The organism is Psychromonas arctica DSM 14288, assembly GCF_000482725.1.
Classification (GTDB): domain Bacteria; phylum Pseudomonadota; class Gammaproteobacteria; order Enterobacterales; family Psychromonadaceae; genus Psychromonas; species Psychromonas arctica.
This window is the reverse complement of sequence record NZ_KI519477.1, coordinates 111,409-156,904: the sequence shown is the minus strand read 5'-3', so window position 1 is coordinate 156,904 and position 45,496 is coordinate 111,409. Positions and strand designations below refer to the sequence as shown.

37 protein-coding genes, 1 tRNA gene and 3 pseudogenes are annotated in these 45,496 nt (G+C 37.6%); 10 read left to right on the top strand and 31 right to left on the bottom strand.

The features are described from left to right. From H592_RS22265 to rplU, 6 genes are all read right to left on the bottom strand, one after another. On the bottom strand, positions 1 to 258 hold a 258-nt coding region (locus tag H592_RS22265; protein WP_169727659.1), incomplete at its 3' end, for a transposase. A 404-nt stretch (positions 259 to 662) separates the two neighbouring features. Then, positions 663 to 1,823, bottom strand: a complete 1,161-nt coding sequence (locus H592_RS22260; RefSeq protein ID WP_084296275.1) for a mechanosensitive ion channel family protein — start codon at positions 1,821 to 1,823, stop codon at positions 663 to 665. Positions 1,824 to 2,034: 211 nt separating this feature from the next. Beyond that, positions 2,035 to 2,898, bottom strand: a complete 864-nt coding sequence (locus tag H592_RS0112250; RefSeq protein WP_051369158.1) for a mechanosensitive ion channel domain-containing protein — start codon at positions 2,896 to 2,898, stop codon at positions 2,035 to 2,037. A gap of 446 nt (positions 2,899 to 3,344) precedes the next feature. Further along, positions 3,345 to 4,511 (bottom strand): Obg family GTPase CgtA, encoded by a 1,167-nt coding sequence (cgtA, locus tag H592_RS0112240; protein WP_028869012.1) that lies wholly within the window; start codon positions 4,509 to 4,511, stop codon positions 3,345 to 3,347. A gap of 152 nt (positions 4,512 to 4,663) precedes the next feature. Next, on the bottom strand, positions 4,664 to 4,921 hold the full coding sequence (gene rpmA / locus H592_RS0112235; RefSeq protein WP_025563510.1) for a 50S ribosomal protein L27: 258 nt from the start codon (positions 4,919 to 4,921) through the stop codon (positions 4,664 to 4,666). 16 nt (positions 4,922 to 4,937) lie between these two features. Further along, positions 4,938 to 5,249 carry a 50S ribosomal protein L21 gene (gene rplU / locus H592_RS0112230; protein ID WP_025563511.1) on the bottom strand — a complete coding sequence of 104 codons (312 nt, stop codon included), beginning with the start codon at positions 5,247 to 5,249 and terminating at the stop codon, positions 4,938 to 4,940. Between the two features lie 357 nt (positions 5,250 to 5,606). Here rplU and ispB point away from each other — a divergent pair, with 357 nt between their 5' ends. Continuing rightward, positions 5,607 to 6,578, top strand: a complete 972-nt coding sequence (ispB, locus tag H592_RS0112225) for an octaprenyl diphosphate synthase (RefSeq protein ID WP_028869011.1) — start codon at positions 5,607 to 5,609, stop codon at positions 6,576 to 6,578. Positions 6,579 to 7,153: 575 nt separating this feature from the next. Here the strand turns inward: ispB and treC are convergent. From treC to tsaE, 13 genes and pseudogenes are all read right to left on the bottom strand, one after another. Further along, the gene (gene treC / locus H592_RS0112220; protein ID WP_028869010.1) at positions 7,154 to 8,854 is read right to left on the bottom strand and encodes an alpha,alpha-phosphotrehalase; all 1,701 of its coding nucleotides are present in this window, start codon (positions 8,852 to 8,854) and stop codon (positions 7,154 to 7,156) included. A gap of 93 nt (positions 8,855 to 8,947) precedes the next feature. After that, positions 8,948 to 10,387 carry a PTS trehalose transporter subunit IIBC gene (gene treB / locus H592_RS0112215; RefSeq protein ID WP_028869009.1) on the bottom strand — a complete coding sequence of 480 codons (1,440 nt, stop codon included), beginning with the start codon at positions 10,385 to 10,387 and terminating at the stop codon, positions 8,948 to 8,950. Between the two features lie 186 nt (positions 10,388 to 10,573). Continuing rightward, the gene (gene treR / locus H592_RS0112210) at positions 10,574 to 11,539 is read right to left on the bottom strand and encodes a trehalose operon repressor TreR (RefSeq protein ID WP_028869008.1); all 966 of its coding nucleotides are present in this window, start codon (positions 11,537 to 11,539) and stop codon (positions 10,574 to 10,576) included. Between the two features lie 88 nt (positions 11,540 to 11,627). Continuing rightward, on the bottom strand, positions 11,628 to 12,941 hold the full coding sequence (locus H592_RS0112205) for an adenylosuccinate synthase (RefSeq protein ID WP_028869007.1): 1,314 nt from the start codon (positions 12,939 to 12,941) through the stop codon (positions 11,628 to 11,630). Between the two features lie 199 nt (positions 12,942 to 13,140). Further along, the gene (hflC, locus tag H592_RS0112200; protein WP_028869006.1) at positions 13,141 to 14,007 is read right to left on the bottom strand and encodes a protease modulator HflC; all 867 of its coding nucleotides are present in this window, start codon (positions 14,005 to 14,007) and stop codon (positions 13,141 to 13,143) included. A gap of 2 nt (positions 14,008 to 14,009) precedes the next feature. After that, positions 14,010 to 15,188, bottom strand: a complete 1,179-nt coding sequence (gene hflK, locus H592_RS0112195) for an FtsH protease activity modulator HflK (RefSeq protein WP_028869005.1) — start codon at positions 15,186 to 15,188, stop codon at positions 14,010 to 14,012. 137 nt (positions 15,189 to 15,325) lie between these two features. Next, positions 15,326 to 16,657 (bottom strand): ribosome rescue GTPase HflX, encoded by a 1,332-nt coding sequence (gene hflX / locus H592_RS22255; protein ID WP_051369157.1) that lies wholly within the window; start codon positions 16,655 to 16,657, stop codon positions 15,326 to 15,328. 121 nt (positions 16,658 to 16,778) lie between these two features. After that, positions 16,779 to 17,006, bottom strand: coding sequence for an RNA chaperone Hfq (gene hfq, locus H592_RS0112185; RefSeq protein WP_025565420.1), 228 nt, complete (start codon positions 17,004 to 17,006; stop codon positions 16,779 to 16,781). A 147-nt stretch (positions 17,007 to 17,153) separates the two neighbouring features. Further along, positions 17,154 to 18,086 carry a tRNA (adenosine(37)-N6)-dimethylallyltransferase MiaA gene (gene miaA, locus H592_RS0112180; protein WP_425414391.1) on the bottom strand — a complete coding sequence of 311 codons (933 nt, stop codon included), beginning with the start codon at positions 18,084 to 18,086 and terminating at the stop codon, positions 17,154 to 17,156. 10 nt (positions 18,087 to 18,096) lie between these two features. Then, positions 18,097 to 20,067: a DNA mismatch repair endonuclease MutL gene (gene mutL / locus H592_RS0112175; RefSeq protein ID WP_028869003.1), complete on the bottom strand. Its 1,971-nt coding sequence runs from the start codon at positions 20,065 to 20,067 to the stop codon at positions 18,097 to 18,099. 18 nt (positions 20,068 to 20,085) lie between these two features. Then, positions 20,086 to 20,226: pseudogene (locus tag H592_RS24635) on the bottom strand (LysM peptidoglycan-binding domain-containing protein); the annotation flags it as partial. 1,359 nt (positions 20,227 to 21,585) lie between these two features. Continuing rightward, a pseudogene (locus H592_RS24925) lies at positions 21,586 to 22,959 on the bottom strand (N-acetylmuramoyl-L-alanine amidase); the annotation flags it as partial. After that, a complete protein-coding gene (gene tsaE / locus H592_RS0112160) occupies positions 22,956 to 23,414 on the bottom strand; it encodes a tRNA (adenosine(37)-N6)-threonylcarbamoyltransferase complex ATPase subunit type 1 TsaE (RefSeq protein WP_028869002.1) in 459 nt (152 codons plus the stop codon). The gene tsaE and the pseudogene H592_RS24925, both read right to left, overlap by 4 nt. 557 nt (positions 23,415 to 23,971) lie before the next feature. On the opposite strand from tsaE, the gene queG reads away from it, so the two are divergent. Next, positions 23,972 to 25,195 carry a tRNA epoxyqueuosine(34) reductase QueG gene (queG, locus tag H592_RS0112155; RefSeq protein ID WP_084296274.1) on the top strand — a complete coding sequence of 408 codons (1,224 nt, stop codon included), beginning with the start codon at positions 23,972 to 23,974 and terminating at the stop codon, positions 25,193 to 25,195. Between the two features lie 141 nt (positions 25,196 to 25,336). Here queG and tsaD read toward each other — a convergent pair whose 3' ends face one another. Beyond that, a complete protein-coding gene (gene tsaD / locus H592_RS0112150; RefSeq protein ID WP_028869000.1) occupies positions 25,337 to 26,371 on the bottom strand; it encodes a tRNA (adenosine(37)-N6)-threonylcarbamoyltransferase complex transferase subunit TsaD in 1,035 nt (344 codons plus the stop codon). 291 nt (positions 26,372 to 26,662) lie between these two features. On the opposite strand from tsaD, the gene rpsU reads away from it, so the two are divergent. From rpsU to H592_RS0112125, 5 genes are all read left to right on the top strand, one after another. Next, positions 26,663 to 26,878: a 30S ribosomal protein S21 gene (rpsU, locus tag H592_RS0112145; protein WP_025563760.1), complete on the top strand. Its 216-nt coding sequence runs from the start codon at positions 26,663 to 26,665 to the stop codon at positions 26,876 to 26,878. Positions 26,879 to 26,896: 18 nt separating this feature from the next. Continuing rightward, entirely contained in the window at positions 26,897 to 27,340 is a 444-nt protein-coding gene (locus H592_RS0112140; RefSeq protein ID WP_028868999.1) for a GatB/YqeY domain-containing protein, read from the top strand. Between the two features lie 191 nt (positions 27,341 to 27,531). Then, complete coding sequence (gene dnaG / locus H592_RS0112135) at positions 27,532 to 29,280, top strand: DNA primase (RefSeq protein ID WP_028868998.1); 1,749 nt, start codon at positions 27,532 to 27,534, stop codon at positions 29,278 to 29,280. Between the two features lie 95 nt (positions 29,281 to 29,375). Continuing rightward, positions 29,376 to 31,223 (top strand): RNA polymerase sigma factor RpoD, encoded by a 1,848-nt coding sequence (gene rpoD / locus H592_RS0112130; protein ID WP_028868997.1) that lies wholly within the window; start codon positions 29,376 to 29,378, stop codon positions 31,221 to 31,223. Between the two features lie 130 nt (positions 31,224 to 31,353). Further along, positions 31,354 to 31,430, top strand: a tRNA-Ile gene (locus H592_RS0112125). A gap of 89 nt (positions 31,431 to 31,519) precedes the next feature. Here H592_RS0112125 and H592_RS0112120 read toward each other — a convergent pair. From H592_RS0112120 to H592_RS0112085, 8 genes are all read right to left on the bottom strand, one after another. Continuing rightward, positions 31,520 to 32,176: a hypothetical protein gene (locus tag H592_RS0112120; RefSeq protein ID WP_245600417.1), complete on the bottom strand. Its 657-nt coding sequence runs from the start codon at positions 32,174 to 32,176 to the stop codon at positions 31,520 to 31,522. A gap of 7 nt (positions 32,177 to 32,183) precedes the next feature. Beyond that, positions 32,184 to 33,008 (bottom strand): hypothetical protein, encoded by an 825-nt coding sequence (locus tag H592_RS23305; protein WP_051369155.1) that lies wholly within the window; start codon positions 33,006 to 33,008, stop codon positions 32,184 to 32,186. 72 nt (positions 33,009 to 33,080) lie between these two features. After that, a complete protein-coding gene (locus tag H592_RS0112110; protein WP_028868995.1) occupies positions 33,081 to 33,509 on the bottom strand; it encodes a hypothetical protein in 429 nt (142 codons plus the stop codon). Beyond that, the gene (locus H592_RS0112105) at positions 33,509 to 33,712 is read right to left on the bottom strand and encodes a helix-turn-helix transcriptional regulator (RefSeq protein ID WP_028868994.1); all 204 of its coding nucleotides are present in this window, start codon (positions 33,710 to 33,712) and stop codon (positions 33,509 to 33,511) included. Before H592_RS0112105 ends, H592_RS0112110 begins: the two co-directional genes overlap by 1 nt. A gap of 72 nt (positions 33,713 to 33,784) precedes the next feature. After that, the gene (locus tag H592_RS0112100; RefSeq protein ID WP_028868993.1) at positions 33,785 to 34,393 is read right to left on the bottom strand and encodes a hypothetical protein; all 609 of its coding nucleotides are present in this window, start codon (positions 34,391 to 34,393) and stop codon (positions 33,785 to 33,787) included. After that, positions 34,383 to 35,708 carry a tyrosine-type recombinase/integrase gene (locus H592_RS0112095; protein WP_028868992.1) on the bottom strand — a complete coding sequence of 442 codons (1,326 nt, stop codon included), beginning with the start codon at positions 35,706 to 35,708 and terminating at the stop codon, positions 34,383 to 34,385. The genes H592_RS0112100 and H592_RS0112095 overlap by 11 nt, the downstream gene beginning before the upstream one ends. A gap of 1,015 nt (positions 35,709 to 36,723) precedes the next feature. Next, complete coding sequence (locus H592_RS23680; RefSeq protein WP_037071730.1) at positions 36,724 to 36,882, bottom strand: YqaE/Pmp3 family membrane protein; 159 nt, start codon at positions 36,880 to 36,882, stop codon at positions 36,724 to 36,726. Between the two features lie 798 nt (positions 36,883 to 37,680). Further along, positions 37,681 to 39,327 carry a sensor domain-containing diguanylate cyclase gene (locus H592_RS0112085; RefSeq protein ID WP_051369154.1) on the bottom strand — a complete coding sequence of 549 codons (1,647 nt, stop codon included), beginning with the start codon at positions 39,325 to 39,327 and terminating at the stop codon, positions 37,681 to 37,683. Between the two features lie 614 nt (positions 39,328 to 39,941). Here H592_RS0112085 and H592_RS0112080 point away from each other — a divergent pair. From H592_RS0112080 to H592_RS0112070, 3 genes are all read left to right on the top strand, one after another. Beyond that, a complete protein-coding gene (locus H592_RS0112080; protein WP_028868990.1) occupies positions 39,942 to 40,325 on the top strand; it encodes a DUF2750 domain-containing protein in 384 nt (127 codons plus the stop codon). Positions 40,326 to 40,636: 311 nt separating this feature from the next. After that, complete coding sequence (locus H592_RS0112075) at positions 40,637 to 41,293, top strand: DUF1007 family protein (protein ID WP_084296282.1); 657 nt, start codon at positions 40,637 to 40,639, stop codon at positions 41,291 to 41,293. Between the two features lie 71 nt (positions 41,294 to 41,364). Then, positions 41,365 to 42,732, top strand: coding sequence for an L-serine ammonia-lyase (locus tag H592_RS0112070; protein WP_028868988.1), 1,368 nt, complete (start codon positions 41,365 to 41,367; stop codon positions 42,730 to 42,732). Positions 42,733 to 42,926: 194 nt separating this feature from the next. On the opposite strand, the gene bamJ is transcribed toward H592_RS0112070, so the two are convergent. From bamJ to H592_RS22230, 3 genes and pseudogenes are all read right to left on the bottom strand, one after another. Beyond that, a complete protein-coding gene (gene bamJ / locus H592_RS0112065) occupies positions 42,927 to 43,397 on the bottom strand; it encodes a BamJ family beta-barrel-assembly machinery protein (protein WP_028868987.1) in 471 nt (156 codons plus the stop codon). A 509-nt stretch (positions 43,398 to 43,906) separates the two neighbouring features. Further along, positions 43,907 to 44,966: pseudogene (locus tag H592_RS22235) on the bottom strand (IS701 family transposase). Positions 44,967 to 45,116: 150 nt separating this feature from the next. Next, positions 45,117 to 45,496, bottom strand: a 380-nt coding sequence (locus tag H592_RS22230; RefSeq protein ID WP_156916123.1) for an IS630 family transposase, incomplete at its 5' end; no start/stop codon positions are given.

Genomic DNA, 45,496 nt, shown 5'->3' with positions numbered 1-45,496 from the left:
AAAATACAACGCCCAAAACCACTTTAACAAAGGTAAATGACTACGATGAAAAAGAGTACCAGCCAAAACAGAAGTTTGCTTGTGACATTTACTACACTCAGTTACTTTTCTACTAATTAACTCAGAGCCTTTGTCATGCATGCATCGAGGGCATATAAAACCATTTGGCCATTTAAGTGTTTTTAGATGCGCGATACAATCATCTTCAGTATAAAATTTACGTTGCCACGTTAAAAAACTAGCTTCTGGAGTTTTCATAACTTTCACCTCGTCAACAAACTGTTTATACATACAGTATAGACGATACCTGACTCAAGTGCAGAAGCATGTAAAATAATTTTAAAAAAACAGGTGAAAATGATATCTGCTCTTTGTAAATATAGTGTATGTACATAGCGTTCGATAAAAGCAGTTTTTATTCCCGCCGCTAAGTTAAGAGAAATGACCGTTTCAAATATCAACGGTCGTTTCTCTTTATTATACCTTTGCTCTATCAACACTTTCTCTATAAACATTGTTTAGTTCTAGCGATGACAAAACTCCACACTATCAACACAGTTTTACAGTACCAGCGTCATTTCTCACTATCGCTAGATTTATAGCAAAAGCCAGTGACCTAAGCACTCCTATTACCTATCAAGCAAAAGTATTAGTTAACCACCCTATTTTACCGTTTCAGGCTTCTCATACTTTTCATATTTATCGTACTGACTACTTTCGTGCTTATGGTTATCATTAAAAAGCATTTTATGATCGTCTTTATTAAGATGTAACTGACGAGTAGGGAAAGCAAACTCAGCACCATGTTGTATCACAATATCTGCAACCTTTAATAATACATCCTGCTTAACTTCATGGAATAAAACCCAATTAGTGGTTTTAGTAAACGTATAGATAAAGAAGTCTAGTGACGAGTTATTAAATAAATCAAAGTTCACAATCAATGTTTGAGATTGATCTATATCGGGATGATTTTCCAACATTTCTCTGACAGATTTAATGATCCCTTCGATTTGTTTAATATCTTTATAACGCAGGCCAAAGTTCTCTTTAATGCGTCGATTGGTCATACGCGATGGGTTCTCTACAACAATCGTAGTAAATAGACTATTAGGCACATAAATAGGACGTTTATCAAAAGTGCGAATACGCGTTACACGCCAACCGATTTCCTCCACTGTACCTTCAATAGATTTATCTGGGCTACGTATCCAATCCCCAACTTTAAAGGGTTTATCCATATAAACCATGGTCGCACCAAATAAATTTGATAATAAATCTTTGGCTGCCATACCAACAATTAGCCCCCCCATCCCACCAAATGCGAGCACACCAGAAATACTCACCCCTAAGGTTTGAATAATAGATAGCGTGATAATAGTAATGATGGAAAGTTTTGCTAATTTAGCCAATGCAGTCACAGTGGTTGTATCTTTTGCATCATCAGCAACGTAGGTATGCTCTGCTTTATAGACTAAGCGCCAGAATACCCACCCCACTATAAATAGAATCGCGACTTTTTGCACCACAGGTAAATAGTCAGAGATAACCAAGTCTTCACTTTCGGCAACGACCCTCAGTGACATTGAGGTCCCCATTAACAAAATCACCCAATTAATGGGTTTATTCACTCCATAAAAAACTATATCGTCCCAATTATTCGACGTTTTAGAAATTACATTTTCAGTTCTTTTTGCAAAGTAACGCCAAATTAGTTGCAATATCATTGTAAGACATAACATAAATGCAAAGTTAGCAACCCAGTTACCAATATTTAATGAAAGTAACCAAGTACTTACATAGACTTCAGCCTGTTCAATCATATGACTCCTTAAAAGAAAAAACATTATTATAAATAATGATGAAAAGGGGATAAAAATAAGCCCTCATACTATCCCATGATGTGTCGCAATGCCTAGTTAACAAAGGCCCCACCACCTTGAGATTCAATTCTACCTAGGTAATAAATACCTAGATAGGATAACACCTGGACCTATGAGGATGTTAGTCTGCTTGTCTCAACAACAGTTCATATTACTTTTTATGTAAATAGAGCTGTGGATATGGAATATCAATTTCGGCATTATCGAGTGTATTTTTAATGCTTTCAGTTAAAGCAAAGCGAACAGACCAATAGTCAGCAGATTTAACCCAAGGACGTACCACTAAGTTAACACTTGAACTAGCAAGTTCAGAGACCGCAACTTGTAAGCTTGGCTCTTTTAAGACTTTCTCATTTGCCAGTACCGTTGCTTCCAGTAACTGTCTCACCTGTTTCAAATCAGCCTGATAACTAACGCGTATGATTAAATCGATGCGACGTTCAGGTTTGCGCGATACATTAACGATATTACCTTTCAAAATAGCTGAGTTTGGTACAAAAATAAGCTTATTATCCCCCGTTCTTAATATGCAATTAAAAAGCTGAATGGATTCAACGGTACCAGCAGTGCCAGCAGCTTCAATAAAATTTCCCGCAGTGAACGGTCGTAGTGCCACTAACAGAACCCCAGCAGCAAAATTAGATAACGAACCTTTAAGCGCCAAGCCGATTGCTAAACTAGCGGCACCAATGATTGCGATTAAAGAGGCCGTTTCAACACCTAAATGCCCTAAGGCAGCAATCCAAGTAATAATAATTAATGCGTAATGGGTAATCGCAGACAGAAAGTCGACGATGGTCATGTCTATTGCTTTGCTTTTTAATCTTTTAGCCAAAAAAACTGACAACCCTCGCGCTATATTGTTCCCTACAATAATAATGACTATTGCGATGACAATATTAAGAATATGGCTTATAAACAATTGATGGTGTTCGCTAAACCAGTTAATGCTTTGTTCAATAAAGCTCGTCTCAGATATTAACGAGCCTACTGTTGGTTGTTCTTGTGGTGACATAGTAACTCCTAAAATGCCATGTAATAACGTTAATTAAGATAAATAGCGGTTCAATCTTGCTAGTTAAAACACACCACTTTTGGGTCAGAAATTTTGCAAAGGAAACAGCCATCTGCCAACGTCTCTGATTTAAATTGAATCATTTTTCCTGCGCGATATTTGGTCACATACTTAATAGAACGGGTATAATAATTCAGCTAACACTAACTTCAACTAATTCTTATGTTCAGGAGTCAAATGACTGTTTTTCAAATAGATAATCAATAACAATGAATGCGATGGACTAGCAATGAAAACCAAAGGTAGCGTGGTAGATAAGATAAATAAAGTAGATAAGGTAGATAATAAGGCAGGCTTATTGTTACAAAAACAAAAATGACCAATAACCTAGCTTTAATAGCAGACTATTGGTCATTCAATTAATCAGTTAATTAAGTGATTAATTATTATTCGTTAACATACACGATGTTTGGATGATCATCCCACTCGTCATCATCATCGTCGTCAAGATGCACAGCACCTTCAACAGCGTCAATGGCAGCTTTATGGTAATCATCCCATTGGAATTCAACTTGCTGACGCTCTTCTTCTGGTGTGAATTCTGTAGGTAACTCTTCAAGGTAAGCAACCAACTCTTTACACACGTCATGAGTACCTGTCTTAGAGATAGCAGCTACTTTATAAACAGGTCCATCCCACTGTAACGCGTCTTTAACACGTTGCATCACTTCTTCGGCTTCATCTTCTAATAACAAATCAGTTTTATTAAAGATTAACCAACGTGGCTTTTCTGCTAGTTTAGGGCTGTGTTTTTTTAGCTCTTCTAAGATAACTAAGGCATTCTCAGCCGGATCACTTGCATCAGCCGGTAACAAGTCAATCATGTGTAATAACACACGACAGCGCTCTAGATGACGTAAGAAACGTGTACCTAAACCTGCACCATCAGAAGCACCTTCAATTAATCCAGGAATATCAGCAATAACAAAACTATTACCATGTCCCATACTCACTACACCTAGGTTAGGTATTAACGTAGTAAATGGATAATCAGCTACTTTAGGTTTTGCAGCAGAAACACTTCGAATAAATGTCGATTTACCAGCATTAGGCAGACCTAACATGCCTACATCGGCAAGTAATAATAACTCTAATAATAAGTTACGTACTTCACCAGCTGTTCCTTCTGTCTTTTGACGAGGAGCACGGTTAGTAGACGTTTTAAAACGTGCATTACCTAAGCCATGAAAACCGCCTTTAGCGACCATTAGCTTTTGACCATTTTTAGTTAAGTCACCAACAATCTCACCAGTATCATCATCACGACAACGTGTACCGACCGGCACTTTGATGATTTTATCTTTACCACGAGAACCCGTACAGTCAGAAACTTGACCATTTTCACCACGTTCTGCGTTATAAAAACGAACAAAACGGAAATCAATTAAAGTATTTAGGTTTTCATCAGCTTCAAGGTAAACATCACCACCGTCACCACCGTCGCCGCCATTAGGGCCGCCACGAGGAATATATTTTTCAGTACGAAAGCCGACTACACCGTTGCCACCGTCTCCAGCATCAACTTTTATTCTTGCTTCATCAACAAACTTCATTACAACCTCCAAAAAACATATTCGCTACTTAAGTAACGATGATTATACCCATTTCTATTGATCATAGATCACATTTTTTATTTTCAATAGAAATAGATAGACAAAAAAAAACCTCGCATTTGCGAGGCTTTTTAAAATTTGCTTCGAAAAAACTATTCAGCAACAATGCTCACGAATGAACGTAAAGGCATGCCTTTCTTTTCGAATTTAACAGTACCAGTCGCTTTAGCGAATAGTGTGTGGTCTTTACCTAGGCCAACATTTAGACCAGCGTGGAATTTAGTACCACGTTGACGAACTAAAATGTTACCAGCTAAAACAGATTCGCCACCAAAACGTTTAACGCCTAGACGTTTACTTTCTGAATCACGACCGTTATTAGTACTACCACCAGCTTTTTTATGTGCCATTTTTAATAACTCCTAATTAAGCGTTAATCGCAGTAATTTTAATTTCAGTAAACCACTGACGATGGCCAGCTTGTTTACGAGAATGTTTACGACGGCGGAATTTAACGATTTTAACTTTTTTACCACGACCGTGAGCTACTACTTCTGCAGTAACTTTACTTCCTTCAACGTATGGAACACCAACTTTAACGTCTTCAGCACTTGCTACTAATAGAACTTTATCAAATTCTACAGTTGCACCAGCTTCAACATCAAGTTTTTCCAAACGAAGAGTTTGTTCAACAGCAACACGGTGTTGCTTGCCACCACTCTGGATAACAGCGTACATGTTTCTTACTCCGTTCAGGCATCTCGTGTTGTTCTATTTCAAACATAACATCGAGAGCGCACTAATTAATCACAATGGACGCGGATTCTACAGAGACATTCGCCCTTTGGCAATCAGTTTTGGCTAAAAAATTACAATTATATTATCGTTAAATTTACACGCTCAAAAAAAGCCCAAAAAAGCATCAAAAATCAGCAAAATAAAACATTAAAAATCAATTAAATAGTTGTTAAGCATGCCCACTGCTAATAAATTACCTTTAAGCCTTTGTTAATCGCCATCGGGTGTTGAGATATGTTCAATAAACGGCAATAATACATGCACTATTTTCAAGACATCCAATGGGACTTTTTACGCATGGATATTAAACAAATTCAGCAGCTTTCTTCAACCAGCATGACTCAGGTAAATCAATTGATTACTGAACAGTTAAGCTCTGATGTTGCGTTAATTAATCAACTCGGCTTTTACATCATTAATAGTGGTGGTAAACGTATTCGCCCACTTATCACCGTATTAGCTGCACAAGCGATTAATGTCTATTCTCCTAACATTACAAAGTTAGCGGCAATTATTGAATTCATCCATACCGCAACCCTATTGCACGATGACGTTGTTGATGAGTCAGACCTTCGCCGCGGAGAGAAAACAGCTAATGCTTTATTTGGTAATGCAGCAAGCGTACTTGTCGGGGATTTTTTATATAGCCGTTCTTTTGAAATGATGACTGAGCTTGAAAATTTCAAGGTAATGAATGTTTTAGCCAGCGCGACTAATGTCATTGCTGAAGGAGAAGTATTGCAATTAATGAATTGTAATAATCCCGATACTTCTGAAAAAACCTACATGGATGTGATCTATTTTAAAACTGCAAAATTGTTTGAAGCTGCCACGCAATTAGTTGCTGTGTTAGGCCAACAACCTCAAGCGATAGAAGATGCGTTACTTAATTACGGGACTTACTTAGGTACTGCTTTCCAATTAACTGATGATGTTATGGATTATGCGTCCGATGCGCAGGAGATGGGTAAAAATACCGGTGATGATCTAGCTGAAGGCAAACCCACTTTACCGCTACTGTATGCAATGCAACATGGTACCGCAGCTCAAAGTGCTTTGATTAGAGAAGCAATTGAAAAAGCCAATGGTATGCAACACTTTGATTTGATCATGCAAGCATTGAATGAAACGAAGGCGCTTGAATATACTAAACAACGTGCAATGCAAGAAGCAGATAAAGCCATTGATGCGATTGCTATTTTGCCTGAAAGCGAATACAAAGAAGCGTTGATCAGCCTTGCACATATTGCTGCAAATCGAGTGAGTTAAGACAGATTGACAGAAATACAAAGCAAATAATGTTTTAGTAACAGTACACTTCTCATTACTACAGTGATAGTAATCAGAAGTGTACTGAAGTTATACCAATCTGAATAAATAAATGGTCTATTTACACGTTACATGGATGATCACAAGGCGTTGTTCACAGTAACTAGCTACTCTCATCACACAAAATCCGACGTAACGATTTTACAACTTTAGCTGCCCACAGAATGTTTAAAACAATACGTTCTCAGTCAAATTAACGACTAAGTTAGAGTTCATTTTAACAAGTATAAATGACTACATAATGACTTAGATTAGTATTATGCGAGCACAAGTAAAAAGGCGCTACGAGAGATAACTTACGTAGCGCCTTTTTGCGCTTACTCTAGGGTCTGTTGATCTTTCAAGTTTATTTTTGCAACGAGTTGCTGGCTTTTTATACAGGCCTGAGCTTATGACGTGTGGTTATTCCCCATAAATAAGCGAAAACGCAGTAGAAATAGTCAGCAAACGTTTCCCTACGGTGAACAAAATTTAAACGGCAAAGATCAACAGCCCTAACCTTCCCTTAACTGCTTTTATACTTTTTCTAGCAGGACTAAGCTTTCAAAAGGGCGTAATGTGATAGCTTTACTTGCTAAACTATTTATTACTTGCCCATTACTATCCACTCGTTCGAGTTCGTTATAGTTAGCAATAATCACCCTTGTATTTTCTAAACAAAGTGACTCCGGCAAAGCATAAGTCACTTGCTCTGAGGAGAAATTATTAATGCATAATAGCTTCTGTTCAGGGATAGTGCGCTGATAACAAAATAACTGTTCATGCTCAGGACAAAGATCCTGATAATCCCCCCAACAAATAACATCTAATTGTTTACGTAACATCAATAATTTTTGGTAATGATAAAAGACAGAGTTTTTGTCTGATAGCGCAGCTTCAACATTAATATCAAGATAATTACTCGCCACTTCTAACCACGGCTGCACATCACTAAATCCAGCTTGCTCTTTTTTATTCCACTGCATAGGGGTTCGTGAATTGTCACGAGATTTACTCGCTAAAATAGCCATCACTTGCTGCTCTGTTTTCCCCTGTTCAAGCATGATTCGATGCATGTTAATGCTTTCAAGGTCACGATACTGACTGATTAATTGATAGTCAGGATTAGTCATCGCAATCTCTTCACCTTGGTATATATAAGGTGTTCCCTGCATCATATGTAGGGCACTGGCGAGCATTTTAGCTGATTGCACACGGTATTCCTTATCATCTCCAAATCGACTAACAATACGCGGCTGATCATGATTACACCAAAAAAGGGCAGACCATCCTTTATCATGCATTCCCTGTTGCCAGTAATTAAATATTTGCTTTAATTGCAGCAAGTCTAACGGTGCGTTGGTCCACTTATCACCATCCTTATAATCCGTTTTAAGATGATGAAAGTTAAATACCATCGACAGTTCAGTTGCATCGGTTGCAGAATATTGTTGGCAATGTGCAAGGCTAGTTGAAGACATTTCTCCCACGGTAACCGAACCATACTTATTAAATACAGACTCACTTAATCGCTGTAGATATTGATGTGCACGTGGCCCATCGGTATAAAATTTTCTGCCATCGCTATCATCCTCGGGAAAAGAGGGTTGCTTAGAAATTAAGTTAATCACATCTAAGCGAAATCCATCGACACCTTTTTCAGCCCAAAAGCTAATAATATTCTCAACTTCTGCACGTACTTGGGGATTTTCCCAATTCAAGTCTGCTTGCTGTTCTGCAAATAGATGTAAATAATATTGACCACTTTTTTGATCAAATTTCCACGCACTACCACCAAATTTAGATTGCCAATTATTAGGCTCTGCGCCCTTTTTTGGGTCCTGCCAAATATAATAATCGCGATAAGGGCTATTTTTATCTGCGAGTGCAGATTGAAACCATTGATGCTCTGTAGAAGTATGATTGACCACTATATCAAGAATAATACGGATCCCTTTTTGATGGGCAGTAGACAATAAGGTTTCAAAGTCTGCCATATCCCCAAAATCAGGATTAATATTATAATAATCAGAAATATCGTAGCCATTATCAATCATTGGGGAGCAATAAATAGGTGTTAACCAAATAGCATCAACGCCTAAGGTCTGTAAATAATCTAATTTACTAATGATACCTTTTATATCACCTGTTCCTTTGCCACCACTATCGCAAAAACTTTTAGGATAGATTTGATAAATAGTTGCTTTACGCCACCACTCGTTGTGTAAATTTTTCATAGAGTACTCGTTAGGCGAATGAAAAATCATCCGCTATTATTTGAAATTGCTAATTATTTAAAGTGAAAGTTAAAATCAACCTAAAAAGAGCTGTTAAGACAGCGCTGCTGCTTCATCTTGCCCTTCAAGCTTATGGTTTTTCTCAGCTCTTTTATAAAGTACGATGGTTAATATAATCGGCACAATAATGGCTGCTAACATCGCGACAAAGAACACCATCCAGAACTGTGGTTGTATAGATAAAATGCCAGGTAAACCGCCCACACCGATACCGTTAGCCATCACACCCGCACTACCACATATACCAGCAGCAACAGCAGCACCGATCATCGCGCTCAACATTGGAAATTTATATTTAATATTAATCCCGTACATAGCCGGTTCAGTTACCCCAAGAAAAGCAGAAATAGCAGCTGGTACAGAAATCTCTCGTTCATTAGCCTTTTTACTTATCCAAATGATGCCAACAACAGCTGAAGCTTGAGCAATGTTAGATAATGCAATAAGCGGCCAAATTGGCGTGCCCCCCATGTCCTGCATTAACTGTAAGTCCACCGCATTAGTTGTGTGATGGATACCAGTGATCACTAAAGGTGCATAGAAGAAAGCAAAAATCATTGAACCAATCACCGCAAAATCGCCAGTCATCGCCATTTTCGCTGCATAACCAACATAATTACCAATTTCACGGCCGATAGGGCCTATTATTGAATGTGCAAGAATAACTGCGACTAACAAAGAGATAAAAGGTACTACCACAAGGTATAAATAGGCTGGAATAACACGTTTCAGGTTAACTTCAATATAAGCTAATGCCATCCCTGCAAATATAGCGGGTATAACTTGTGCCTGATAACCTACTTTTTCTATTACAAAGAAACCAAAGTCCCATACACCTGGAACTTGTGACCCAATATTGTAGGCATTCATCAATTGTGGAGAGACTAGTGTAATACCCAATACAATCCCTAAAACCGGTGTTCCTCCAAGCTTTTTAACCGTAGCCCAACACACCGCAACCGGTAGAAAGTGGAAAATAGCTTCGCCTATTATCCATAAAAAAGAATGTACAGCAGCCCAGAAGGTACTTATTTCTATTAACGTTTGCCCATCAAACATACGAATATCACCGATGATATTCCTAAAGCCTAAAATTAAACCACCGGTAATAATAGCGGGTAATAAAGGAACAAAAATCTCAGCCATATGAGAAATACTACGTTCTAAAAAACTCATATTTTGACGTGCGGCGACCTTACTCTGCTCTTTAGAGTCACCACTGTGACCAATGAGTGTGTTTAAAACCTTATAAACATCATCAACTTCTGTCCCGATCACAACCTGAAATTGTCCTGCATTAGTAAAGCAACCTTTTACCATTTTTAAGCTTTCAATTTTTTTAATATCAGCCGCATCATTGTTATTTAAAACAAAACGAAGCCTTGTAAGACAGTGACTAACACTAGCGATATTTTCTTTTCCACCTATAAATTCAATCAAGGAGGCGATATCTTGTTCTTTTATTTTACTCATAATAATATCCATTTTAGCAATTAAACCCACAAAATGGGAGCGCTCCCATTAACTGGTCAAATGATAGCCAATGAAGAAGGTAAATAAAATAAGAGCTGACTTAGAATGTGGTTATGATCACGAAACAAATGGGAGCACTCCCAATATATGCGAGTGATATCAATTTATACTATTTTTGAGCGTTAATTATTCAGATTCTAGGCCCGGCTCTAGGGTCGCAGCTTGAATAAGGTGCGTTACCTTCTGTTCCCCTGATAACTGTTTAAATAACAATTCAGCTGCATTTTTTCCTGCATTAAAATAACCAGGATCAATACTGAATGTATTCTCAAAAATAAACGGAAGCATATCTGAAGCCCCTATTCCGGAAACAATGACGTCACAACGCTGAAGCTCTTGTAATCGTTTTGCTACACCAATCGCTAAAGTATCACTAGCGCATACGATTGCTTGAGTATCGGCTGTTAACACCGCATCCGTCAAATCATAGGCACTATGATGACTTAGTTCACCGGTTTCAAAACGGCTAGTTAACTGATGTGCTTTGCAATAATCCAAGTAAGCATTAAGCCTCATCAAACCTGTTGTTTTATCTTCAGGGTTCACGCCAAGGTAGCTAATAACTTGCTTTCCTAACTGCTGAAGGTGCCCCATCGCTTGCTGGATCATGCCATAATTATCGTAACCGACCGATGAAATAACATCACTATTAACAGCAATGACAACCGCTTTTTGACCTAATAATTCTAATGACGCTAAATCATAATCACTAAAGCCAAATAGGATAATACCGTCAACATGGCGCTTCTGTAGAACAAGCAAGTGCTCATCTGTTTTGCTTGCACTAAGCTGTCCTTCCATGATTAAGGCATCGTAACCATTCGCATAAATAATTTCTAATAGACCACTTACGACCTGATTTTCAGAGACAGATGATAATCGAGAGACAATGATCCCAATCACCTTGCTGGTACCTCCGCCCATCATTTGTGCTGATTTAGAAGGAATAAACCCAGACTCTTGGATAACGCGCTGTACTTTTTCACGTGTACTTACTTTTACTTTAGGATCGTTAGTTAAAACACGTGACACCGTTGATTTTCCAACGCCCGCTAGTTTAGCAATATCCATGATAGTTAATTTTTTAACCATGACTGCTATTTTCCTTAATACAAAAAAGCCCTCTATATTTTACAATATAGAGGGCTTTTTAAAACAAATATTGTATTGACTAAATCAATTAGTTAAATGGATTAACTTGAATAATTGTTTCGTTACGATCTGGGCCAGTAGAAATAAGATCCATTGGCACGCCAGTAATGTCTTCTAAACGTTTGATGTAAGCTTTAGCATTCGCTGGTAATGCATCATAAGTTGTCACACCAAATGAAACTTCAGACCAACCAGGCATGGTTTCATAAATTGGAACAGCTTGCTCATAACCATCAGCACACATTGGTGGTACATCAACCACTTTGCCACCAGGCATAGTGTAACCAGTACAAATTTTGATTTCTTCTAAGCCATCTAAAACATCTAGCTTAGTTAAACAAAAACCAGTAATACTGTTTAATTGCACTGCACGTTTAATAGCAACGGCATCAAACCAACCTGTACGACGTAAACGTCCTGTGGTTGCACCAAACTCATGGCCAATTGTACCCATGTGGTGACCAGCAGGATCTAACTTGTCAATCCCATCGTAAAGCTCTGTAGGGAAAGGACCTGAACCGACACGAGTGGTATAAGCCTTAACAATACCTAACACATAATCAAGATGCGTTGGGCCAAAACCACTACCAGTAGCAACACCACCTGCAGTCGTGTTTGAAGAAGTTACATACGGGTAAGTACCATGGTCAATATCAAGTAAAGTACCTTGAGCACCTTCAAATAAGATATTCTCACCACGTAAGCGAGCTTTATCTAATTCGTCTGTCACATCAATAACCATACTAATTAATAGCGGTGCTATTTCAGTCATTTGTGCTAATACATCTTCATAGCTCACTGCCTCTACTTTATAGTAGTTAACTAATTGGAAGTTATGGTATTCAATGACTTCTTTTAATTTAACAGCGAATTTTTCCATGTCGAATAAGTCATCAACGCGTAAACCACGACGAGCAACCTTATCTTCATAAGCAGGACCGATACCACGACCAGTTGTACCAATTGCTTTATTGCCACGCGCTTTTTCACGTGCTACATCTAATGCCACATGGTAAGGAAGGATTAAAGGACAGCCTTCACTGATTGAAAGACGTTCTTTAGCAGGAATGCCTCTTTCGATAAGCATGTTCATTTCTTTGAACAATGCATCTGGTGCTAATACCACACCATTACCGATGACACATTTTACGTTTTCACGCAAAATGCCTGATGGAATCAGATGAAGTACTGTTTTCTCTCCATCGATTACTAGTGTATGACCCGCATTGTGTCCACCTTGATAGCGAACAACCCATTGCGCTTTGTCTGTAAGTAGATCTACTACTTTACCTTTACCTTCATCACCCCATTGAGTGCCAAGAATTACTACATTTTTTCCCATCAGAATCACATATCTCTAGCGAATTGAACGGGGATTTTAGCAAAGTTTAAACAGGTGAATCAATATCTTTGTTAGTTAATACGCATTTATATATTTAAAAATAAAAAAAGGCCGATAAATCGGCCTTTTTACAATGAGTTACTACTATCTCAATAAGTTTATTAAATCAAATATCTTAGTAAATTAATCACCTCAAAATTTATTTTTGAGAACCCATGTATTTAAAGAAATCTGAATCTGGACTTAATACCATCACGTCTTGTTTGTCTGCAAAGCTTTTTTGGTAAGCTTGCATACTACGCAGGAAGGCATAAAATTCAGGATCTTGAGAGAAAGCTTCAGAGTAAATCTTTGATGATTCAGCATCTCCTCTACCACGTATCTCCGCAGACTCTTTGTTAGCTTGAGCCAGCATAATTGATACTTTACGGTCGATGTTTGCGCGGATCACTTCAGACTTCTCTTGACCTTCTGAACGATGTTCTCTTGCAACAGCTTGACGCTCAGCACGCATACGTTTGTAAATACTATTACTCACACCGTCAGGTAAGTTGATTTTCTTGATCCTAACATCAACAACTTTAATACCTAACTCAGATGAACGCGCCATACGTTTCAGTGCTGTTTCCATCACTTCACCACGTTTACCCGATACAATATCTTTAATCGTATGCGAACCAATTTCGTTACGTAAACCATTATTAATTTTACGTTTTAGTAACGCTTCAGCTTGTAATTTATTACCCCCTGTTGCTAGGTAATAAACAGCTAAATCATCTATCTGCCACTTCACATAAGAATCGATAATTAAATCTTTTTTCTCTGAAGTTACAAAACGATCAGGTTGGTCATCAAGTGTTTGAATACGCGTATCCATGACACGGACAGCATCAATAAACGGCACTTTAAAATGTAAACCTGGACCATATACAACCGGTTTATCTTCACTATCACGCTTCACTTTACTAAATTGTAAAACAATACCGTTTTGACCTTCAGTAACAACAAATGCACTGCTTACAAAAACCAAAAATAGAATGGCTGGCAGTATTAAGAATTTTTTCATGATTAGTCTCTCCCAGTAGTTCGAGTACCACGCGTAGCACGTTCGCTACTTGTTGCGCGTTCATCGAGATCTGCTTGTTCATCGGCACGAGAACGTGTTTCAATTTCGGTTTCAACTGGTAAACGAGATGAGCCGTTGTCAGGATTATTCATTAACTTATCAAGAGGTAAGAAAGTTAAATTGCCGCCAGCTTGGTTATCAATCAAAACTTTAGAGCTATTACTAAGCACTCTTTCCATCGTTTCAATATATAAACGTTGACGAGTAACATCAGGGTTAGCTTGGTATTCTGGTAATAGTTGATTGAATTTAGCTACCGCACCTTGCGCTTGTAAAATGATACCTTCTTCATATGAACGAGCTTGTTGTTCGATACGTTTCACTTGACCACGTGCAATCGGTTCTTTCTCACGCTCATAAGCTTCAGCTTCACGTACAAAACGCTCTTCATCTTCTTGTGCTGCAATTGCATCGTCAAAGGCATCTTTAACTTGTTCAGGCGGACGCGTTTGTTGTAAGTTGACATCAACAATCTGGATACCTAGATCATAAGGAGCGATGATTTTATCCAACATTTCCCATGTTTCTTGACGAACCACTTCACGACCCGTTGTTAATGCATCATCCATAGTTGAATGACCAATAACAAAACGTAGAGAGCTATCTAATGCTTGTAATAAACTATTGTCAGCATTAGTTACACTAAACAGATACTTTTCAGGTGCAACAATTCGGTACTGAATTTCCATGGAAACTTGTACGATGTTTTCATCTTCAGTTAACATGAAACCAGTTGTAGGCATGGTACGGAAAGCTTCAACGTTAATCGGAATAATTTGATCAACAAATTTTGGATTCCAATGTAAACCAGGATCAACTTGAGAATGGTAAGCACCAAAACGTAAGACGACACCTCGATCAGATTCCTTAACCGTATACCAACCGCTTGCAAACCAAACAATTGCTATAATGCTTAAGATAGCAATAGCGAAAAATTTCCCGCCATTACCACTGCCACTAGGACCTTGCGTTGATTTATTACCAAACAAACCGCCTAAAACACCAGATATTTTTTGAAAAACAACATCTAGATCGGGAGGACCTTGTTCATTTTTTTTGCCGTTTTTGTTCCACGGGTCCTGATCTTTTTTATCATCTTTTCCCGGTTCATTCCAAGCCATGTTAGCTCCTGATTTACTCATAAATTGAATTAATAAAATCTGTTTAATTATGAAACATTTAAAAGAATTTACCAAACACTTAAACTGTTACTGCAATGTAACAATGTTCACACTAATAATAAAGAGTTTATGACATATTAGGTCCACTCTTCCTTATCTAATTCTGCAACAGTTTGGTAATTGCCATCCACCACAAACTCTTCGATATAACTACCTTCCTGTTTAATCAAACGTTGCCAGTCGGTATTATTAAGACGGATATTAATAACACTATTACCATTTTCTGCATATTCTTCATTCTCAATACACTCTAATTGATAAAACAGCGCGCGTAGTTTTCCGTGTGCAGGTGGTATAGATAACTGTAAAGAACGAATTTTCCCAGATAACAACATCGATAATGCATCGAATAACAGGTTAACGCCAATATCTTTTTGTGCAGATAACCAAACTCGAATAGGTTGGCCTGTTTCGTCGTAATCGATTCTTGGTTCAGCTTGTTCTAATGCATCGATTTTATTCATCACCATTAAGTGTGGCACTTCACCTGCATCAATTTCATTTAAAACATGTTCAACGGCATCAATATTCGCTAAATAGTTTTCATCTGAACAATCAACAACATGTAATAGTAACGTCGCTTCACGTGTTTCTTGCAAAGTGGCTTTAAAAGCGGCTACTAAATCATGTGGTAAGTGACGGATAAATCCTACTGTATCCGCTAAAATACAGGTCCCTACATCATCAACAGAGATCTTTCTCAATGTCGGATCTAAGGTAGCAAAAAGTTGGTCAGCAGCATACACTTTTGCGGCAGTAATTTGATTAAATAATGTAGATTTACCAGCATTGGTATAACCCACTAGTGAAACCGTTGGCACTTCATTACGTAAGCGAGAACGACGTCCCTGCTCGCGTTGTTTAGATACTTTTTCCAAACGTGATTTAATAGTAGTGATACGCGCGCTTAATAAACGTCGATCACTTTCCAGCTGTGTTTCACCTGGACCACGCATTCCGACACCACCTTTTTGTTTATCAAGGTGTGACCAGCCTCGAATCAGCCGACTCGACATATAATGTAGCTGTGCAAGCTCAACCTGTAACTTACCTTCATAGGTTCTTGCGCGTTGTGCAAAGATATCAAGAATAAGTGCCGTTCTATCAAGCACTAAACATTCGCAAATCTTTTCCATATTACGTAATTGTGCTGGTGTTAAAGCATGATTAAAGATAACAATATCAGCTTCCATGGTGCGAACAGTATCTGCTATTTCCTGTGCTTTACCTGTACCAACAAAAAAACGTGCATGGGGTGACTTACGTGGGCCAGTTACGGTTGCAACTGAATTAACTCCGGCAGAACTGACCAGCAGTTTTAATTCATCAAGATCTTCTTTATTATTTTCATCTGAAAAAGAAACATGGACTAAAACAGCCTGTTCACCGGCTTCGTAACGTTCAAACAATTAACTCTCCAATAGATTAAGTAAGAATTATAAATAGATCTTCATCCTACCACAGCTATAAAATGATTAGATAAAAAAATGGCCTGCCTGCAGGCAAGCCATTGTCATCGATATTAATAAATTATTCTTCGTGCGCAATGGTAGGAACAGCGCGAGAAGGAACGACAGTTGAAATGGCATGCTTATAAACCATTTGACTCACTGTATTCTTTAATAGAATAACAAATTGATCAAAAGACTCTATTTGGCCTTGTAACTTAATACCGTTGACTAAATAAATAGCGACCGGGATACGCTCTTTACGTAGAGTATTCAAGAATGGATCTTGAAGAGATTGTCCTTTTGCCATGTATAGTCCTTATTATTCTTTTTATTATCACTGAACTGCAGTATAACGAAGGGATCAAAAAAAACCGACTGAAAACCTAAAATTTTGATCCGCACCTCTTTCTATCTCTTTGTTATTTCAATAACTAACGTTTTAATCATGCTTTTCTTATTTTAATAAAACCGACTTTATTTTTTCAAAGTTATTCTCATCAGCACTTTCTAACCAAGTAATATCTTGTTTCCAACCTCGCAACCAAGTCATTTGTCTTTTCGCTAATTGTCGCGTCGCCACTACACCACGAAAACGCATCTCTTCATAATCCAGTTTGCCTTCAATATATTCCCACATTTGACGATAACCAACACAACGCATTGAAGGTAAATCTAGATGCAAATCTCCACGCTGATACAAACGTTGTACTTCTTGCTCAAAACCTGCAGCTAACATTAAATCAAAACGTTTTTCAATACGCTGATGTAATACTGATTTTTCTGCAGGAGCAATGGCAAACTGCTTAATATCAAAAGGGATAGGATCGCTTTTAACCGCGGTTAGTTCGGTCATGCTTTTACCACTAATACGATAAACTTCAATCGCTCTTGCTAAGCGTTGTGGGTCATTAACATGGATCCGCTCAGCTGATACCGGGTCGATGTCACGTAATTCATCGTGCAATGCTTGCCAGCTAGTTTCTTTTACTTGCAGCTCGATTGCTGCTCGAATAGCACTATTAGCACTAGGTAATGGCGATAAACCTTCTACCAAAGCTTTGTAATACAACATGGTTCCACCAACCAACAAAGGCGTATTACCACGAGCAACAATTTCTCCCATTAAACGCAGTGCATCATCACGGAAGTTACCCGCCGAGTAACTGTCCTTTGGGTCGATAATATCAACCAATAAGTGCGGCGCTAATGCTTGTTCTTGTGCACTGGGTTTAGCCGTTCCAATATCCATGCCTTTATAGATTAATGCGGAGTCAACACTGATGATTTCACATTGGCATTGTTGCGCAAGTTTGATTGCTAAATCAGTTTTTCCAGATGCCGTTGGTCCCATTAAAAAAATAGCGGTCGGAAATGAAGCGGTGTTTATATTGGACATGCTATTGAATACCTTGTAATAACAGCGATAGATCGGGTTGCTTGAAACAGCGTTGTAAATGTGTTGCGGATAATGGTATTAACGACCTTAACAATGTTTCTATTTGCGTTAATGAAGGAGCGGTTGCCGTTTCATTAGCGACTAATAACGCCCCTAATTGTTGGCAAATTAATTCAACCTGTTGCTGATCACTGTCATTGATAGTGGATGCGTGACTTTGTTTTAAGAAATCAAACAAAGCAGGCAAAATAACTGCAATAGGTGAATGCCTAAAAGGTGCAGGCACCTGACTAACAATCAAAAATTGAGACTGAAATTTATAACTAAAACCAAGTCGATTTAACAAGGTTTCTACCTGTTGTGCTATTTGTTGCATTGCTTCATCTAATTTAAATCGCACGGGCAATAATAAAGGTTGAGAGATAATTTCACCATTTTGCCAAGCAGTAACTAAATGCTCGCTAACCATGACCTCATTGGCATCCTTTAATGACATTATCAATAAACCATTATTAGATAACGCCATCAACTCAGGTTGTAACGGCTGTAATAATAAATAATCTGCACCGATTGAAGACACTACATTGGCGACTTGCCCACCAGCACTTTTATTTGACGGCGAGTTATGTGTCGAAGGAGAAACAATATTTTGTTGGTAAGCTTCAGCAACAAAATCACAATAAGCTTCTACTTGTTGTTGATCGAGTCCTGGCCTCTGCACTGCAGGTGAATAATGATGATTAGCAGTGCCAGATGATGATCCTTGGTTGCCCTCCCCAACACGGTTATTGGTAACAGCATCTGAATAATGAGGGCGGCTATGGTCTTGATAATTGGTATGACTATTACCGCTATTACTTACACTATCTGCGTTGCTTGTCGCACCAGAGGTTTGAGTACCACAGATGTTAGTAGGTGCTTGATAGTCATGCCCAGCAGTTTGCGTACTTAAGTCAGTATGATGGCTTAATAACGAACTGTCATTTAGTGTACTGTTCAGGGTACTACTAATAAAATCATGCACCCAACGCGCTTGATGAAACCTAACCTCATGCTTAGCAGGGTGGACATTAACATCGACCTCTTTTGCATCACACTCAATATAAATAATGTACCCAGGAAACATACCCGGCGGTAAAAAGTGAGCATAAACTTGCTTGATTGCATGGTTAACTAATTTATCGCGGATCATACGCCCATTAATATAACAATATTGCACGTCGGCTAAAGGTCTTGGCGATAAACGATCCGATACCCAACCTGAAATTTTTAATGCTTGATCTGCATGTTCAAAAAAAACAGCATGTTGAATAAATTGCTCACTGCATACCGCTGCAATACGTTTTTCTTGTTGGCTTTGTTGTGGAGCAGCACGATATTGTCTTACCACTTTATTATTGTGTTTCAAACTGATTGCAATATCAAAACGGCTAAGCGCAATACGTTTTATTAATTCATCAATATGTTGAAACTCTGTCTTTTCAGTTTTTAGAAAGCGGCGACGCGCAGGTGTATTAAAAAACAGATCTAACACTTCTACCGTCGTACCTTGAGGATGAGCTGCAGGCTGTACATTCACTTGCATATCTCGACCTTCCGCAATGGCTTGCCAAGCTTGCTCTTGATCTGCGGGTTTTGAAGTAAACGTTAAACGAGCCACCGAACTAACACTGGCTAATGCTTCACCTCTAAAACCTAAACTAACAATCGCTTCTAGGTCATCAAGGTGGCTTATTTTACTGGTGGCATGTCGACTTAAAGCAAGAGTAAGTTGGTCTTTACTAACCCCATTACCATTATCTTTAATACGAATACATTTAGCACCACCTTGTTCAATCTCTATTTCAATCCGGGTTGCTCCGGCATCTAAACTATTTTCGACTAACTCTTTAACGACTGAAGCGGGTCGCTCGACCACTTCTCCTGCAGCGATTTGGTTCGCTAAACGTGCAGGTAATATTTGAATAGACATGCTTTTACACTCGCAGTACTAGCTGATAGGGATAGTAAGCACTTGCCCAACGGCCAGTGAATTAGAACGTAGATTATTGGTTGATTTAATGGCAGTGGTTGTGGTGCCATAACGCTGGGCAATAACCGATAAAGATTCCCCACTGCGCACTTTGTGTTCTGTTTGTTGCACTTTTTGTGTTGGGATCCTTAATACTTGGCCAACAAATAAGGTACTTGAGCGTAACTTATTATACAGTTTCAGTTGCTCTGACGTTGTTCCATACTGATAGGCGATAACTGACAGCGATTCACCACTTTTCACCTTATGCGATTCAGGCAAAGAGGGGCTGACATAGTCCGCACTGGGTATGTTTAGTACCTGCCCGACTAATAGGCGAGAAGAACTTAAATTGTTATAGGCTTTAAATTGCTTTGAAGTGCGATCATATTTTTCAGCAATCACAGATAATGATTCACCACTACTGACCTTATGCTGAGTAGGCACTACAACTTTTTTAACGGCAACCGCCGTCGTCCCCGGGACGTTAATTTTTTGTCCCACACGTAAACTGCTAGACTTTAATTGATTATAATCTTTTAGTGTTTTTGTGCTCATGTCATATTGACTTGCAATCACCGATAACGAGTCACCACTTTTAACACGGTAAATAAGGTCCGGTCGTGGAGTAGCAATTTGTTGTTGATTACCTGGAATTTTTATTTTTTGACCAATCAGTAAAGACGTACTTTTAAGGTTGTTATATTGTTTTAGTTGCGCCGTTGTGGATGCATATTTTTGTGCGATCGCAGATAAAGACTCACCACGTTGCACTTTATGCGTTTGCGCTTTGATAACCTTATTTTCCTGTTGTGATTGTTTTGGTTCAGCGGCAGCTAATGCAGGTTTCTGTTGTTCAGAAAGTTTTAGCTTCTGGCCAACAAACAAGGTCGTCGTTTTTAAGTCGTTATAATCTTTAATTTCAGCAATGCTTTTATTGTACTGGCTAGCAATCACAGATAACGACTCACCACGTTGTACTTTATGTACCTCGGGAGTTGTAACAATGGGTGCTTGTACACTTGGTGTTGCAGTAGTTGCGACTTCAATATAGACACCGGGTATCTTAATTTTTTGGCCAACTTGTAATGATGAACGCTGTAACTTGTTATAAGACATTAACTGAGCAATGCTTTTATCATATTGGCTAGCAATCACAGACAAGGACTCACCCCGTTTAACTTGATGAACTTGTTCTTTTTGCAGCAGTCGTTGAGTCACAGGTTTAGGCGTATTCACTGGCGAGGTTGATGCGATACTAGTTAGAACATCACCGGGAATATTAATCTTTTGTCCAATCGCTAAGATTGTCGAACGCAATTGATTGTATTCAGCTAATGTTTTTGTACTTTGTTGGTATTTAGCTGCAATCAAAGATAATGATTCACCACGTTTTACAACATGAGTTTGTGCTTTTCTTTTGACCGGCGCCGCGATCTGTTGGCTCGTTGGCTCATTTGCAGCAACTTGATAATTAGGTGGAATACTTAACACTTGACCAATTCGTAATGAATTCGATTTTAAATGATTAAATGATTTAAGTTCATTACTCGTTACACTATAGCGTCTTGCTAATACCGATAAAGACTCTCCACTTCTTACGGTATGTTTAATCGCACGTTTTTTCTGAGCGAATAGACTACCTTGAGGTGGTTTGTCGTTAAAATGCTTATAAATTCCTTTATAAACAGCACTCGCAATTTTATTTTGAAACTCAGCTTGGTTTAATAAGCGTTCTTCAGTGCGGTTAGTAATAAAACCTGCTTCTACTAAAATAGAAGGAATATCTGGCGACTTAAGCACCGCTAGGCTCGCATGCACAGGTTTTTTCTTATGCATTTGAGTGACTTTAGAAAGCTCCATCGTCACTAAATCACCTATCGTATAACCTACGCCCATGGTATTACCCATCGACATGTCCAATAACATTTTATTCAGAAATGGCACACTATCCGAATCTTGAATAATATCACCAGCCCCTCCTAATAATTCAGAGTGCGCTTCGTGTTTTTCCATCCAGCGACCTAATTCAGTGGTTGCTCTACGGTTTGATAATACCCATACGGAAGCCCCTCTAGGTTGGCTTGAAGTAAAACCATCGGCATGGATGGAAACGAGGAAGTCAGCTTTTCCTTTTCGTGCAATTTCAGAGCGTTTATTCAAATTAACAAAATAATCACCAGTCCTAATTAAAAAAGACTGCATTCCTTTTTGTGAATCAATTTTAGCTTTTAAACGTTTAGCAATTTGTAGAGTGACTTTTTTTTCGTAGGTATATTTACCTAATGCACCGGGGTCGTCACCACCATGTCCTGCATCAACAGCAATAATAATATCGCGGCCATTTGGCACAGCAGCAATACTTTTTGGTACCTTGGTAACAATATTTGGCAGGTCGATGACTAAGCGGTGTCCATAGGGTTTTGCTGGTCGTAAACTAAAAACTTTCGCTTTACTGGCTCTTTTTAAATCAACAACTAAACGGAATGTGCCACTTTCACCACTCGCACTTTCACGAATATTTTTGATCAACACACCTTTATTGCTAATCTTTTTTAAGTTTGCTTTGTTATTGGTGGTTTTTAAGTCCACCACTAGGCGGTCTGGATGTGTCAGATAATGGGTTTCATAATCGGGTTTTTGAGCAAGATCTAATACAATGCGCGTATTATCAGGAGATGGCCAAGTTCGTACCCCTTTGAGCTCATTCTTTTGAGCAGCAGAGACATTAAAACTAATGCTTTGTAATATAAATACAAAGCACAGCAAACATAACACTGATGTTAATCGTGTTAATTTGATTGAAGACGATAAAGTCTTAACTGAACCGGGCTTTTTTTCCTGCGCTATCATAAATTTTTCAATACTCTTAATCCAATTTCAGTATTTGCTTGTAAAGTGACTTCACGTTGGTCATCAATATAAACCAATGTTAAATCTAAATCTGGAGGCGGCAAAAATCCAATACCACGCTCAGGCCATTCAACTAAACAATGACTTGAATCACCAAAATAATCACGAATACCCATAAACTCTAACTCTTCAGGGTCCGATAAACGGTATAAGTCAAAATGATAAACCTGCCAATCTGCCAATTCATAAGGCTCAACTAAAGTATATGTAGGGCTTTTAACGTTACCTTGATGACCTAAGCCTTGAATAAAACCACGCGTTAATGTTGTTTTACCCGCGCCTAAATCTCCGTGTAAATAAATACAGGTAGCGAGTTCACAGGCTTGACTTAAACGTTTACCAAACAAAACTGTTTGGTCTGCATCCTGTAGTTTTTCTTTTAATAAAGTAGACATTTCTTTTTACTGACTTCCAATATGGTTGATAGTTCTCATTATTAACGATCTCTGTAAAAAGAGTCACTTAATAAATAAATGGCATAAAGCTACCGTTTCTAATAGTACCAGAAAGCATATCCCGCATACCACCTCTAGCCACCACAAGCTAAAAAACATTATTATCATAGACTATATAAAGTCAATTGGTGCTAAACAAAGCTAACCAACATGTCTATTTTTCACCGTATCTGCTTCAACGCATAGCCCTTAACTACATATTCTATAGCGATATGGCTAAGCCCTTTGAGAACAATCCGAGTAAGTTAATTTAAACTCGATAACTGGACTGGTATCCAAACATAGACACAGACAGACACAATTAAGGCTCACGCCATTAATAATAATGCAACCTTACTGATCCAGATAAAAACATTATAAAACAATACTATAAAATAATAATCAGATTATTTCAAAGTAACCTAAGCGTGCTAACAAAATACTGACCAGAGTATGTTAAACTCTACTTTATACAGAATCTGAGCCCATCCCTTTCACCTTTTGATATAAAGCTAACAATGAAAAATACTCAACCAAGCGCCCCTTCATCACTTACAAATGCAATTTCATCTACTCCTTCAGATGACATTTCCACGGCTAAAAGTACCGACCTTTCTGAAACAGAGCTTAGGGCACTTGCTAAAAAAATTAAATCATGGGGCAAGGAGTTAGGTTTTCAAAAGGTAGGCATTAGTGATATTGACTTAAAAGATCAGGAAGCTAACTTACAAACTTGGTTAGATAACCAGTACCACGGCGAAATGGATTACATGGCAAAACATGGCATGATGCGTGCCCGTCCCGATCAATTATTACCTGGCACTTTACGCGTTATTTCAGTACGCATGGATTACTTACCTGAAGAGGCACAATTTGCCTCCAACTTAGAAGATAAAGATCTCGCTTATATCAGCCGTTACGCTTTAGGCAGAGATTACCATAAGGTGTTACGTAAAAAATTAAAACAGCTCGGAGATAAAATTCAAAGTGAATTTAGCGATTTAGGCTTTCGCCCTTTCGTTGATAGCGCACCAATATTAGAAAGACCATTAGCAGAAAAAGCGGGACTGGGTTGGACTGGTAAGCACTCACTATTACTTGATAAAGATGCAGGTTCATGGTTTTTTATTGGGGAACTATTAATTGATTTACCTTTACCCACAGACCAAGCGCAAACAGCTGAATGCGGGCAATGTGTCGCCTGCATGACAATCTGCCCAACTCAAGCAATTGTAGCCCCTTACGTCGTTGATGGCAGACGTTGTATCTCTTATCTAACCATTGAATTATATGGTGCAATCCCAGTAGAGTTTCGTAAAGCGATAGGAAATCGTATTTATGGCTGCGATGACTGTCAGTTGATTTGTCCTTGGAATCGCTTTGCAGAAACAACGCAAGAATCGGACTATCAAGCAAAAGACTTTTTACAAAACCAATCACTAATAACCTTATTTAATTGGTCCGAGACTACTTTTTTAAAAAATACGGAAGGCTCGCCAATTCGAAGGATTGGGCACCAACGCTGGTTAAGAAATATCGCCGTTGCTTTAGGCAATGCGCCAAGCAGTATCGAAACCATTACCGCTTTACAAAATAAACTTGAATTAAGTGATGATGAGATCGTTAATGAACATATTCAATGGGCATTAACCGAACAACAACAAAACATGCCAATCAGTATTGACCGTTTAAATAAACGTTTAATTAATGCGGTAAAAAAAGGGTTACCAAGAGATGCCTAACAATTATCAAAAGACGCGTAGTAATTATCAAAAGATGCGTAGTAATAAAGGTTTATTTAATGCATAAAAAAGGCCTTACAACTTACATTGCAAGGCCTTAGTATTCTCTTTAATAATTACTTTTTTAGCGCTTTAATAGCACTAAAGATTATCAGCTGACTCATTAACACTCTGCAGATCTTGTAACGGCCAGCGTGGTTTTGCTTTTATTTCCAAACCTTGCGTATGCCCAGCTTTTAAACGTTGCATTCCAGCATAGGCAATCATCGCACCATTATCAGTACAAAATTCACTACGAGGGTAGAACACTTCACCACCCAACTTTTTCATCGTAGCCGCAAGCTGCTCACGTAAAGCCGTGTTAGCACTTACTCCACCGGCAACCACCAAACGCTTCAAACCAGTCTGTTTTAAGGCTCGTTTACACTTTATCGCAATCGTATCAATCACAGCTTCTTGAAATGCATAAGCAATATCAGCTTGTGTCTGACCATCTTTTCCTTCACGCGCAATCGTTACCGCGGCAGACGTTTTTAAACCACTAAAGCTAAAGTCTAAGCCAGGTCTATCAGTCATTGGGCGCGGAAACTTAAAACGCCCCGCTACACCTTGCTCAGCCATTTTAGCTAAACGCGGTCCACCTGGGTAATCCAACCCTAACAATTTAGCTGTTTTATCAAATGCTTCACCCGCAGCATCATCAATACTTTCACCTAATAAGGTGTATTCACCAATAGCATCAACTTGCACTAATAAGGTATGACCACCTGATACGAGCAATGCGACAAAGGGAAAATCAGGTTTATGTTCTTCTAACATAGGCGCGAGTAAGTGACCTTCCATGTGATGCACTGCTATTGCAGGTTTACCCCATGCGTAGGCTAAGCTTCGGCCAATACAAGAACCGACTAATAATGCGCCTACTAATCCTGGCCCTGCGGTATAAGCAATGGCATCAATATCATCTTTAGTGCAATTAGCGAGTTTCAAAGCATCTTTGATCAGCGGAATTGTTTTACGAACATGGTCACGTGACGCTAACTCAGGAACAACACCACCATAATCAGCGTGTAATTTCACCTGACTATATAATTGGTGAGATAACAAACCTTGTTGATCGTCATAAACAGCAATACCTGTTTCATCACATGACGTTTCAATGCCTAAAATGCGCATAATAAACAACCTTATAGCTAAAACAATCAGCTCATTAATTAAGCTAATTAAATAAAATAGAGGATACAATAAAAAATTAAACGCATTCTAACGGAAAAGTACACTTAAGATTGCTTTTTTTGTCGATCTTGATTATAAAATGCAGATCTGAAGATCATTGGGATCTTTATACTTTATTAATTAAAATTAATGCGGAATTTCTTTACATTATCCCCCAAATAGGATTAAAATCTCGCACCAATTTAAATGCACTGGTCAATTTACGACCGTAACCATAAAGGTAATAGGCATATGCCAGTAATTAAACTTCGTGAAAACGAACCATTTGACGTAGCACTACGTCGTTTTAAACGTTCTTGTGAAAAAGCAGGTATCTTAGCAGAAACACGTAAGCGTGAATTCTTTGAAAAACCTACTACAGTTCGCAAACGCGCTAAAGCAGCAGCTGTTAAACGTCACTTGAAAAAACTTTCTCGTGATAACGCTCGTCGCGTTCGTCTATACTAGAATAGATAAAGGTTTCCAATGTCTATAAAAACAAGATTACAAGAAGAACAAAAGCTTGCAATGCGCGCTAAGGATAAAGTCCGTTTAAAGACTATCCGCTCATTAATTGCTGCTGTGAAGCAGATTGAACTCGATGACAAAGTTGAATTGGATAACGACGCTGTAACTGCAGTGGTTGTTAAATCAGTAAAACAGCGTAAAGATTCAATCTCGCAGTTTGAAAAAGCTGACCGTACTGATCTTGTAGATATAGAAAAAATGGAACTTGTTATTTTAGAAGAGTTTTTACCTCAAGCACTCACTTCGGAAGAAGTTGAAGCACATATTAAGCAAGCTATTGCAGCAGTTGATGCACAAGGCATGCAAGATATGGGTAAAGTGATGGGGATACTCCAAAAAGAGATACAAGGAAGAGCGGATATGGGTTCAGTAAGTGGTCTTGTAAGAGCTCACTTGAAATAAACCCTGTCCATCTTTTTTGATTAAAAAGCCTCAGCTTAATAATTAAGTCTGAGGTTTTTTTGTTTTGATCTGTATAAAATATTAAATCCCTCTATTATTTATTCATCTATTAATTGTAATCAGTATTAACAACTATTGTGTACTTTTAACCACAACGAGTATACTAGCCTCTTTTATCAATAGGACTCACAATGGCCGGCCGCATTCCCAAAAATTTCATTGACGATCTGATTTCTCGCACCGATATCGTTGATGTAATTGATAGCCGCGTAAAATTGAGAAAAAAAGGAAAAGATTATCGTGCATGTTGCCCATTCCATAATGGTAGCAATAACTCTTCATTTTCAGTCAGTTCAGATAAACAGTTTTACCATTGTTTTAATTGTGGGGTCAGCGGCAATGTCGTTTCCTTCCTCATGGATTACGACGGAATTGAATTTGTAGATGCCGTAGAAGTACTCGCAGAGCAATTATCCATTGAAGTACCACGTGAAGAGTCAGGACATAGTCAACCGGCAACCAGTTATGTCGATAGAAAAGATCTTTATCAACTAATGGCTGACATCACCCGCTTTTATCAACAACAATTACGTACACATAAGCACAGTAAAAAAGTCATAGACTACTTAAAAAGTAGAGGCTTGTCGGGTGAAACAACTAAACATTTTCAAATCGGTTATGCCCCAGATGGCTGGGATGAAGTGCGCAAAAAATTCGCTATCAACAAACAATTAGAACAACAGTTGATTGATGCTGGCATGCTAATCAGCAAAGACAGTGGCGGCAGCTACGACCGTTTCCGTGACCGCTTAATGTTCCCTATTCTAGACAGACGTGGTCGAGTAATCGGCTTTGGCGGGCGTGTTTTTGATGATACGACACCAAAATATTTAAATTCACCGGAAACCCCTATTTTCCATAAAGGCAAAGAGCTTTATGGCTTGTATCAAGTTAAACAACATGAAAAAGACGTAAAACGCATTTTAGTCGTTGAAGGCTATATGGATGTTGTTGCGCTAGGGCAGTTCGATATTCACTATGCAGTTGCTTCTTTAGGGACGGCCACCACACCTGACCATATTCAATTATTGTTTAGACAAACCAGTGAGGTTATTTGCTGTTTTGATGGTGATAGTGCGGGACGAACTGCAGCATGGCGGGCCCTTGAAAACGCCCTCCCCTCTATTCAAGATGGTCGAACATTACGCTTTATGTTCTTGCCTGACGGTGAAGATCCAGATAGCCTAGTACAAAAAGAAGGCAAAGCATTTTTTGAAAAACTGGTTGATCAAGCAATGCCGTTATCAGATTTTTTATATCAGCATCTGCTTACACAGGTTGATATGCGCAGTGCCGATAGCAAGTCTAAACTAGCTCAGCTAGCTATCCCGTTGTTAACAAAACTGCCTGATTCAGTATTTAGACAAATGATGGAAACCCGCTTAATTAGCTTGTTAGGCATTGAAAAAGAAGGCTTAAAAAAGCTTTTACCTGCTCCAACGAAGCTTGAAAAAAGGCCAACATCAAAAAAAATAACACCAATGCGTTTAGCTATTTCATTACTGCTACAAAATCCTCAAATGGCCTATCAGTTAGATGAAATACCTGAATTTAAAGAAATGCAAATACCCGGCTTAACTCTTTTAAATTCACTACTTGAAATTTGTAGAGACACACCCCATCTCTCTACAGGTCTACTATTAGAACACTGGCGCGAACAGCCACAAGAAAAGCAACTAATTGCTTTAGCAACTTGGAATAACCAAGTACAAGAAGATAAATACGAACAAGTATTTTTCGACATATTAGATAATTTTTTATCATTGCACCTGACCCAACGAATTGAGTTTTTAAAACAAAAATCAAGACAAGGTGAGATTTTAACAACAGAAGAAACAGTCCAGCTGGCTCAACTTCTAAAAGAACAAAAACAACATTAATGGGATTGGCATAAAATTCAATATAGGCGTATACTCGAGCGCTTATATTTTTTCCCATTTACACCACATTTCACGACTAATTTTGGATGGTACCTATGGCGCAAACACCTCAATCACAGCTTAAAGAGCTGATCATTAAAGGTAAAGAGAATGGTTTCTTAACCTTCGCAGAAGTGAATGATCACCTTCCGCAAGATATCGTTGAGTCGGAGCAAATTGAAGATATCATTCAGATGATCAACGACATGGGTATCCGAGTTGTTGAAACTGCTCCTGATGCTGATGATCTAATTCTTTCTGGCACAGATAACGATGAACCGGATGAAGATGCGGTAGAAGCCGCTGCACAAGTATTAGCAACGGTTGAATCAGAAATAGGCCGAACTACCGACCCTGTTCGTATGTACATGCGCGAAATGGGTACAGTAGAACTACTGACACGTGAAGGCGAGATTGTTATCGCTAAACGTATCGAAGAAGGCATTAAAGAAGTACAGAACTCTGTTTCCGAATACCCTGCAACCATTCGTAATCTATTAGATAACTACGATAGTTATGAAGCAGAAGAGATGAAATTAACTGATTTAATCAGTGGTTTTATTGACCCAAATGATGATATGACACAAGCAGTTAGTGCAACTAACATCGGTTCTGAATTATCAGAAGCCGAATTAGATGACGATACTGATGACGACAAAGAAGATGACGAAGAAGAGGAGGAAGGTCCTAAAGGCCCTTGCCCAGAAGAAGCAGCAGAAAAATTCACTGAATTACGTCGTTTAAACAACATCGTTGAAAAATCAATTACAAAAAATGGCCGTAAACATGCGGACACATTAAGTGCAATTGAAGAGCAAGCAGAATATTTCCAACAATTTAAACTCATTCCAAAACAGTTTGACCGTATGGTAAAACTGATCCGTGGCAATATGAGTGCTGCACGTGTTCAAGAACGCTTAATATTAAAAATCTGTGTTGAACAGTGCAAAATGCCAAAAGCAGAGTTTATTAAAATCTTCAAAGGTAATGAAACAAATAGTGCATGGTTAGAGAAAGTACTAGCTGGTAGCGAACCTTATGTTCAAGGTATTAAAGAGTCAGTAGAAGATTTAGAACGTTGCATTCGTAAAATGCTAGCGATCGAAGTTGAGAGTGCACTCACTATTTCTAACTTGAAAGAAATTTCTCGTGCAATGAGTATTGGTGAAACTAAAGCTCGTCGTGCTAAAAAAGAGATGGTTGAAGCCAACTTACGTCTTGTAATTTCTATTGCTAAAAAATATACCAACCGTGGTTTACAGTTCTTAGATTTAATCCAAGAAGGTAATATCGGTCTAATGAAAGCTGTAGATAAGTTTGAATACCGTCGTGGCTACAAATTCTCTACTTATGCAACGTGGTGGATCCGTCAAGCAATCACTCGTTCTATCGCTGACCAAGCGCGTACAATCCGTATTCCTGTACACATGATTGAAACGATTAATAAACTTAACCGTATCTCTCGCCAAATGTTACAAGAAATGGGTCGTGAGCCACAGCCAGAAGAGCTAGCTGAACGCATGATGATGCCTGAAGATAAAATTCGTAAGGTATTAAAAATTGCTAAAGAGCCAATCTCAATGGAAACCCCAATTGGTGATGATGAAGATTCACATCTAGGTGACTTCATTGAAGATACAACGATTGCACTACCTGTTGATAGCGCAACTAGCGAAAGCCTTAAAAATGCAACTAACGATGTATTAGAGGGGTTAACTGCTCGTGAAGCTAAAGTACTACGTATGCGTTTTGGTATTGATATGAATACAGACCACACGTTAGAAGAAGTAGGTAAACAGTTTGATGTAACACGCGAACGTATTCGTCAAATTGAAGCTAAAGCGCTACGTAAGCTTCGTCACCCTAGTCGAAGTGAACAACTTCGTAGCTTCTTAGACGAGTAACCATCAGGTAAAGGTCAGGTATAACTATTTTATTATATAAATCTGACCTTTAACGCTGATAAAATAAGCAATCAAACGTAATACACTAGACACGTAAAAATCTAGCTTATATAATCAGCGAACAAATTTAGGCCCTTTAGCTCAGTTGGTTAGAGCATACGACTCATAATCGTCAGGTCCCCCGTTCGAGTCGGGGAAGGGCCACCATATACAGAAAGGTTAGTAGGCGTAGTGCTTACTAACCTTTTTTATTCCTGCTCGTTTTGGGTGTAGTTGTGGGTGTAGTTAGCGTTTTGTTATATTCCAAATTGCTTGTTTAAAAATAATTCTACCTGTGGCCAATATTGCCTTTCAAGCAAATTTATTTCAGCTTTTGCTTTTTCGAATGTATTCCAATGTATGCCTTTGGGCTTTGGCCAGTATTCTGTATGAACAAACATATTATTTACATCTGGCCAATCATTCCCCCATAGCGCTTTTCGTTTCTTTCTTATTTTTCTCATCAATCTATCTCTATATCGTTCTGACTGAGTGAGATATTTAAGCCCTAAACATTCTCTACAAGCATAAGCACTTTTAACCGCATAAATATGTTGTCGCTTCCTTTGGCAACATGGACAAGTGATATACAACTTATTGCTGGCGCTTTTATCATCTTGAACAAGCCCTATTTGAAACTTCTTACCTTCAATAGTGAATTGCATAATTTTACATTCACCACTTAACTCTATTAATTCAAAAAAACGATGTTGTTCACTAAGTCGCTCACTATGAATAATGTAAGAACCAACTTTTGATTCTAATAAAGGTTTAAATACAATCGCAGATAAACGAAAATACTCGCTTGTATAAGGTCGCTTTCTCACTCGTCCGAAATGGAAACCTCTTGGCATATATTCACCTTTGTATTGTACGAAAAACAGGGATAATTTAGGGTTGTTTTGTATAGCCACTTTTTAATTAAGCATTGTCCCAACTATTAAGCCATTCTTCATGACTCTGCTCTTTGGGATTAACTATCTGTTTATCTATGTGTAAGGTATTACTTATAACCTCACTACCGTATAACCTTTTACCGTGGTTATTTTTACCCGTAGTAATATCAACCTGTGCGCCTTTATATTCAGGGCTTGCTGTGCTTTCCTTGTATGTAATTGCTGTATGCGTATTGTCTGTGTTTTGTATGCTCACTGTATGTGAATTGTTCTTATTAAGCCCCTGTATTGAAGCAACTATGTCTTTATGCCTAATATTAAGCAGTGCCGTTTTCTTGTCTATCACCTGACCTTTACGATCAATATCAGCTGTAAAAAACAGTTGTTTAAGGTTGCCCATATAGCAATGGAACGAAGAAAGCCTAGGTGGCTGCTTTAACTTTGTCGTTAACCACCATTTATAGAACCCCATATTTTTACTGACTCTAAATTGCCCTTTCGGTAATCGTTCTCCTGCTTTGTGTTTTGAAGTGCTTCTAGCTCGTAGTAATTGAGCATTAAATATCATGAAGGCCTCCTGTCCAGTTGCTAGATTAAAAAATTGTAAAGTTACACCTTCACTTTTATGCTTCCCATAAAAGCCAGTGGAATAACGATCATAGATATAAACGTCTATAGAAAATAACTCTGCTATTTCTGAAATTAAAATATTTTCATTTTGCTTTAACCAGCTCGGAGGTATTTCTTTTTTACTTAGTGGCAATAGAGATAAACGACCATTTATAATATTAATCTGGTCACCTTTATTACAAAGCTTTTTAAGTAGGGGTGTATTGTTTAAGGTTGTCATTGTGAGATACTCGCTTTGTTAGCTGGTGGCTAAATCTTGCGGACGAACCACCAGCATTAACACCTTAGCCTATTATTGAGTAGCCTCTTTGATAGGCTTTTTTAAGTCATCAAGATATTGGCTCGCTTCAATAAAGTCCTCAAAAGCAGAACCGACCCGACTAGCACCAGTCATTGCCTCTTTGTGTGAATCTGCCTTTAATTCTTTTTTTCTTTCAGCTCTTGCAATGGAGTCTAGATAACGGTCACCTAATAAATGCCGTGGGTCCATGTATCGTCTATCTATTTCTCCATCTTCCAATATAGAAATCAGATTCCAATGTAGAAACCTATCCCCTTTTAAGCGTTGCTGTAGACTGCGATAATTACGGCCGAACTCATCACACAATAACTGCTCTTTAATTTCATTTCCTGACATATATAAATCAAGCATTCTCCTTGCTGGTGTTCCTGATGCTGGAATTGCTTCTGTTGGTATGCCTTGATATTTAAAACCGGTCATTACGCCACCTCCTGAGTTTCTAGCCATTCAAGAATTACACTCTCTCTCCAACCGAGCGTACGGCCTTGAACTTTGATGGGTTTCGGCAATATTCCATCACGCTCATAACGCCAAAGACTTACGCGACTTTTGGATAATAAATCCGATAACTCAGTAATTGAGATGATGCGGTTTGATTGTGAGAATGTAGATTGCTGTATCATTGTATTGCTCCTTGTTAAAAGAGATTAAACAATACAAGGATACAATGAGTAATTCTGGGGGCTATTTTTGTTTTAAATTTCGCCAACCTCCGATCTAGGCCCTTCCTCCAATTCTTGCCAAATAGAGCATTCAATGGGGTCAAAATAAGTTCCTATAGCATTTAGCTTACCTTTTGAAAGATCAAGTGAGTCTTTTTCGTCACGATACAATTCAAACATTAGAATAGATATCTTCGTCCAAGCCACCTCTCCCACCTTTTTAGAGCCTTTTTTCAGCTTCTTTTTTTCAAGAGATATTTTCTTTTGAAGTTTGCTATAACCTATCTTGCTACCGCGTAACTTCCCCCAACGAAAAACACGATCGATAGCACTATGTGGAGGGTTTTCTTCCTGAATATTTTTCTCATCTTCATATTTGCTATATAACTGAACCCCCAAAAAATGATAAGCCCAAACTCTAGAAACAAAGAAATCCAATTCACTAATATTATCGGGGGTATAGAGCGTACTAGGCCGCTTTAGCTTAGGTGATTGTTTAATGAGTTCAATAATATACTCGAGGGCAACTTCATCCCCTATTACAAGCATAGGACTCTTTTCAAAGAGACTTACAAGAGCGCTATAATCTCCATACTTCCTAACTCCGTATAAAGCACCGATAAGAGCCAAATCATGCGCCATAAGTCCCCCTTTCTTTAAACGACAACACATTATCTACAGCTACTTCATTAAGCTTTTGTTCCCATGATTCCAATGCCTTTTGCTTCTCTGGCATATACTCATACCGGTCATAATGCTTTGAACTCACATCATGTAAAGCATGGTTTTGAAGTCTATCTCTAATTGACTTACTGATACCCAGTTCTCCCATTAACGTTTTACAGGTACGGCGAATATCACGGGGTATAAAGGGGCGTATATCAGTTTTACTGCGATAACGTGCAATAGCCCTAGAAAGGGAATCTAAAGTGATATGGCGATCTCTATCGAACCTGTGAGGGAATATAAAATCACTATCGGTACTGTTTTCTTTTTGCTTTGATAGGATAAAAATGGCTGACTCTGTAAGTGGTATAAGATGAGGACGTTTGTTTTTAGAAATATCTGTAGTGATTAATAAAGTCTTAGCTTCCCAGTTGATACTCTCCCAGCGAGATGAAGCCAGTTCAAAAGGTCTTTGTCCGCCAGTGTAAAATATAAGGCTGATGAGATTACGAATACTATCCCCCATTTGAAAGCGTAAGAACTCATTATTTAAATCGTTCAATAACTGTTTTATTTCGCTATCACTTAAAAAATGCTCTCCTACTTTTTCCGCTGATTTTTGTTTAGGGATCGCTGATACTGGATTAAATAATAAACCGAACTTAGCATCATCAATAAAGTTAGCTGGGTCATTGTCATGCGCTAAACCATAATTAAATGAAGCCATTAAATAACTTCTAACTCTATTGCTTTGTGTGACAGCTCCACGCCTGATCATGTGCGCTAATATGGTAATCAAATCATCTTTGCTTACATCTTTAGCTTTAGTCTCTGGCTTTATGTGCGGATAAACTTCTTTTTCTAAAGCTTTTAATACCGCCTCATGCGTTCGCTTACCATCTTTTTGCATCTGTGTAGTGTAACTATGGAATAACTGTTCAATGCTTCCTTGTTGCGCTTCTGCTTTAACTTTATTCTCTGCTTCTGCTTTTATGATCCCCAGTTCGAGTCTTGGGTCCTGCCCTGCTTGCAACATTGCACCATACTTTTTAGCTATTAAGCGAGCATCAACTAAACTAATCCCGTTCTCTTTGCTGGTGGGCGCATCACCTATTTTGATAAACTTCGGCTTACCCTCTACAAAGTAACGAAAAACAAAGCGCTTACTGCCACTACTAAAGACTTTCACACCTAAGCGCCCCATTCCCTTAGTGCCATCATCTTCCCATTCATAATAGGCTGACTGCTTTTTCCTGAAACCGATGATTTTATTTAGAGTGAGTAATGCCATAACTATTCCTTTGCTAACTATACCCAATTCAATTTTGGGTGTAGTTGTGGGTGTAGTTAGAGTGTAGCGCAATGAAATAATATAAAATAGATTGAAAACAAAAAAAGAAGACAACCCCATACACACCAAGGCCCACAAGATGACTTTTAAATAATAAGAAATGGTATGAAATAAGAATAATTACGACTCATAATCGTCAGGTCCCCCGTTCGAGTCGGGGAAGGCCATATTTTAAAAGCCGTAATAGATTAATTTCTTTTACGGCTTTTTTATACCCGCCACAACGGACCAGCAACAAACAGTACTTCAAGCGTAGATTAATTCTTTGATATTCAATCTAAGGATTTAGCCACCAAGCAAATATCCGCAGTATAAGAACACAAGCTCGTCATTTGAAAAAGCGGCAACGAATGAAATAGGCCTAGTTGCTAATTTAATCGACACGACACCAAACAATCCTCTTATGCTATTCGATAAAGGGGTTTATTCTCTTCGGTTGTTGAATCGATGACAAAGCAATGCTGTTGAGCGTCATTAGCAGCTCCCTTTGGAAAAGAAAGTAGTTTGAAGTCATTCGCAGATGGGCGCTAGAGATCAAATCATTTGCTTAAAAGTCTCGTCACAAGCTCGAAAAATGGGGGAAGCCTCTAGCAACGATTGATGCTCGTTTGGAAAAAAGCATCATAATACCAATCACACTAATTAACTGATCTATTTTACTTGTTAAAATAACTTATTTTTTCGTTGTAAATTTCGTAAAGGGAACAACCATTTAGCTAAATTTACGCCTTAAACTAAGTCATTTTTCCTGCGCAAAATTTAGATCACTTATTTAATGTAATCGGTATGAAAAGTATGCAGATAAAAGAAGCAAAAAAAATGCCAATCAGTTATTAAGTGACTGGCATTAGATTAAAAGTACATTTTTACTTGTTACCATTCATATCTAACGGTCTACTGCTTTATCTATGTATATTATTCTAGTTATATTATTCTAGTTATATTGTTCAATTTATTACTTTCTTGCGATAACCCAAATAGCATGGACAATACCTGGAATGTAACCTAGCACCGTCAGTAATATGTTAAGGACAAGAGTCCATGAAAATCCGACTTGCAAAAATACGCCTACTGGCGGTAGTAAAATAGCGAAAATAATACGAATAATATCCATGATTTAATCCTTAGAATTATTTAACCCAATAAAATGTGCGAGTATTCAAATATTGATTAGATAAGTTTTATTTGAATACTGACTCTGTTCAATAACTAATTAGCAAACATCACGCCATTATTTAAGTCAAACAAGATATACAGTTAAGAAACTGATTTTAAAAGATTTAAATTTATTTATAGAAATAAATAATGATAGTGAGGAATAATTTAAAATTTCCAACAAGAAAATAATTCTCGCTAGTTGTAAAATTTACTTATCTACTTATCTACTTATACTCAACAGAAAATGTCAAATCACTTAAAATTCATCATTCAAAATATTTAATTTAGTACCATTCGACACCGTCAAAATAATACGTTCAGGAACACTAAGAGGCTAAAAGTAACTGATATTGGATGGATGTTAACATTAAATAAAAAACCAACTTATCCCCCACAAATAAAACCAGTAGCGCACTGCTGCTATTTATACTTATGTTACTTCAAGATGTTTGTCCGGCATGAGTTGGGTATCAGAACAAGGCGCAATATGAGTAAATGACATCCTCTTTTTGATTATTTCAACGCTGAACGGGCATTTGAGAACGGGTTCCGTAGGCAAGGAAAATAACACCAATCTGTGTTGTTATCCCCCCATGTAAAAGAGCGACGTCTCTTAATCATTCTAGCGATAGAGTATTAATAAAGTTAATCTCTCAAAAACTCAATGTTATGCCTATCATTTGGCACTAGCTTTCCTTGCTAACTTTGCACCTTGAAGCATCATGTGTACATTATTATTCGTGGGAGTTAAAAGCTAACCTTTTACAATTTGATTTCTTCCATTGTCTTTAGCTTGATAAAGCGCCTTATCAGCGCGTTTAAACCATTCAGTAAAGCTTTCACCTTCTCTATAGGTTGACATGCCAGCACTAAAAGTAACTTGAGAGGCAGGACTAAAATCCATTGCAGCGACTCTTTCTCGCATCTCTTCCATATGCTCATAGACCTTCTCCGAAGTAGAGGCAGATAACAACACAACAAACTCCTCCCCTCCCCATCGGCAGATAAGATCCTCTTTACGCATACTTGTGGTCAATTCATTAGCAATGCGACACAGCACTTTATCTCCGGTGTCATGTCCATATTTATCGTTAATATTTTTAAAGTGGTCAAGATCGAGGACTGCTAATGCAATACTTACATGGTGCCTCTTCGCGCGCGAAAGCTCTTTTTCAACTAATGCACTAAAAGCGCGACGATTATATAAATTAGTGAGTGAATCTTTAGAAACTAGCACTTCAAGTTTGTTATTCTGTTCACTGAGCAAGTTATTTTTGGATGAGATCTCCTGGGTTCGTTCACGAACAATTTCTTCCAGCTGAGTAGTATGAAGATGAATTTTTTGAAGGCTGCGAGAAAACGCTTTAGAAAGTGCACCTATTTCATCTTTAGAATGAATAATACGTATAAAATTGCTTTTGGCAGTTACCGACGCTTTTACATCTTTAGTAAGCCTAACGATAGGTCCTGTCACCTTGTTTGATAATTGGCTTATGATAAACAAAAAAACGATCATTAATATAATTGAGATAGTTAATACGCTGTATACAATGCTGTATATACCTCGAAAAATTTCAACTTCTTGAGTGGTTACAAACAAATTCCACCCAGGTAAATATTTAATCTTAGAAAAAGTAACTATTTTAGACTCTTGTAATTGTGTGTCGTAATAATGTCCATAACCATTATTTTGTAATTTAGTTTGCCTTGCTATTTTATAAAAACCTGGGAAGTTTGGGTTCTCGGTGGTTGAAAGACGATTATTCATTACGATGCTAGGGTCAGGGTGAGCAACCACCAAGTCATTAGAATCTGCTAACCAAGCATAACTACCATTTGCTAATTTGATGGATGATAATTTATCAATAATAGTTTTTAATGGTACAGCAACGGCCAGTGTTCCTTGCCATTTATCTTGGTCATTTAACACGGGCACGGCAACGATTATCACTGGTATTTTTTCAAATAAAGTGTTCACAGGTACTGTGATGTTATAGGGTTTATTTTTCCACTGCTCATTTTTCAAAAATAGTGGATTAGTGACTTTATTTTTATTACCTAAAGCATCGACTAAGTTTAAATTTTGATCAACATAAATAGCATTAACAAAATTACTGTTACCTACCTTCATTAAACGCTTCAGTATTTGTTTAATTTTATCTGGATCATTTTTTTTAAGTGACGAGTCATCACTTTGCATTTTTAACATCGCAATATATTGAGCAAATTCTTGGCTCAATAAGTTGGCGTGCATATTTGATATTTCACTGGATTTTTTTAATTCTAAATTCAGTATATTCTCTCGTTCATTGATAAAAATGGTCACTAACAATAACGCGGTGAAAGAGATCATCACTAATGAAAACAGAGTAATTATTTTGGCTTTTATACTATAAAACATAATCACCTTAGGTGGGCTATTAAAGATGATTAAAAAATCAACATCAATGACTGATAACAACTATTATTTGTAATACAATAAAAAGAAAAAGCAGATAACCATTTCAGTCTAAAAACTAATAATATACGGATTCACATTTTTTATGATAAATATTTAAGTGATAAAGTAATAATATCGCTGATTTTTACAATATACCCTTAATACTTTGTATTAAAATCACACAATTTTCACTTTGAAATCTTTAAATTTTTAAAATTCACAAGTTATATGTTTGTAACAATATATATATAACTTGTAATGATAAGTATTATCTTAGCATTTTATGTAAATATAATTAGATCATGTCAATAATATTTATAAAAAATTCACATTTACAGTAAAATATTCTATTCTTTTTTACAACTGAATACCGCATCAAATTGATGCTACTAATTCTACAATTAGATCCCAAAACTAACTCAGGAAACAATACCGTCAGTGTTTAAACTAATTAGACTCGTTCAGAGAGCGTTGTCTATTTGACGGATCCTTAGTAATAGTAACTCCCCCCTAGTAAATCAAAATAATTACTTTAAGCTAATCGTTAATTAAATAAACAATGAATAGGACAACACATGAGCAGTTTATCTCCATCACGTATTACTGAAATATTAAAACTCGACCAGCAACAACGTTTTCAATATTTATGTAAAGAAGTAAACATGCAGCAAAAAATTTGGTTATTAGTAGATGAACATGGCTGCGTTATGCTCAACACAGAGGATGAAGACTGTGTTCCAGTATGGCCAAATAAAGAGTTTGCAGAGGACTGGGCAACGGAAGAATGGTCTCATTGTAAACCAGAAGCGATTAGTTTAGCTAAGTGGCGTGAACGTTGGACACAAGGCTTAGAAGATGATGAACTTTCAATTGTTGTTTTCCCGGATAAAAATTTAAAGGGGGTTATTTTCTTCCCTGATGAATTTGAACATGAACTTACACTTAAAAGTAAGAAATAAAAGCTTAACAAGTGTACTTCTTATGTGCCAATTACGCTAAATAGCTGATCATTCTTATTGGTTAAAATACATCACTTCTGCGTTATAAATTTTGCAAAGGGAACGACCATTTGACGAATTTCTGACTTCAATTGAAGCACTTTCCCTTGCCAATAATTGATCATATACTTAATGAAATTGGTATTACAGAGTTGGTACCAGCTTCAATTGTACTTTATGAAAGTACAATTGAAGGTAACTGATGCCCGTTACTATGCTTTCTAGAAAATATGATTAAAGCAGATACAAAAGATCAATTGAATGAGCTCAAGATGAACCGATTAATAAAAACCTTAAAATATTTACTACCCATTAAATGGTTACTGTTAGCTTGCCTCTCATTCCCTTTTACTTTGTCTGCCCATCCGCACGCATGGATAGATACAAATACTGCGATTGGAAGTGATCAAACACATATTACAACCTTACACATGACTTGGACTTTTGATGCAGAAACATCTGCTTATATGTTACAGGGTGAAGATATTAGCCCAGAACATATCGATAATACGTTACAGTTATTAGCGACTAGCGTAACCAATAACATGTATAACGAACATTATTTCACCTATTTTTATGTTGGTAATACGCCAATTAAGTTTAAAGCGGCACGTTACCCTCAGCTAATACAATACCAAGATAAGTTAGTGCTAAGCTTTGATATTCCCCTATCCGAGCCAATCGCTTTTAATAATAAAACCTTTAAACTCTTTATTTACGATTCAACTTATTTTGTTGATATGTCATGGCTTGAGCCACAGGAGATTCAAGTCACCGAAGATATTAATAAACACTGCAAACAGAAATTACTTGAACCTAAAGCTTCAGATGCGCAACGAGCTTATACTTTATCTTTAGCAGATGACGTAGCGCCCAATAATGGGCTTGGACAACTCTTTTCTCAGCAGTTCCAGTTACACTGCAACTAATGAATACATGGAAGGGTAGCAAATCCCCTTCCGCTCCCATTTACTGATTTTACCACTATTAGGAAGTAACTATGCTTTCAATTTTTGATATTTATAAAATAGGCATCGGGCCGTCGAGTTCACACACTAGTGGCCCTATGTTAGCCGCTTATCTTTTTGCTACTGCTAACCAAGAAAATATAGATCGTATTACCAGTATTAAAATTGAATTATACGGTTCTTTGTCATTAACGGGTAAGGGACATCATACCGATAGAGCTATCATGCTAGGTTTGATGGGTTTTAAACCAGATACAGTAAAAACCAATACGGCCAATAAATTATTAAAGGAAATTGCAGAAACAAATACACTGCCGTTTTTAAATACACTGAGCATTGCATTTAATCCTGAGATTGATATTGAGTTTAAAAGTGAAAGCTTACCATTGCATGAAAATGGAATGCGTTTAATGGCTTATGAGCAAGATAAAAAAATCGACTCTCACACTTATTACTCAACTGGCGGAGGGTTTATCAGCACAGAAGAGCAATTATTAAACCCCGTCAAAACACCTAAAAATAGCGTACCTTTCCCTTTTAATTCAGCGGAAAGCTTACTCAACCAAGCTGACCGAAATGGATTAAGCATTGGTGGCTTAGTATTAAAGAATGAACTTAGTTTTTGTAGTGAGCAACAACTCGATGAAACGACGGAGAAGATATGGAGAGTGATCTCACAATGTCTAGAACGAGGTCTGAAAACAGAAGGCATCCTAGAAGGTGGTTTACAGGTTGTGCGCCGAGCCCCCGCTTTATTAAAAACACTACAGTCTAGCGAAGGGGTTGATAACGACCCGATGAGTATTTTAGATTGGGTTAACCTGTATGCCTTTGCCGTAAGTGAAGAAAATGCATCTGGTGGGCAAGTGGTCACATCTCCAACCAATGGTGCAGCAGGAGTTATCCCTTCAGTGTTAATGTATTACAACAAATACATACGTGAAATTGATACAGCGAAACTAAAGGACTTTTTAGCCGTATCAGCAGCGATTGGAATGCTATATAAAATGAATGCTTCTATTTCAGGAGCAGAAGTAGGTTGCCAAGGTGAAATTGGCGTTTCATCATCAATGGCAGCTGCAGGTTTAACAGCAATTCGAGGCGGTAGTAATGAGCAAATTTGTATTGCCGCTGAAATAGCAATGGAGCATTCACTAGGTATGACCTGTGACCCGATCGGTGGATTAGTACAAATCCCCTGTATAGAGCGTAATGCAATGGGTGCAATGAAGGCGATTAATGCCTCTAGAATGGCCTTAAAACGTAATAGTAAATCACTCATTTCGTTAGATAAAGTGATCGCTACTATGTTTCAAACGGGTAAAGATATGAATAAAAAATACCGTGAAACATCACAGGGTGGATTGGCTGTGATTCACCTAGCGCCGCCTTGCGAATAAGTTATTATCTATTAACTGACACTGATTTCTTTTCTGTTAACAAGCACTAACTAATGAATAACAACCTCTTACAATTAAGAGGTTGTTATTATCTAGAAGTCGTTATAAGCCAATCAACACACTTTTTACTCTATACATGTTTTATTTAAAAAATGGTTTTATTTAATAAATGCTTTATTCAATACATCGCTATATTAGTTTATTTTTAATAACTCAACATCAAAAATCAATAATGACCCGGGGGTAATTTTACCTGCACTTCGATTGCCATAAGCAAGCTTACTCGGAATGAAGAAACGGAATTTATCCCCTTCCACCATCAATTGAACACCTTCCGTCCAACCTGGAATAACTTGATGCAAACCAAAAGAAATAGGCTCACCACGGTCTACTGAGCTGTCAAAAACCGTACCGTCAAGCAATGTGCCATGATAATGAACTTGTACGTTACTTTTTGCGATTGGGTGTACTGTCCCTTCGCCTTTTTCTAATATCTCATATTGCAGACCGGAATCCGTCACCATCACCCCTTCTTTAGTTGCATTTTCAGTTAAAAACACCTCTCCTTTAGCAATATTTTCTGGCGCATTTTTACCTGCGTTCATAGATTGAAAAATAAAAAATGCGACGACTAGAATTAACGCAATAAGAATAAATTTAATCATACTAACTTCCTGAATTTGTAAAAATATAAAATGAAGTACTGACTGTACTAAATTTTACTGGTTTATTTAACTCTAATTTAAGATACACGCACAATACCGGTCACAGATACCGCTCTAATCATCGCAATCTTGATAAAAAACAGGGTGTAATGATTTAATGAATTTAGCTGAAAGTTTATATATGTGGTGATTCAATAATGAGACATCAAAGGGAAAAGGACAGTTGATAATAAACAGAGAGATAACCTCAACTCGAGATAAGCCAATCGATACAGCGCAGCTATTTCCGTGTATTTCTGCGTTAAATTAGCTACCAATAATCAGTTATTGTGATGCTGATTTGTCTTTAACTAAACAAAACGATTAATACTATATGACGATAAACTGCAACCAATTAATTGTTAAATGAATTTCGTTTTTATTACCCCGAGTTGAGATTAAACTGTCTTTCCGCACCTGTTCTTAGTGATTAAATTTTCAACAGAAAATAGTCGATTAAGTAACTGATGTTACGCAGTTAAAGTCTGCATTTGTTTCCAAGCTCTAAATGCTTCTTTTTGAGCTTTGATATAAAGCTTTGTTTTCAAACCAAATGTGCTTAAACCTTTTTTTACACTTAATCCTTTCAATTTGGCGGTTGCGAGCAATGACATGAAAATGTGATTGCTCTGAGTTCTCTCTTTTTTTGCCGGTGATTTAGCAAGGCCCGTATTTGATTTTATATTCTTGTGAAAAACTTCAACTTTCCATCGTTTTTGATAGATTGTTTCCATTGACTCTTTATCTAGTCCAATATCATTGCTGATCAAATATAATATCCCTTCACTGCCATCTTTGTTTTTAAAAATTTGTCGATGTAAAATAATGGGCATATCCATTCCTTTTACCCAACCACAAATCGGGGAATCTGACCAATCTAATGAATCGATACGTTGAAAGCGTCCTTGTAATTTATCTTCTTTATTCAATGCGATTAAACGATTGCTTTTTAAGGCGAGTAAAAAAAATTTCTTCATTTTATCATTGATAAATTTCATATTACCAATCGATGAAAACCAGCTATCAGCTAAGACATAGCGCCATTTTAATTGGTTTTTTTGACACGCTTTGAGTATTGTAATCAAATCATCATTTTTCGTTGTGCCACTTTTTCTTTTTATCTTCCTCGTAGCAAGATCAGTGTATTGAATCGGTTTGGTTATTAGCTTAAAAGCAACGGGAATACTTGCATCATTAGCATGATAAATACAATTCAATAAATTGATGCCTTTAACAGAGCGGCCAACGGTATGATCAAAGTGCCAATTAATAAGTTCATTTTCACTCGAGTAAGGTTTAGCTTGAACAGTATCATCAAAGATTAAAACACCTTCTTCAGATTCAATTTTACGTACCTCCTTTTTTACATTTTTCCACAAATCTCCTGAGCTAAACTGCTTATGTGAGAGAAAACGGGTAACTTGATCGATCACCATCTAAAAGATGAGATAGCCCCGTAGCGGTCGTGTAACTGAATGAGGTGACGAGGTAATCAATGTACAGCTCAAATATTTGTTTGTTTTTATTCATCGCTCTATATTAACTATTTTTGAATTGAAAGTTTAGCCTCACTGCGTAACATCAGTTAAGTAATAAAAACGACTATTTTGTGTCGCCCCCTATAATTTTGAATAAATATGTTGACGTGGATCCTCATATTTGATCTATACCCATCCCACTTCAAGATGCAGATGCTAGCTTCTGAAAGTTGTCATTAATTCGACTCGATAAGGAGCCTCCTATTTCAGGGAGCTTATTTTCGAAAAAATCATCGATTTGTTCTCGAAACTCTTTGGCTGTAGAGAAATATTTATTATTTCTCACATGTTCGTTCATGACTTTCCAAAGCCGTTCTATTGGATTTAAATTAGGGCTATAGGGAGGTAAATAGTGCAGCTGAATATTAAGCTCTTTTGCTTTGTTTTTAACTATATTTGAACGATGATAAGCGGCACTATCTAGTACTAGATGAATGCTGAGTTCAGGCGAATGCTGTGCTCTCAATTCCTCTAAGAAAAAATTAATATATTCACCGTTCACTTTGTCATAACGTTTAACAA

Bases quoted from the DNA above. Each gene is read 5' to 3' on its own strand.
- queG (WP_084296274.1), top strand. From the start codon at position 23,972: ATGAAAAATACTCAACCAAGCGCCCCTTCATCACTTACAAATGCAATT.
- rpoD (WP_028868997.1), top strand. From the start codon at position 29,376: ATGGCGCAAACACCTCAATCACAGCTTAAAGAGCTGATCATTAAAGGT.
- H592_RS0112140 (WP_028868999.1), top strand. From the start codon at position 26,897: ATGTCTATAAAAACAAGATTACAAGAAGAACAAAAGCTTGCAATGCGC.
- H592_RS0112105 (WP_028868994.1), bottom strand. From the start codon at position 33,712: ATGATACAGCAATCTACATTCTCACAATCAAACCGCATCATCTCAATT.
- bamJ (WP_028868987.1), bottom strand. From the start codon at position 43,397: ATGATTAAATTTATTCTTATTGCGTTAATTCTAGTCGTCGCATTTTTT.
- H592_RS0112080 (WP_028868990.1), top strand. From the start codon at position 39,942: ATGAGCAGTTTATCTCCATCACGTATTACTGAAATATTAAAACTCGAC.
- tsaE (WP_028869002.1), bottom strand. From the start codon at position 23,414: ATGTCTACTTTATTAAAAGAAAAACTACAGGATGCAGACCAAACAGTT.
- H592_RS0112100 (WP_028868993.1), bottom strand. From the start codon at position 34,393: ATGGCGCATGATTTGGCTCTTATCGGTGCTTTATACGGAGTTAGGAAG.
- dnaG (WP_028868998.1), top strand. From the start codon at position 27,532: ATGGCCGGCCGCATTCCCAAAAATTTCATTGACGATCTGATTTCTCGC.
- rpmA (WP_025563510.1), bottom strand. From the start codon at position 4,921: ATGGCACATAAAAAAGCTGGTGGTAGTACTAATAACGGTCGTGATTCA.
- H592_RS0112085 (WP_051369154.1), bottom strand. From the start codon at position 39,327: ATGTTTTATAGTATAAAAGCCAAAATAATTACTCTGTTTTCATTAGTG.
- hflC (WP_028869006.1), bottom strand. From the start codon at position 14,007: ATGAAAAAATTCTTAATACTGCCAGCCATTCTATTTTTGGTTTTTGTA.
- tsaD (WP_028869000.1), bottom strand. From the start codon at position 26,371: ATGCGCATTTTAGGCATTGAAACGTCATGTGATGAAACAGGTATTGCT.
- H592_RS0112110 (WP_028868995.1), bottom strand. From the start codon at position 33,509: ATGACCGGTTTTAAATATCAAGGCATACCAACAGAAGCAATTCCAGCA.
- H592_RS0112250 (WP_051369158.1), bottom strand. From the start codon at position 2,898: ATGTCACCACAAGAACAACCAACAGTAGGCTCGTTAATATCTGAGACG.
- H592_RS0112095 (WP_028868992.1), bottom strand. From the start codon at position 35,708: ATGGCATTACTCACTCTAAATAAAATCATCGGTTTCAGGAAAAAGCAG.
- hflK (WP_028869005.1), bottom strand. From the start codon at position 15,188: ATGGCTTGGAATGAACCGGGAAAAGATGATAAAAAAGATCAGGACCCG.
- cgtA (WP_028869012.1), bottom strand. From the start codon at position 4,511: ATGAAGTTTGTTGATGAAGCAAGAATAAAAGTTGATGCTGGAGACGGT.
- treC (WP_028869010.1), bottom strand. From the start codon at position 8,854: ATGAAAAATTTACACAACGAGTGGTGGCGTAAAGCAACTATTTATCAA.
- H592_RS23305 (WP_051369155.1), bottom strand. From the start codon at position 33,008: ATGACAACCTTAAACAATACACCCCTACTTAAAAAGCTTTGTAATAAA.
- H592_RS23680 (WP_037071730.1), bottom strand. From the start codon at position 36,882: ATGGATATTATTCGTATTATTTTCGCTATTTTACTACCGCCAGTAGGC.
- H592_RS22260 (WP_084296275.1), bottom strand. From the start codon at position 1,823: ATGATTGAACAGGCTGAAGTCTATGTAAGTACTTGGTTACTTTCATTA.
- mutL (WP_028869003.1), bottom strand. From the start codon at position 20,067: ATGTCTATTCAAATATTACCTGCACGTTTAGCGAACCAAATCGCTGCA.
- H592_RS0112070 (WP_028868988.1), top strand. From the start codon at position 41,365: ATGCTTTCAATTTTTGATATTTATAAAATAGGCATCGGGCCGTCGAGT.
- rpsU (WP_025563760.1), top strand. From the start codon at position 26,663: ATGCCAGTAATTAAACTTCGTGAAAACGAACCATTTGACGTAGCACTA.
- H592_RS0112205 (WP_028869007.1), bottom strand. From the start codon at position 12,941: ATGGGAAAAAATGTAGTAATTCTTGGCACTCAATGGGGTGATGAAGGT.
- treB (WP_028869009.1), bottom strand. From the start codon at position 10,387: ATGAGTAAAATAAAAGAACAAGATATCGCCTCCTTGATTGAATTTATA.
- treR (WP_028869008.1), bottom strand. From the start codon at position 11,539: ATGGTTAAAAAATTAACTATCATGGATATTGCTAAACTAGCGGGCGTT.
- rplU (WP_025563511.1), bottom strand. From the start codon at position 5,249: ATGTACGCTGTTATCCAGAGTGGTGGCAAGCAACACCGTGTTGCTGTT.
- H592_RS0112075 (WP_084296282.1), top strand. From the start codon at position 40,637: ATGAACCGATTAATAAAAACCTTAAAATATTTACTACCCATTAAATGG.
- ispB (WP_028869011.1), top strand. From the start codon at position 5,607: ATGGATATTAAACAAATTCAGCAGCTTTCTTCAACCAGCATGACTCAG.
- hfq (WP_025565420.1), bottom strand. From the start codon at position 17,006: ATGGCAAAAGGACAATCTCTTCAAGATCCATTCTTGAATACTCTACGT.